Raw genomic sequence first — 55,968 nt, 5'->3', positions numbered from 1 at the left:
GGCCTCTCTGGAAGATGCGTTCGTGGCACTGACGGGGGAGGGGTTCGATGTCGCGGGCTGAGGCTGAGGCTGCGGAGACGGTCGAGGCGGTTGAGGCGGCGGGGACGGCGGGGACGGCAGGGACCGCTGGGTTCGCGGAAGGTGAGCGTGTCTTCGGGGTGGCATCCGCAGGCCTCGCGCGTGAGACACGGTGGATCTGGACGCTCGGCCTCTTCCACAGCGAGCTCGGGATCACCTTCCGCCGCTGGCGCACCCTCGCGCTGCTCGGCGTGCTCGCCGCCGTACCGATCCTCGTCGGGATCGCCGTCAAGATCGAGACCAGTGACGGCTCCACGATCGGCGGGGGCGGCGATGAAGGCGGGCCCGCCTTCATCGCGCAGATCACCAACAACGGCCTGTTCCTGGTCTTCACGGCGCTCGCCGCGACCCTGCCGTTCTTCCTGCCGATGGCCATCGGTGTCGTCGCGGGGGACGCGGTCGCGGGCGAGGCCGGCGCGGGCACCCTGCGCTACCTGCTGGTCGCGCCCGCAGGACGTACCCGGCTGCTCCTCGTGAAGTACGCGACGACGCTGACGTTCTGCCTGGTCGCAACCTTGGTCGTGGCCGCATCCGCGCTCGCGACCGGCGCGCTGCTCTTCCCGCTCGGCGAGGTCACCACGATCTCCGGCACCCGTATGGGCTTCGGCGAGGGGCTGTTGAGGGCTCTGATGATCGCGCTCGTCGTCGCCGTGTCACTGGTCGGGGTGGCGGCGCTCGGCCTGTTCGTGTCGACGCTCACGAGCAGCGGCATCGCGGCCATGGCGACGACCGTCGGCCTGCTGATCACGGTCCAGATCCTGGACCAGATTCCGCAGCTGCACGCCCTCCACCCGTACTTCTTCTCGCACTACTGGCTGTCCTTCGCCGACCTGATGCGCGAGCCCGTCTACTGGGACGACATCATCAAGAACCTGCAGATGCAGGGGCTGTACGCGGCCGTGTTCGGCTCGGCCGCGTGGGCGCGGTTCGGGGCGAAGGACGTGCTGGCGTAGGGCGTGGTGGCACGGGGTGTGGTGGGCTGGGCTGTGATGGGCTGGGGTTCCGCTGCCCTACTTGTTGTCGTAGGGGTAGCGGGCCAGCGGCGGCTCCTGGGCGAAGAAGGTCTTGGCGCGCGCCAGGGCCTCGGTGTCCTCCAGGACGTGGCCGGGCCGGGTGCCGTTGCCCAGTAGGACCCCGCCGAAGTGCATGGGGAAGAAGGCGGCCGTGTTGCGGAGCGTGCCGATCAGCGGCTCGGCGACCTCCTCCTCGCGGTGGGCGAGCACCGTGACACCCCACAGGGAGCGGCCCTTGAGAGTGTCCTGGAAGGCCACCTCCGGAGTCTCCAGCCAGGCGTCCCAGTAGTCGAGGTAGCGCTTGACGGTGGCCGAGAGCGAGTACCAGTACAGGGGCGACACGATGACGATGTCCGTGGCCTCCAGGGTGGCGTCCAGGAGCTCCGCTTCGTTGTCGCCGATGGGGCGGGGACGCGCCCGGGGGCGGCTGTCGTCGTGCCGCAGGTCCTCGAAGTCGGGCAGGGGCAGATCCGCGAGGTTCAGCCAGCGCTGCTCGACGTCGGAGGGGAGCTGCTCGGCCGCTTTGCGGGCCAGGAGCTCGGAGTTGCCCTCGGGGCGTGCGCTGCCGAGGACGAAGAGGAACTTGCGGGTCATGGGATCCCCCTGGGTGCAGTGCCGCACAATTGCTTGCGCGTGCACTATATGCACGCGCAAGCAACGTCGTCCAGGGGGGGCGTTTAAGGATGGCCTCCTACTAGGGGCGTCATAGGTGTCGCGTGGCGCCTACGAAGACAGCCCCCACACCGCGTACGCGACCGCGTCGCTGTTGCGGTCGAGTGCGGCCCCGTCGATGTTCGACACGCCGTCGCAGGACGAGTGGTAGCACTTGTCGAACGCCTCTCCCGCCGTCCCGCCCCACTTCTCCGCCTGCTCCGCCGACTTGGTGGTCTCGGCTCCGCTGAACAGCCCGCCGACGGGCACGCCGGCCTGCTGGAACGGTGCGTGGTCGGAGCGTCCGTCGCCCTCGTCGTCCGGCTCCGTGGCGACGTTCTTGCCCGCGTAGTAGTCCTTGAAGGTCTTCTCGATCGTGGGGTCGTCGTCGTAGACGAAGTAGCCCGCGTTCGGGGAGCTGAGCATGTCGAAGTTGAGGTAGGCGCTGATCTTTGAGCGGTCGCCGCCGGCCAGGCTGTCGACGTAGTGCGAGGAGCCGACCATGCCGATCTCCTCGGCGCCCCACCATGCGAAGCGCAGGTGCTTGGTGGGCTGGTACTTCTCCCGGGCCACGGTGAGCGCGGTCTCCAGGATGGCGGCCGAGCCGGATCCGTTGTCGTTGATGCCGGGTCCGTCGGAGACGCTGTCGAGGTGGGCGCCCGCCATCACGACCTGCCCGTCGTCACCGCCGGGCCAGTCGGCGATCAGGTTGTAGCCGGTCTTGCCGCCTGCCGTGAACTCCTGGACGGAGGTGGTGAAACCGGCGGTGTCGAGCTTCTTCTTCAGCTGGTCGATGGAGGCCTTGTACCCGGCGCTGCCGTGCGCCCGGTTGCCTCCGTTGGCGTCCGCGACGGACTGGAGGTCGGCGAGGTGGGCCTTGACGTTGTCGACGGAGATGTCGGGGGCGGCGGCTGCCTTCGGGGCGGGCGCCGCGTTGGATATCGCGGTGGTCGTCAGGAGTCCGGCGACGGCTATGGCTGCGGCCGCGGCGGTACGTCCGGGAACGGAGAGTTTCATGTGGGGGCTCCGGTTTCCGTGGTTGTGGTGCGAACTCGTACTCGCGGTGGATGAGTTGGGGGGTGGGGGGGTGGGGGGGTGGGGGTTGGGGGGGGCGTGTCGCGCACGAGTTCGGAGTTGCCTGATGGTGCTGGTGGGACTGAGGTGACGTCAAGACCGCAAAACGGGCGCGGGGGTCCGGATAGCGTGCGCTTGTGGGCGGGGGGAGGCTCGGGTACGTAGGGCGGAGCCTCGGGTGGCTGGGTGGCTGGGTGGCTGGGTGGCCGTGGGGTCGTGAGGTCGTGAGGTCGTGAGGTCGTGAGCTGTGCGACTCAGGTTCGTGTGGTTCGTGCGGCCCGTGTCGTCTCGGCGCTCACGGACGTACGTGGACGACCCACCCGGGTGCGTAGGTGCCGGGTACGTGGTGGCGGGGCCAGGAGCGGGCCCAGGGCGGAGGTTCCGCTGCGCGCAGGACCAGGGCGGTGGGGCGGCGCGGATCGCCGGTGCGGCCCGGGGAACAGCCGGCTACGTAGGCGACGGGGATGACCGAGGTGTTGCCGCGCAGAACGCAGGGAGGGGGCGTTCCGCTCCGGGGTGCTCGGCCCGTCCGGGATCCCGCTCCGACGCCGTGCTCGTGCAGGACTTCGGCGACCCTGGCCCAGTCGCCGCGGGCGCCCGCCTGAATCCCGGCGTTGCTGTGGACCAGGGGGAGTTGGACGGCGAGATGTCCGGTGAGGGCCAGCCCCAGGGCCGCGAAGCCGATACGTGGCCGACGGGACGCGCGGGCGACGTCGACGAGCGCGAGCACGCCGAGGGCCGCGATCGGGGCGAGAAGGGCGTGGGTGGGGGCGAGGAAGCGTGGGGCGGCGTAGGGGACGAGGGCGAGGTAGGGGAGGGCGACGGACAGAGCGGCGACCGCGGCCAGCAGGCACCCACGGAGGATCCTGATGCCTGCTGGCTGCGGAGGACCGCCCTGGCGCTCCCGGAGCGCATCGCGACTCGCGCGGCGCGTACCTCGACCTGTACTCCACGCTCCTGGCCCCGCACCCCGCGTTCCTGGCCCCGCACCCCGCGTTCCTGGCCCCGCACCCCGCGTTCCTGGCCCTCCGCCACGCGTAACTCCTGGCCCTCCGCCATGCGTAAGTCGACTCCCGCCCTGAGCCCTCCAGAGCCCCACCGCCACCAGTAAGGGCAGTACGAGCCACCACTCCGCCGAGAGCGGGCGAATGGTGTCGCCGTCGCAGGGGCGACACAGGAGCGGCCCGTCCATCACGGTGAGGTGATGAATGACGGAGAGCAGAGGACGCAGTTCCCCCTGCACTTCACTGGCCTCCGTCAGCCGTGCGCGGACTCCGCCGAACCGGACGTACGCTTCGACGATCCATGGCAGCGCGCCCGCCGCGAGCCCGCCGAGCACGGCGAGGAGGCGACTCCACCCCCGCCAGGCCGGCACCAGCAGGGCGGCGGCAAGGAGTGGTACGCCGAGGGCGACACCGTCATTGGGCCGCATCAGGGTCGCCAGGGCGAGGCCGCCCACGACTCCGGCGCAGGTCACGGCGGACTGCCGCGACCGCAAGAAGAGCCCGACCGCCCCGACGGCGCCCATGGCGGTGTAGTGGTTGGGCATCGCCGCGCTCGCGTAGAAGAGCACGAACCACAGTCCGCCGTACAGAGCGGCGGCGACCGCGGCCGCCGAGGGTCGGCCGAGCAACCGCAGCCAGGGGCGGAACCCCAGGTAGAGAGCGGTGGACGCGAGCAGCGTCAGCCACACTCTGAGCAGCGCGACGGAGGCGCTCCAGGAGGCCACCGGCGCCATGAGGAAGGGCACGCCCCGCGTGCGGGGCGCGCTGAACGGCGTGGCGTGGGCGTGCGGCGAGAAGCGGCTCGCGTAGACGGTCTCGTCCCAGCCGAGAGGCAGGGTGAGCGGCACGAGGACGAGAGACAGCACGGCGAAGACACCGCAGACGCCCAGGAGGAGGTGATGGGCACGCGACTCCGGTGCCATGCGACGGCCTTCCTGGTCCGACGTGCCGGGTGGGGGAGGGGTGCCGGGCAGGGGAGAGGCGCTGGGCAGGGGAGGCGTGCCGGGGGCGACACCTTATGCGGCGGCCGCCGCGGGCGGCAGCGGACTCACCGGGCCCGCGGGACTCACCGGCTCGGGGCTCATCGGGCCCGCGGGACTCACCGGCTCGGGGCTCATCGGGCCCGCGGGACTCACCGGCTCGGGGCTCATCGGGTCCTCGGGACTCACCGGGGTCCTCGGGACTCACCGGACCCTCGAAACCCTTGCGCCTCACCGAACTCAGTGAACGCAGAACTCGTTCCCCTCGGGGTCCGTCATGAGCACCCACTCGCCTCCCGGCTCCTTGACGTGCCGTTCCACGGCGGCGCCGAGCGCCTCGAGGCGGGCCACCTGATCGTCACGGGCCCCCGGCTCACTGTGCACGTCGATGTGGAGCCGGTTCTTGCCGGTCTTGGTCTCGGGCACGCGTTGGAACAGGATCCGGCGGCCGAGACCGGTGCCGCTCCCCTCGTCGTACGGGTCGTCGGGGTGCCGGACGGCGATCAAGTCCCGCCAGGCGCGGCGGCCGCGGAACTCGAGGGTCGCGGCCTCGGGGGCGGCGCCGAGGCCGAGCAGGCGCTCGATCAGCGCGCTGTTGTCCTCGACCTCGTAGCCCAACGTCTCGGCCCAGAAGGCGGCTTGGGCATGCGGATCGGCGGCATCGATGACGAGCTTCCAGTGCAGGGTGGTCATGGTAACCAGTTTTAGCGGTTACGGCGGCCCTGTGCACGTAGTGGCGGTGAACTGACTTCACCTAAGGGGCGATTGAGGGCCGACTCCGGGTGATCCCGGATCGTGCGGCGGCGGCGCAGGCGTCACTCTGGAATTGCGCGGAACTCTGAGATCGCAAGAGCGGAACTCTGAAGTCACAAGTGGGGGGGGCAGGGCGATGAGGCAGAGTCGACCACTTGTGCGACCACTCGTGCGCGCCGCAGACGCGGCCACCTACGTCAACGTCTTCGCCCTGACCGGCATCGCCACGGTCCTCGTCACCCGCGCCTTCCTTGCCCAAGCGGGCTATCCCAAGCTGGGCGGGGGCGGTGGAAGTCCGCTGCACATCGCCCACATACTGTGGGGCGGACTGCTGATGATGGCGGCGATCCTGCTCACGCTCGGCTTCCTCGGCAGAGGCGCCCGGGTCGCCGGCGCCTTCGTCGGCGGCATCGGCTTCGGACTCTTCATCGATGAGGTCGGCAAACAGATCACGGACGAGCCGGGCTACTTCTACGAACCGGCCGCCGGGATCATCTACTTGAGCTTCGCGCTGCTGCTCCTCCTCACCCACCTCATGCGCCGCCGCGCCGCGCGGACCACCGGCCTCGACGCGCGACAGCGCTCCGTGCACGCCGCCGACCTCGCGCTGGCCGGTGTCGCCGACGGGCTCACCGCCGAGCGGCGCCGCGCGGCGCTTCGACTCGTCGAGGGCTCGGACCGAGAGCTGGACGCGGCGCTCGCGCGGCTGATCGCCGCCGTTCCCGAGCGCCCGACCGCGGCTCCCACGTGGTGGCGGAGGTGGGCGTCAGGCGTGGGGCGTGCGCTGCGGTGGTTGGCGCGGACCCGGGTCGTGCTCGCTCTGGCCGTGCTCTGCCTGCTGACCGAAGCGCTGCTGTTCTCCGTCTGGATGTCCGTGGACCTCTTCGGCGGACAGCTGGCACAGGAACCGCAGCCCGGCGCCCATCTCGCGGTCGCGCTCACCGAAGTGGTCTCGGCCGTCCTGGGGATCATCGGGCTGATACGTCTGCGCGGTGACCGGGCGACGGCCTTCCGGTTCTTCCAGGCGGCGTTGCTCGCGGACATGTTCATCGGCCAGATATTCAAGTTCACGATGGACCAGTTCGCCGCGGTGGTGGAGCTGGGCGTCGACCTGACCCTGCTCTGGGTGATATCCGCGTTCCTTGCCGCTCAGCGCCTCCCGGCCCCGGCACCAGCCCCGGCACCAGCGCCGGCCCCGGTCCCCGTCTCTTCGGTGGCCCGCGCGTCGTAGTCGGCACGGGCGGCGGCGATCTCGTTCTGGTGCTCCTCCGTCCAGGAGACCAGGGCTTGGATCGTGTGGTGCAAGGTGCCGCCGAGCGGAGTGAGTTCGTACTCGACCCGCGGCGGCACGACGGGATGCACCGTGCGCTTCACGAGGCCGTCGCGCTCCAGCTGCCGGAGCGTGACGGTCAGCATCCGCTGGCTGATGCCGTCGATCTCGCGCCGTAGTTCGGTGAAACGCAGGCGGCGGCGGTCCAGGAGCGCGATGACCAGCAACGACCACTTGTCGGCCACCCGGTCGAGGATCTGCCGCACCTGGCAGTCCTCGCGGGTGTCCCACTGGAAGGGATCGGCTTCGCCGTAGTCCACGGTGCCCGGGAGGTTACTCGGTGACTTTGAAGTGCCTTCTTCCACGGCTCCCGATGCTGCCGCAGGATGCCAGTGGTTACAAGAGGGAACCGACCCTCAGCGCCGTAACCGCGTACGCGGCTGTCCGTCATGACGGCCGACACCCCTCCCAGCCCCCGCCCGCCATGGCGGGCGCCCCCCCCAGCCCCCGCCCGCCTCCCCCACACGCCAACCCCACTCGTCTACGAAGGAGTTCTGCCATGAGTGCACGTGCCTGGGCGTTGCTTCTCGTCCTCTGCGGCACGATCTTCCTCGAGGGCATCGACATCGCGATGCTGGCGATAGCGATCCCGGAGATCAGATCCGACCTGGGGCTTTCGACGGGCACGGCCGCGTGGGTGATCAGCGCGTACGTCCTCGGGTACGCGGGGTTCACCCTGCTCGGCGGCCGCGCGGCTGATCTGCTCGGCAGGCGGCGGATGTTCCTCGCGTGGCTGGTGGTCTTCATGGTCTTCTCCGGGCTCGGTGGCTTCGCGACAGAGGGCTGGATGCTGGTCGTGGCGCGGTTCGTGACCGGGGTGGCCGCGGCGTTCATGACGCCGGCGGCGATGTCGATCATCACCACTTCGTACGACGAGGGGCCCGAGCGGAACAGAGCATTGTTGATCTTCGCCGGGACGTCCGCGGGCGGGTTCTCGCTCGGTCTGGTCGTCGGCGGGCTGCTCACCGAGATCGGCTGGCAGTGGGTGTTCTTCACGCCGGTGTTCTTCGCGGGTGTGATCCTGGCAGCGGGGATCCGGCTCATACCGAAGCGGGACGACGAGGCCGGAGCTGCTTCCCTGCGTGTGGCGCGGCGGTTCGACCTGCCGGGGGCGGCGACAGTGGCCGGGACCATGCTGCTGCTCGCCTTCGGCATCGTGCGGCTGGAGCACGGCCTCTCGGGCTGGCCGTTGACGCTCGGCGCGGCGGTCGCGGGGCTGGGGCTGGGTGCCGTCTTCGTGCGGGTGGAGCGGCGTACGGACGATCCGCTGGTGCGGCTCGGGATCCTCCGTACCGGGTCCGTGGCGCGGGCCGGGACGGGAGCGCTGCTCTACCTCGGGGCCTTCATGGGCTTCCAGTTCGTCCTGACGCTCTATCTCCAGGAACTGCGCGGCTGGTCGTCGTGGCAGACCGCCGTCGCGATGATCGTGCTGGGCTGCGATGTGTTCCTGTCACCGACACTCACGCCGCGCCTGGTCCGGAGGTACGGCAACAGGCGCGTGATTCTGGGCGGGTTCTTGATGGCGGCGGTGGCGTACGCGCTGTTCCTGCCGGTCGGCGCGGACTGGCCGTACCTGGCGATGTTCCCGACGCTGCTCCTCGCGGGCACCGGGTTCGCCCTGACGCTCGGCCCGCAGATGATCGCCGCGACGGACGGCGTGCCGCAGCGGGAGCAGGGCCTGGCGAGCGGGCTGCTGCAGACCGCCTCGCAGTTCGGAGCCGCAATCGGCATATCGGCCGTGACGGCCGTCTACGGCTTGGTCGAGGAACACGGGGGAGCGGGCGGCGGGGTGGATCTGAGCGCGTTCCGCACGGCGCTGGTGGTGCCGTTGGTGATGGCGGTACTGGGGGCGGTGGTAGCGGCGGCGGGCGTACGCAAGGAGGGGAGGGGCAAGATCGCGGCGGCGGCCCTGCCGGTGGCCGGTGGCCGGCCCGCATCATTGCGGCACCACCCGCACCCCGCACCATTGCGGCACCAGCCGCAGAGGCTCACGGACCGGCGCCGAAGCGGCGCACCTGAGGCACCGGCCGCCTTGCCCCCGTGCGAGGCCCGATAGCCACTCACCACGGTCTCGTGACCCCAAGCAACGAGTGGACCGATCCCGGGGCACTCCGAGCGGGTCTGCCTCACCACCTCAAGCCGACGCCTCACCACCTCAAACCGTCGCCTCCCGCTCGCCCCGCTCGTCCCGCTCGTCCCGCTCGTCCCGCTCGTCCCGCTCGCCCCGCTCCCCTCGTTCATCCCGCCCCTCCCGCTGCCCGTGCTCTGCCCGCTCCACAGGGATTCCCGGCTCGACCACCGTGGCCGCCACCCGCGCCACCCGCGCCGCCGCGAGGCGTGCGGCGTTTCGGCGGGCCGTGCGGAGCGCGTCCCAGGTCAGGAGGGAGAGGGCGAGCCAGACCAGGGCGAAGCCCGCCCAGCGCTCGGGAGGCATGGCCTCGTGGAAGTACAGGATGCCGAGGAGGAACTGGAAGACGGGGGCGAGGTACTGGAGGAGGCCGAGCGTGGAGAGCGGTACCCGGATCGCCGCCGCTCCGAAGCAGACCAGGGGCGCGGCGGTCACCACGCCGGTCGCCGCGAGCAGCGCCGCGTGCCCGGCGCCCTCCGTGCCGAAGACGATGTCGCCCTGCGTGGCGATCCACACCAGGTAGCCGACGGCCGGCAGGAACTGGACGGCGGTCTCGGCGGCGAGGGACTCCAGGCCGCCGAGGTTGACCTTCTTCTTCACCAGGCCGTACGTCGCGAAGGTGAAGGCGAGGCAGAGGGAGATCCACGGTGGCCTGCCGTAGCCGAACGCGAGGACGAGCACCGCGGCGAAGCCGACGCCGACCGCCGCCCACTGCACCGGGCGCAGCCGCTCGCCGAGGAGCAGGACGCCCATGGCGATGGTGACCAGCGGATTGATGAAGTAGCCGAGGGAGGCTTCGACGACGTGGCCGGAGTTCACGGACCAGATGTAGACGCCCCAGTTGACGGTGATGACCGCCGCGGCGATCGTCACCAGGCCGAGCCTGCGCGGCTGGCGGAGCAGTTCGCGCGCCCAGTCCCAGCGGCGTATGAAGAGCAGCGCGATGCCGACCACCACGAGGGACCAGGCCATCCGGTGGGCGAGGATCTCGACGGCGCCGGCCGGTTTGAGGAGCGGCCAGAAGAGGGGGACGAGGCCCCACATCCCGTAGGCGGCGAAGCCGTTCAGCAGCCCGGTGCGCTGCTCGCTCTTTACCGACTTCCCGGCTGCTCCGCTGTCCACGGCTCCTCCTCGATGCACGGCAGTCCCACTGCTGCCGCACTGAAGGTAGCGCCGTGAGCCCCCGCCTGTCATGCCCGTAAACGGGGGACAGTCATGACTGGCGGTTCAGGCCTGCGAGCGCCGCCGCGACGGCCTCGGAGATCGGCGTCGTGGGGCGGCCGATCAGCCGCGCGAGCTCCCCGGTCGTCCCGGCCAGACGTCCCCGTGCGATCGCCGCGTCCACGTCGACGAGGACCGCGGCCAACGGCTCCGGCAGCCCGGCGCCGGTCAGGACGGCGAGGTGCTGCTCGGCGGGGACGTTCGCGTACGAGATGTCCTGACCGCTCTGGGCCGCGACCTCCGCGGCGTACTCGGCGAAGCTCCACGCGACGTCGCCGCTCAGCTCGTACACCTGGCCCTCGTGGCCCTCGCCGGTCAGGACGGCGACGGCGGCCGCGGCGTAGTCGGCGCGGGAGGCGGAGGCGACCCGGCCCTCGCCCGCGGAGGCGACGACGGCGCCGTGCTCCAGGACCGGGGCGAGGTGCTCGGTGTAGTTCTCGTGGTACCAGCCGTTGCGCAGGAACGTGTAGGGCAGGCCGGAGTCGAGGATGAGCTGCTCGGTCACCTTGTGCTCGGCCGCCAGCTCGAAGTCGGCGTCGGGGCCGCCGAGGACGCCCGTGTAGGCGAGGAGTGCGACGCCCGCCGCGCTCGCCGCGTCGACGACAGCGCGGTGCTGCGGCACGCGCTGCCCGACCTCGCTGCCGGAGATCATCAGGACCCGGTCGCCGGCGGTGAAGGCACCGGCCAGGGTCTCGGGGGCGCTGTAGTCGGCGATCCGCAGCTCGATCCCGCGCTCGGCGAGGTCGGCGGCCTTGCCCTTGTCGCGTACGACGGCCGCGATGTTCCCGGCGGGGACGCGGGCGGCCAGCAGCCCCTCGATGACGAGACGGCCGAGGTTTCCGGTGGCTCCGGTGACGACGATGCTCATGTCTGAAAGCTCCTGGTGAGTGACTCTTCGGTGCGGTCTGCCACCCACGTTAGCTACAGCGCTAACTATTCGTAAGTACCCACTTTGAAGTAAGGTGCTGGTATGGCTGTAAGTACTCGGAAGTCGGGCGTCGAAGCGATGTGTCCGTACCGCCTCGTCCTGGAACACGTCACGAGCCGGTGGGGCGTCCTCATCCTGATCGCGCTCGAAGAGCGCTCGTACCGTTTCAGCGAGCTGCGCCGGGCCATCGGCGACATCAGCCGCGTGAGTGAGAAGTCGCTGGCCCAGACGCTGCAGACCCTGGAGCGCGACGGCCTCGTGCACCGCGACGCCAAGCCGGTCATCCCGCCCCGCGTCGACTACTCCCTCACGGACCTCGGCCGCGAAGCCGCAGTGCAGGTGAGGACCCTCGCGACCTGGACGCAGGAGCGCATGGACGACGTACAGAAGGCGCGGCAGGCATACGACGAGGCCCGGTCCTGAGGGATCAGGACCGGGCCTCCGGGGCGTGCGTCGACCGGCCGACGGCCGTCGGACCGGCCGACGACCTAGCCGACGACCGTCCACGTGTCGCCGCCGGCGAGCAGTGCGGCCAGGTCGCCCTTGCCGTTCTGCTCGATGGCGGTGTCGAGCTGGTCGGCCATGAGCGTGTCGTAGACCGGGCGTTCGACGCTGCGGAAGACGCCGATCGGCGTGTGGTGCAGCGTGTCCGGGTCGGCGAGCCGGGAAAGCGCGAACGCCGTGGTCGGCGACGTGGAGTGCGCGTCGTGGACCAGGACGTCGCCCTCGTTCTCCGGCGTGACGGCGACGACCTTGAGGTCGCCGGTCACCGCGTCGCGCACGACGCCCTTCGATCCCTCGGTGCCGAAGCGGATCGGCTGCCCGTGCTCGAGGCGGATCACCGCCTCCTCCGCCTGCTGCTTGTCCTTGAGGACCTCGAAGGCGCCGTCGTTGAAGATGTTGCAGTTCTGGTAGATCTCCACGAGCGCGGTGCCGGGGTGCTCGGCGGCCGCGCGCAGCACCTCCGTGAGGTGCTTGCGGTCGGAGTCCACCGTGCGGGCCACGAACGACGCCTCTGCGCCGATGGCCAGCGACACCGGATTGAACGGCGCGTCCAGGGAACCCATCGGCGTCGACTTCGTGATCTTGCCGACTTCCGACGTGGGGCTGTACTGCCCCTTGGTGAGGCCGTAGATCCGGTTGTTGAACAGCAGGATCTTCAGGTTCACGTTGCGGCGCAGTGCGTGGATCAGGTGGTTGCCGCCGATGGACAGCGCGTCGCCGTCACCGGTGACCACCCAGACGCTCAGATCCCGTCGCGACGACGCGAGGCCGGTGGCGATCGCCGGGGCACGGCCGTGGATGGAGTGCATCCCGTACGTGTTCATGTAGTACGGGAAGCGGGAAGAGCAGCCGATGCCCGAGACGAAGACGATGTTCTCCTTCGCCAGGCCCAGCTGCGGCATGAAGCCCTGCACCGCGGCCAGCACGGCGTAATCACCGCAGCCGGGGCACCAGCGCACCTCCTGGTCGGACTTGAAGTCCTTCATGGACTGCTGGGCTTCGGCCTTGGGCACCAGGGACAGCGCTTCGATCGTGCTCCCGGTCCCCTCCGGCCCGGCCGTTTTCGTGTCAGCCATCGATGGCCTCCTTGAGAGCCGTGGCGAGCTGCTCGGCCTTGAACGGCATTCCGTTGACCTGGTTGTACGAGACAGCGTCCACCAGATACCGCGCCCGGATCAGCGTGGCGAGCTGACCGAGGTTCATCTCGGGGATCACCACCTTGTCGTAACGCGCGAGGACGTCGCCCAGATTCCGCGGGAACGGGTTGAGGTGGCGCAGATGGGCCTGCGCGACGGACTCACCCGCGGCGCGCAGCCGCCGGACGGCCGCGGTGATCGGCCCGTACGTCGAACCCCAGCCGAGGACAAGCGTGTCGGCGTCCCCGCCGGCGTCGTCGACCTCCAGGTCCGGCACGGCGATCCCGTCGACCTTCGCCTGGCGGGTGCGGACCATGAAGTCGTGGTTGGCCGGGTCGTACGAGATGTTGCCCGTGCCGTCCTGCTTCTCGATGCCGCCGATACGGTGCTCCAGACCCGGCGTGCCCGGGATCGCCCATGGACGGGCCAGGGTCTGCGGATCGCGCTTGTACGGCCAGAAGACCTCGGTGCCGTCGGCCTCGGTGTGGTTGGCGCCGGAGGCGAACTGAACGCGCAGGTCGGGCAGTTCGTCGACCTCGGGGATGCGCCAGGGCTCGGAGCCGTTGGCGAGGTAGCCGTCGGACAGCAGGAACACCGGAGTCCGGTACGTCACCGCGATGCGGGCCGCCTCCAGCGCCGCGTCGAAGCAGTCCGCCGGGGTCTTCGGCGCCACGATCGGCACCGGTGCCTCGCCGTTGCGCCCGTACATCGCCTGGAGCAGGTCGGCCTGCTCGGTCTTCGTCGGCAGCCCCGTGCTCGGCCCGCCGCGCTGGATGTCCACGATCAGCAGCGGCAGTTCGAGGCTGACGGCCAGGCCGATGGTCTCCGACTTGAGCGCCACACCGGGCCCCGACGTCGTCGTCACCGCAAGCGACCCGCCGAACGCTGCGCCCAGGGCCGCGCCGATGCCCGCGATCTCGTCCTCGGCCTGGAAGGTCCGTACGCCGAAGTTCTTGTGCTTGGACAGCTCGTGCAGGATGTCCGAGGCCGGGGTGATCGGGTAACTGCCCAGGTAGAGCGGCAGGTCGGCCTGCCGGCTCGCCGCGATCAGACCGTACGACAGAGCCAGGTTGCCGGAGATGTTGCGGTAGGTGCCGGTCGCGAACGCCTGGGCGGCCGGAGCGACCTCGTACGAGACCGCGAAGTCCTCGGTGGTCTCGCCGAAGTTCCATCCCGCGTGGAATGCCGCGATGTTCGCCTCGGCGATCTCGGGGCGTTTCGCGAACTTGGCTCGAAGGAACTTCTCGGTTCCCTCGGTCGGCCGGTGGTACATCCACGAAAGGAGACCGAGCGCGAACATGTTCTTCGAGCGCCCCGCGTCCTTGCGGGAGAGGTCGAACTCCTTGAGGGCCTCCACGGTCAGCGTGGTCAGCGGCACCGGGTGCACGCTGTAGCCGTCCAGGGAGCCGTCCTCCAGCGGGGAGGTGGTGTAACCGACCTTCTGCATGGCGCGCTTGGAGAACTCGTCGGTGTTCACGATGACCTCGGCGCCGCGCGGCACGTCACCGATGTTCGCCTTCAGTGCCGCCGGGTTCATCGCGACCAGTACGCTCGGTGCGTCGCCCGGCGTCAGGATGTCGTGGTCGGCGAAGTGCAGCTGGAAGGACGACACGCCCGGCAGCGTTCCGGCGGGCGCACGGATCTCGGCGGGGAAGTTCGGCAGCGTCGACAGGTCGTTGCCGAAGGACGCCGTCTCCGAAGTGAACCGGTCACCCGTGAGCTGCATACCGTCACCGGAGTCCCCCGCGAAGCGGATGATCACTCGGTCCAGACGCCGCACGTCCTTGTCACCTGCGGGCTTGCGTTGCTCTCCGACGACAGCTCCGTCGGCCTGCTCGGCTTGGCTACTGACCTGGCTGGTCACTGAACTGGACCTCCCTCGAGGCGACTGAGCGGATCGCCGGGACGACCGGCGCTCCCAAGGTCCACCCTACGTCTGTAAGGGTCGCCTTCCTGGGGTTGTTCGCATGGTGGATCCACTTCTGAGACACCGTGTTGCATTGGTTTGCCATGGTTTGCCTCGCCCCCCGGTCCTTCCTGGATGACGCTCCCCGCTCGTCCTTTGGTTCTAGGACCTGCCTCCCCGGGGCCTGCTTCCGGCCGACTCCGGCTGCCTGTGACGATCAGTCACTCTCCGTGGCTTCCCCCTGATCCCGCTCCTGATGCCGCCGCAGACCGCACTCCCGATATCGCTGGTCGCGCCCGTGCTCCAGATGGTGCGCCGACGGCCCCCGGCGTGTCCGAGGGCGCCCTCCCCATGGCCCCGGCAGGGGGTCCGACGGCACCCGACCCGGGCTCCAGCGGTGCCCGACCCGGGCTGTGGCCACAGCCCTGGACCGGCAGCTTCCGCTGGATTCCACATATCTGAGAGGTTGTCAGTCATTCATGAGTTGAGATAGGTGAGGACCGCAAGCACACGGCGGTGATCCCCGTCACTCGGGGAAAGACCGAGCTTCAGGAAGATGTTGCTCACGTGCTTCTCGACGGCGCCGTCGCTCACCACGAGCTGTCGGGCGATCGCCGAGTTGGTCCGTCCTTCGGCCATGAGGCCGAGTACCTCACGTTCGCGTGGAGTAAGCCCCGCGAGCACATCCTGCTTGCGGCTGCGGCCGAGGAGCTGCGCCACGACCTCCGGATCGAGCGCCGTGCCACCGTCCGCCACCCGCACCACGGCGTCGACGAACTCCCGCACCTCGGCGACCCGGTCCTTGAGCAGATAGCCCACGCCACGGCTCGAACCGGCGAGCAGTTCGGTGGCGTACTGCTCCTCGACGTACTGCGAAAGGACCAGGACCCCGAGGCCGGGGTGCTGGTGACGCAGGTACACGGCGGCGCGCACGCCCTCGTCGGTGTGGGTCGGCGGCATCCGTACGTCGGCGACGACCACGTCCGGCAGGGTGTTCTGCGCGGCGAGATCGGTGATCGTCTTGATCAGGGCGTCGGCATCTCCCACCCCCGCGACCACGTCGTGCCCGCGGTCGGTCAGCAACCGGGTCAGGCCCTCCCTGAGCAGCACTGAATCCTCGGCGATGACCACCCGCACTTTGTCCTCCACTTTTTGGCCCCCCGGCACTTTTCTGGCCCCCGGGCACTTTTGGCCCCCCGGCGCGCTTGTCTGGTCCGCGTCCGGCCGACGGCGGTGATGCCGACCGGACGCGTGGCGCCGACCGCTTGGCGCCGAACACTTGGCACCTCAGTATCGCGCGATCCGCCCCGACCCACCGGCCCGCTCGCCGGACTGCTCTCTTGCCGGTCAGGTGCGGCGGCCGCCTTCTCGGGGGGGGCGTGTCGACGGGGGGCCGGCTCGGGTCGGGGTCAGGGTCCAGCTCAGGGCTCGGGTCAGGGTACAGCTCAGGGCCGGCCGAGGGGCGTGGGCAGCTCAGGGCCGGCCGAGGGGGGCGTGGGCAGCTCAGGGTCGGCCGAGGGGGGGGCGTGGGCAGCTCAGGGCCGGCCGAGGGGGCCCAGCTCGGGTCGGGGTCAGGGTCGGGGGCAGCTCAGGGCCGGGGCCGGGCCCAGCTCAGGGCTGGCCGGGGGCCCAGCTCCGGTCGAGGGCAGGGTTCGGCACCCCGCTCGGGGGCGGGGGCCAGTACCCGCTCAGGGCGAGAGGCCGGCCCACGCCCAGAGGACGGCCCCCGCCAGAAGTCGGCCCCGCCAAAGGCCAGCACCGGCCAGCGGCCGGCCCCCGCCTCAGGCCTTGCGCCACGGCAGTTCCGCCGTGATCGTCGTCGGGCCGCCCACCGGCGAGTCGACCACCAGGATCCCGTCGACCGCGTCGAGCCGCTCCGCGAGCCCCGCGAGGCCGGAGCCCGCCGACACGTCGGCGCCACCCGTCCCGTTGTCGGTCACCTGGAGCATCAGCCGGTTCTCGGCCCGCCAGACGTCGACGCCCGCGGCCTGGGCGCGGCTGTGCTTGCTGATGTTCTGCAGCAGTTCGGAGACCGTGAAGTACGCGATGCCCTCGATGGCCGCCGCGGGGCGGCTCGTCAGGTCCACCTCCACGTGGACCGGCACCGTGCACCGGGCCGCCAGCGCGGAGAGTGCGGCGTCCAGACCGCGGTCGGTGAGGACGGCGGGGTGGATGCCGCGGGCCAGATCGCGCAGCTCCTGCAGGGCCACCTTCACCTCGCCGTGCGCCTCGTCCACCATGCGCGCCGCCGCCTCCGGGTCCTCGGTGAGCTTCTCCTTGGCCAGGCCGAGATCCATGGCGAGGGCGACCAGGCGGGCCTGTGCTCCGTCGTGCAGATCGCGCTCGATGCGGCGCAGGTCGGCGGCCGCGGTGTCCACGACCACGCCGCGGTCCGACTCCAGCTCGACGACGCGGGTCGCGAGCCGCGAGGGGCCGAGCAGCCCGTACACCATCACGCGGTCCACGGTCGTCAGAGCCCGCAGGATCCACGGCGTGGCCAGCGTGATGAGGAGACCCGTCGCGGCCGTGATGCCGATCTCGAAGGGGTTGTCGAGGTAGATGCGGTGCCCGTCGTCCCCGCCGTACAGCTGGATGCCGTCCTGTCCTCCGTACATCGGAAAGAGCCAGAACCACAGCGGGTACGTGAGCATCATCCAGCCGTACGTCCAGAAGGCGACCGCCACCGTGAACGAGAAGACCGACCACGGCAGCATCAGCAGCGAGTAGAGGACGTGCCGCCAGGACGCGCCGCTCTTGAGGACCGCGCCCATGAGCGCCATCGGGCCGCCGCCCTTGGGCCGCAGCGGCTCCGGCGAGGCGACCTCCAGGCCGAGCAGGCCGCGCGCCCGCGTCCGCTCCAGCGCCCCGATGCCGCGGCAGCCGGCGAGACCGGCGGCGAGCACCGGGATGCCGATGAAGGTGATCAGCAGGCCCACGCCGAGCGAGAGCATGGTGACGGCGAAGACGAAGGACGTGATGCCGATCGGCAGGCTCAGCATGGTGTAGCCGAACTCCCGCCAGGTGCGGGCCTCGAAGGGGGCGCGCAGTCCTGCGGGCAGCCGGTGGCGCGGCCGCTCCTCGACGTCGGTTCCCCGGAAGTCCGGCCGGTCCATGTGCGTGTACCCCTGTCCGTAATCCGTGGCCATCGCTGCCGTCCGTTTCTGGGTCTGTGTATATCTGAGCCCGGGCCGGGCCTGGCCGGGCCAAGGCCCGTGGTTCGCGGCCGCCCGGCCGCCGTAGTTACAGACTCGCCGTCGCGGTGGCCCGGAACCATGGAGCCGGTCGGCGTCTTGAACCGGGGGTTTTCCCTACCTTCGTGACCCGCGCGGGGCCGAAGCCCGCGTCTGTGACCCGCGCGGGGCCGAAGCCCGCGTCTGTGACCTGCGAGGGTCCGAAGCCCGCGTCTGTGACCTGCGAGGGTCCGAAGCCCGCGCCTGTCACCTGCGGAGGCCGAAGCCCGCGCCTGTCACCTGCGGAGGCCGGGAGCCGCGCCCGGCACCCGCGGAGGCCGCGAGCCGCGTCCATCATCCGCGGAGGCCGGAAACCGCGTCCGTCGAGCGGTCGCGCCACGGCAGCTCCGCCGTGATCGTCGTGGGACCGCCCTCGGGCGACTCGATCACGAAGAGCCCGTCCACCGCGCCGAGCCGGTCGGCGAGCCCCGCCATGCCCGTGCCGCCGTCCAGCCGCGCGCCGCCGCGCCCGTCGTCCCACACCTGGATGAGCAGCCGTTCGTCCGCCTGCCACACGTCGACGCTCGCGGTCCTCGCCCCGCTGTGCTTGCTGATGTTCTGCAGCAGTTCGGAGACCGTGAAGTACGCGATGCCCTCGATGGCCGCCGCCGGGCGCGCGGGAAGGTCGGCGGTCACCTTGACCGGCACCGTGCAGCGCGAGGCGACGGAGGAGAGAGCGGCGTTCAGACCGCGGTCGGTGAGGACGGCGGGGTGGATGCCGCGGGCCAGGTCGCGCAGTTCCTGCAGGGCCAGCTTCACCTCGCCGTGCGCCTCGTCGACCATGGAGGCCGCGGCGTCGGGGTCCTCCAGGAGCTTCTCCTTGGCGAGGCCGAGTCCCATGGCGAGGGCGACGAGGCGGGCCTGTGCCCCGTCGTGCAGATCGCGCTCGATGCGGCGCAGGTCGGCGGCCGCGGTGTCCACGACCACGCCCCGGTCGGACTCCAGTTCGGCGATCCGCTGCTCCAACTCGTCGGAGGGGGAGAGCAGTCCGCGGACCATCGCCCGGTCCGCGTTGGTGAGCCCGCGCACGACGAAGGGCAGCACCGGCCAGAGCACGAAGAGCCCGACGGTGACGACGGCGAAGGTCAGCACGCCCCAGGGCAGCCGGATGAACCCGTACAGCATGGTGCGCCAGCCCACCGGGTCCTTCAGGTTCGACCACAGCCGCCCGAGGAAGCTCTGCCCCCGCCGCCACGGCATCGGACTCGGCTCGTCCACCTGTACGCCCAGCAGTTTCCTGGCCCGCGCCCGCTCCGCCCTGCCCAGGACGCGTGCGCCGAGCAGCCCCAGTGCGAGCAGCGGCAGACCGATCACGGTCACGGTCAGACCGATGCCGATGGACAGCGCGCTCACCGTGTAGACGAAGCCGACGATGCCCATCGGCAGGTTCACCAGGAGGTGGGCGATCTCCTTCCAGGTGTACCTGTCGTACGCGAAGCGCGCGGGGGGCGGCCGGTCGTCGTGCAGAGGCGTGGTGCGTGCGGTCATACGCGCTAGGGTGCCCGGCCCGCCGCCGCGGCGCCATGAGGGCGGCCGCCCGGACAGCCGGGGGATAACCCCACCCCGGGGGCGACCGATGCGTGACGCTCTGCTTACCGAACCTTTAGCAGGCCCTAGACTCCCGTGCGTACAGATCGTCGAAAAGGGCCAGGAAGGTCAAGGAGTTCAGGGAGTGAGGGGCTGACGTGCACGTGACGAACGTCGCGGCGAGCTACTACCAGTCGTACTCCGTCGTCGGACTGCTCGCCGTCGTCGGCGTGCTGTTCGTCGCAGTGGCCTTCGGCGCGGGGCGGCTACTGCGCCCAGTGGTGCCCACCCCGGAGAAGCTCCTGACGTACGAGTGCGGCGTCGACCCCGTAGGCGAGGGCTGGGCCCACACCCAGGTCCGCTACTACGTCTACGCGTTCCTCTACGTGATCTTCGCCGTCGACTCGATCTTCCTCTTCCCCTGGGCGACGATCTTCGCCGCGCCCGGCTACGGCGCGACGACGCTCGTGGAGATGTTCATCTTCCTCGGCTTCCTCGCCGTAGGCCTGCTGTACGCATACAAGAAGGGCGTCCTGACGTGGACGTGACCCCGGACACCGACGGGAAGCCCGTGCTGCTTCCCGAGCCGAAGAGGCTGGGCGCGCTCGCCCGGCTCGCCCCCGAGCCGATGAAGGTGGTCCTCAACTGGGGCCGCCGGTACTCCCTCTGGGTCTTCAACTTCGGCCTCGCCTGCTGCGCCATCGAGTTCATCGCCGCGTCCATGGCGCGGCACGACTTCATCCGGCTCGGCGTCATCCCCTTCGCGCCCGGCCCGCGCCAGGCCGACCTGATGGTCGTGTCCGGCACGGTCACGGACAAGATGGCGCCCGCCGTGAAGCGCCTGTACGAGCAGATGCCCGAGCCGAAGTACGTCATCTCCTTCGGCGCCTGCTCCAACTGCGGCGGCCCCTACTGGGACTCGTACTCCGTGACCAAGGGCGTCGACCAGATCATCCCGGTCGACGTGTACGTACCCGGGTGCCCGCCCCGCCCCGAGGCGCTGCTCCAGGGCATCCTCAAGCTCCAGGAGAAGATCGCGCGGGAGTCGCTGGGGGAGCGGTACGGGAACGGTTCCGGTGCCCGCCCCTCGGCGGCCGCGCTGCAGAGCGGCCTCGTGCAGCCGCCCGCGCCGGGGGAGGCCACGGCATGACCGGCTGGCTGCCGAGCCCCGTCGAGGAGCTCTTCGGCGCGGAGGCGACGGCCGAGGAGTCGTACGACGTCCTGACGGTCGACGTCCCCGCGTCCTCCTGGATCACGGCCCTGGAGACCGCCCGCACCACGCTCGCCTGCACCTACTTCGACTGGCTGAGCGCGGTCGACGAACCCGGCACGGGTTTCCGCGTCGCCGCCCACGTGGTCGCGCTCTCTCCCGTACGCCGCCTCCTCGTCCGTACGACGGTCGCCCACGACGCCCCGGTGCTCGCCTCCGCGGTCGACGTGTACGCGGGCGCCGCCTGGCACGAGCGCGAGACCCACGAGATGTTCGGCGTGACGTTCGAGGGCCACCCAGGACTGACCCCGCTGCTCCTGCCCGGGAGCTTCGAGGGCCACCCCCTCCGCAAGGACTTCGTGCTCGCGGCCCGGGTCGCCAAGGCCTGGCCGGGCGCCAAGGAGCCGGGCGAATCGGAGCACGGCGGCCCCAAGCGCCGCCAGATGCTGCCGCCGGGCGTCCCCGACCCGAACGAGTGGGGCCCTCTCAAGGGCCAGCTCCCGGCGGCGCCGGCCCGCCCGGCCCGCGGCGCGGGCCGCGCAGCGGGCGCGGGTGCCGCAGGCCGTGCGGCGGCCGGAGAACGCCCGCCCCGCAGGACCCGCTCGGTCAGCCAGGGCTCGGCGAGCCAGGCGGCGTCCGACGCGCAGCCCGCGGAGACCCCGGACACCCCGAATACCCAGCCCCCCCAGCCCACCGAGGCGCAACAGCCGGACACCCCGGCCCGCCCCGCGCGCCGCACCCGCAGCGCGAGCCAGGGCTCGGCATCCCAACGCCCGGCAACGCCGGCATCGACGACCCCGGAACCGACGGCCCCGGCACCGGCAACCCCGGAACCGACGGCCCCGGAGCCCCCGGCACCGACGGCCTCGGAACCTGACGTGGCGCCCCCCGCCCCGGAGGCCGCCCCCGTGCCGAAGTCCGACGCCCCGTGGCACCACGCCCGACCGGCGTTCGAGGACCCGGAACAGCCGAAGCCCACGCCCGAGCCGGAGACCCCCCGCACCGGGGAACCCGACAAGCCGGAGACCCGGGATACCGGCGATACCGGGGACACCGGGGACACCGGGGACACCGGCAAGCCGGAGACCCCCCGCACCGGAGAACCCGGAGAACCCGAAGAGACCGGACATACCGGAGGCACCGAGTGAACGACGCCCTCGACGTCGCCCTGCGCCTCGTCATCGTCTTCGCGGTGTTCCTGGTCCTCCCCCTCGTCGTCGGCCAGACCGAGCACAAGGTCATGGCCCACATGCAGGGCCGCCTCGGCCCGATGCACGCGGGCGGCTTCCACGGCTGGGCGCAACTCGTGGCCGACGGCGTCAAGTTCGCCCAGAAGGAAGACGTCGTCCCGGCCGAGGCCGACCGACGCGTCTTCCAACTCGCGCCCGCGATCGCCCTGCTGCCCTACCTCCTCGTCCTGATCGCCATCCCGGTCGGCCCCGACGAGGGCGCGGTCGGCGAGGTCGTCGACGCGGGCATCTTCTTCGTGCTCGCGGTGATGGGCGTCGGCGTACTCGGCTCGCTCATGGCCGGCTGGGCCAGCGCCAACAAGTTCTCCCTCCTCGGCGGCCTCCGCACCGCCGCCCAGCTCCTCGCGTACGAGCTTCCGATGCTGCTCGCCGCCGCCTCGGTCGCGATGGCCTCGGGCACGGTCTCGCTGCCCGGCATCGTCGACGCCTTCGAGTGGTGGTGGCTGCCCTGGCAGATCGTCGGCGCGCTCGTGTTCTTCGTCGCGGGCCTCGCCGAACTCCAGCGCCCGCCCTTCGACATGCCGGTCGCCGACTCCGAGATCATCTTCGGCGCCTACACCGAGTACACGGGTCTGCGCTTCGCCCTCTTCCTCCTCGCCGAGTACGCCGGAATCGTCGTCCTGTGCGGCCTCACCACCGTCCTCTTCCTGGGCGGCTGGCACGGCCCGTGGGGCGCCGACGGCCTCGGCTGGGTCTGGACCCTGCTGAAGACGGCCGTCCTCGCCTTCGTCGTGATCTGGCTCCGCGTGTCCTACCCCCGTCTCCGCGAGGACCAGCTCCAGAAACTCTCCTGGACCCTCCTCGTCCCGCTCGCCCTCGCGCAGATCGCGCTCACCGGAATCGTGAAGGTGGCGATCAACTGATGCCCCCGATCCCAGGCTCGGGCCTCGCCAAGGGCCTCGCCGTCACCCTGCGCACGATGACGAAGAAGACCGTCACCGAGCAGTACCCCGAGCACCAGCCCGACCTGCCGCCCCGCACCCGCGGCGTCATCGGCCTCTTCGAGGAGAACTGCACGGTCTGCATGCTCTGCGCCCGTGAATGCCCCGACTGGTGCATCTACATCGACTCCCACAAGGAGACGGTCCCGCCCGCCGCGCCCGGCGGACGCGAGCGCAGCCGCAACGTCCTCGACCGCTTCGCCATCGACTTCGCCCTCTGCATGTACTGCGGCATCTGCATCGAGGTCTGCCCCTTCGACGCCCTCTTCTGGTCGCCGGAGTTCGAGTACGCCGAGACCGACATCCACGAACTCACGCACGAGCGCGACAAGCTCCGCGAGTGGATGTGGACCGTCCCGGCCCCGCCCGCCCTGGACCCCGCCGCCGAGGAGCCGAAGGAACTCGCCGCCGCCCGCAAGACGGCCGAGAAGCTGGCCGCGGCCGAGGCGAAGGGCGAGGAGTCGTGAACATCGCCGCCGAAACACTCGCCGCCGAAACCCAGGGCTTCCTGTCCCCGACGGGCGTCGAGATCGCCTTCCTCCTGGTCGGCCTCGTCACCCTCGGCGCGGCCGTCATCACGGTCACGACCAGGCAGCTGGTGCACGCCGCGCTGTGGCTGGTGGTCGCGCTCGGCGGGCTCGCCGTCGAGTACCTGCTCCTGACCGCCGAGTTCATCGCCTGGGTCCAGGTCCTCATCTACGTCGGATCCGTCGTCGTACTCCTCCTCTTCGGACTGATGCTCACCCGGGCGCCCATCGGCCGGTCCCCGGAGGCGGATTCCGGCAACCGCCCGGTCGCGCTCGCGGTGGCCCTCGCCGCCGCGGCCGCCCTGGTCTGGGTCGTCGTGGACGCGTTCCGCACCACGGTGATCGACCTGGACGGCGCGGCCCAGGGCTCCACCGACGTGACCGGATCGATCCTCTTCCGGCACTGGGTGCTCCCCTTCGAAGCCCTCTCGGTACTCCTCCTCGCCGCCCTCGTCGGCGCGATCGTCCTGTCCCGCAAGAACACCGCCCAGGACCAGGAGGAGAACAACTGATGCACCTCCACCTCGCCTACCCCGCGGTCCTGGCCGTCCTCCTCTTCTGCGTCGGCCTGTATGGCGTGCTCGCCCGACGCAACGCGATCCTGGTCCTGATGTCCGTCGAGCTGATGCTCAACGCCGTCAACCTCAACCTCGTCGCTTTCGACGTCTGGCTCCGCGACTCCCTCCACGCCGGCCAGGCCCTGACCCTCTTCACCATCGCCATCGCCGCCGCCGAGATCGGCATCGGCCTCGCGATCGTCCTGGCGGTCTACCGCAACCGCGGCAGCTCCGCCGTCGACGACCTCCGCGACACCGCCGAGCAGCCGGACGACGACCCGGGCGACGGTGACGGCGACCCCGGCGACACCGACGAAGAGGCCGCACCGGCGCAGAAGGCTGAGGCCACCGCGTGACCACGACCACCCTCGCCGTCCTCGTCCCCCTCCTGCCGTTCCTGGGCGCGGCCGCGGGCCTGCTCCTCGGCCGACGCATCCCCGGCCTCGTACGTCCCCTCGCCGTGCTGCCCACGCTGACGGCACTCCTGCTCGCCGTGCTCGTGGCGATCCGTCAGGGCGGCGGCACCGGCAGCGGAACGGCCCCGGTCGACGCCGCCACGGAGCTCACCCCGACCGGCTCGGTCCCCATCGAGCTCGCCCTGCACATCGACGGCTTCGCCGCACTCGTCGCCGTCCTGGTCGGCGTCGTCGCGTCGTGCGTGCAGATCTACTCGACGGGCTACCTCCGCGAGGACCCCCGCTACCCCTCGTACGCCTCCCTCGTCTCCCTCTTCACCTCCGCGATGCTGCTCGTCGTCTACTCCGGCGACCTGATGGTGCTCCTGGTCGGCTGGGAGATCATGGGCATCTGCTCGTACTTCCTGGTCGGGCACTACTGGGAGACCCCCGAGGCGCGCGCCGCCTCCCTGAAGGCCTTCCTCGTCACCAAGCTCGGCGACGTCCCCTTCCTGATCGGCCTGTTCGCGCTCGCCGCCGACACGGGCTCCTTCCGCATTACGACGATCCTGTCGACGGTCGCGGACAACGGCCTGGACCACCCGACACTGATCGCCCTGCTGCTGCTCGCGGGCGTGGCCGGCAAGTCCGCGCAGTTCCCGCTCCACACCTGGCTGCCCGACGCGATGGCGGGCCCTACGCCCGTCTCCGCGCTGATCCACGCCGCGACGATGGTCGCCGCCGGTGTCTACTTCGTGGCCCGGCTCCTTCCCGTCTTCGCCCTCTCCGGCGCGGCCCTGGTCGTCCTCGCCGTCATGGCCGCCGTCACCATGGCCGGCTCGGCCCTCGCCGCGCTCGCCCAGGACGACATCAAGCGCGTCCTCGCGTACTCGACGATCGGTCAGCTCGGCTACATGACCGGTGCCCTCGCCGTCGGCGACCGCGGCGCCGCCGTCTTCCACCTCCTGTCGCACGGCGCCTTCAAGGCGCTCCTGTTCCTCGCGGCGGGCGTGATCATCCACGCCGCCGGCACCAACTCACTGGCCGCCATGTCCCGCATGGGTGGCCTGCGCGACCGCGTCCCCGACGCGTACTGGACGATGACCGTGGCGCTCCTCGCGCTCGCCGCGATCCCGCCGTTCAGCGGCTTCTTCTCCAAAGAAGCGGTGCTCGGCGCCGCCGAGCACACGGCCACCGGTCACGCCGAGTCCGTGCCCACCGCGGCGGGCTGGATCGTCCTCGTCGCCGGTCTGCTCACCGCCCTCCTCACCGCCGCCTACGCGACACGCCTGTGGCTGCTCGCCTTCCACGGCCGAGGAGCGCAGGCCCCCGACCACGGGCGCCAGCCCCTCGCCATGACCGCCGTGCTCTGGGTGCTCGCCGTCCCCTCCCTCGCCTTCGGTCTCGCCGTCGGCGCCCTGCCGGACTGGTTCGACGGCCACTCGCTCACACCGACGCTCACCACCTCCGTCCTGGGCACGGGTGTCGCGCTCGTCGGTGGTCTGGTCACCTACGGCGCGTGGCGGCACACCGCGTCGCTCGCCGCCCGTGTCCCGATGGGCGCGGTCGCCGCGACCCCGGACGGAGACGGCGCCCAGGTCGAGGCGGAGGCCATCGCCACTCACGAGCCCGCGTACGGAGACGTCGCCTCGGCACCGGTCCCGGCCGACCCCGGCCGCCTGCTGCTCGGCCCGCTGCACCGGCACGCGGCCGGCGGCTTCCACCTGGACGCCGTCTACTCCGCCCTGTTCGTCCGCCCCGTCCGCGCCGCGGCGAGCCTGGTCCGCTTCCTGGACCGCGAGGTCGTCGAGACGTACGTGCGCGGCGCCGGGGCCGCACCCCGCTGGCTCGGCGCGGCCGTCCGCCGCGCACAGACCGGCAACGTGCAGACCTACCTGAGCGCGCTGCTCGCAGGCACGGTCGTCCTGGCCGTCGCCGCCGTCCTCGTCGCCACCGCCGGAGCGTGAGCAGCCGTGATCGGTATCAGTGAGTCCGTGATGCAGTTTCTTCTGGCGTTGATCGTCGTCGGCCCGCTCATCGGCGCCGTGGCCGCTCTCCTCCCCGCCCCGCCCGGGCTGAAGGGAAAGTCGCCCGACCAGGCCGTGCTGCGCCACGGCGTGAGCGTGACCGGAGCGATCCTGCTCGCCGCGATCGTCCTCGCGCTCGGCTTCGACCACGACCAGCCGTCGAAGATGCAGGCCACGACCGATATCAGCTGGATCCCCGCACTCGACGTGCGCATCCATCTCGGCATCGACGGCATCTCGCTCCCCCTTCTGGTCCTGACCGCGCTGCTGACGTTCCTGTGCGCGCTGTACTCCTACTTCAAAATGCCGGCCGGGCCTTCCCCCAAGGCATTCGTCGCACTGATCCTCATGCTCGAGTCCGGCACCCTCGCGACCTTCGCCGTCCTCGATCTGCTGCTGTTCTTCCTGGCGTTCGAGATGGTGCTCATCCCGATGTACTTCCTCATCGCCCGCTGGGGCGGTGAGCAACGGGTCCAGGCCGCCTGGAAGTTCATCCTCTACACCCTGCTCGGATCCGTCGTCATGCTGCTGGGCCTGCTCCTCATCGGGCTCAAGTCCGGCACATTCGACATGGTGGCACTCGCCACTGACAACGGCCGGGACCTGACCACATCCGTGCAGGTCATCGCGGTTCTGGCGATCGGGATCGGGCTCGCGGTCAAGACGCCGATGTGGCCGCTGCACAGCTGGCTGCCCGACGCCCACACCGCCGCGCCCACCGTCGGATCGGTGCTGCTGGCCGGTGTCATGCTGAAGATGGGTACGTACGGGTTCGTCCGGATCATCCTGCCCGTCGCGCCGGACGGAATGCGGGAGTTCGCGCCGTACCTCGCGGCCTTCGCGGTCGTCGGCATCATCTACGGATCCCTGGCCTGCCTCGCGCTCGCCAAGCAGGGCGCGAAGGGCGACCTCAAGCGCCTCATCGCGTACTCGTCCGTCGGCCACATGGGCTTCGTCCTGCTCGGCATCTCGACGATGAGCCCCACCGGCGTGAACGGCGCCCTGTTCGCCAACATCGCCCACGGCCTCATCACCGGCCTCCTGTTCTTCCTCGTCGGCGCGCTGAAGGACCGCACCGGCACGACCGATCTCGACACCCTCGCGCAGGGTTCCGGCGCCGCGCTCTACGGCAAGGCGCCGCGCCTCGGCGGGCTCCTCGCCTTCGGTGCCGTCGCCTCGCTCGGACTGCCGGGCCTCGCCGGATTCTGGGGCGAAATGCTGGCGCTGTTCGGCGCGTTCGAGCCCGCGGCTGACCTGAGCCGGCCCGCCTTCCTCACCTTCATGGCGATCGCCGCCTTCGGCACCCTGCTCACCGCCGCGTACATGCTCATCGTCGTACGCCGCGTCTGCATGGGCCCGATGCCGCGGGCCACGACCGAGGAACCCGCGCCGAAGGCCCTCACGGCCGTCCGCGCCCACGAGTTCCCCGACGTCCGCGGTTACGAGTTCGCCGCCTGGACCCCGCTCGTCGCCCTCACCGTCCTCGCCGGACTCTGGCCCGCGGCTCTCCTCGGCCTGACCGACCCGGCCGTGCAGAAGCTCCTCACTGGAGGCAAGTCGTGATCGTGGCCGCTGAAAGCGCCGTAAGCGCCACAAGCGTGGTCCAGTCCGTCGACTGGCTCGCGATCGCGCCGCCGACCATCGCGGCGGTCGTCGGCCTCGTCGTGCTCGTCGCCGACCTCTTCGTGAAGGACGGCAAGAAGGCGCTCCTCGGCTGGATCTCCGTGGCGGGCCTGGCCGCCGCCGCGCTCGCCCTGCTGCCGCTCCTGAACGACGACCGTTCCACCTTCTGCCTGACCGGCGGCGGCACGCACGCGTGCAGCTACACCGCCGACCGTTTCACCGTCGTCATCCAGCTCCTCGTCCTGGTGGGTGCCCTGCTCGCCGCCCTGCTCTCGATGAGCACCCTCAAGGACTCCGGCGACGAACTGCCCGCGGGGGAGTACTGGTTCCTGCTGCTGTCCTCCGCGGCGGGCGCCGCCCTGCTGCCCGCCTCGCGCGACCTCGCGACACTCATCGTCGCCCTGGAAGTGGCCTCCCTCCCGGCGTTCGCCCTCGTCGGTCTCAAGCGGGGCGACAAGCGTTCCTCCGAAGCGGCGCTGAAGTTCTTCCTCTCCTCGGTCACCGCGACCGCGGTGACCCTCATGGGCGTCAGCTTCGTGTACGCCGCCACCGGCACCCTCCACCTCACGGAGATCGCCACGGAGCTGCAAGACCTCCAGAACATCGACGGTCAGCTGCACACCCTCGCCCAGACGGGCGTCGCCCTCACCCTCGTCGGCTTCGCCTTCAAGGTGGCGGTCGTGCCCTTCCACTTCTGGGTGCCCGACACCTACGTAGGCGCGCCGCTGCCCGTCGCCGCCTACCTCTCGGTCGTCGGAAAGGCCGTCGGCTTCACCGGCCTCATCCTCGTCACCGTCGTCGCCTTCCCGTCGTACGCGGACGTCTGGGGCCCGGCACTGGCCGTCCTCGCCGCACTCACCATGACCGCGGGCAACGTGGCGGCCCTGCGCCAGCAGGCCACGCGCGCGTACAGCGCGGTGCGCCTCCTCGCCTGGTCCTCGGTCGGCCAGGCGGGCTACCTCCTGGTGCCGATCGCCGCCGCCGGTTACGCCGACGACACCGCCGACGCCGAGAAGGCCATCGGCTCCACCGTCGCCTACGCCCTGATGTACGCGGCCGTGAACCTCGGCGCCTTCGCCGTGGCCGCCCTCGTCGGCCGCACCCAGCGCCTGAACCGCGTCAGCGACTACCGCGGGCTGTACGCGCGCAAGCCCCTGGCCGCCCTCGTCCTCGGCTTCTTCCTGCTCTGCCTGGCCGGTCTGCCGCCCGGCATCATCGGCCTCTTCGCGAAGGTCACGGTCTTCTCGGCCGCCGTCGACGCGGGCCTCGGCTGGCTCGCCGTGGTGATGGCCGCGAACGTGGTGATCGCGCTCTTCTACTACCTCCAGTGGACCGCGCTCCTGTTCCGCGCTCCCAAGGGCGAGCCGGTCGAGCACCGGGTCCCCGCTCCGCTCACCGCGGCCATCGCGGTCACGGCGGTCCTCGGCGTCGCTCTCTCCGGAGCGCCCCAGCTGATCCTGAGGTTCTCGGACACCGGCCTGTTCTGAGCCGCCCCTGCGAACGGCCGCGGCAAGGCGCGCGCGGCCGTCACCCGCGCGGCCTACATCGCTCCTGCGTGCACAAGGGAACTAGTGCTCCCCGCCTGGCGTTGACCAGTACGGGAGGGTCCACTGAACAGTGGAAGCACCAGTCAGCAGAGGGTTCCCCCACGCACCACCAGGAGGGCGTACCGTGCACCGCCGGCACAACGGATTGAAGACCGCCGTACTCCTCGGGGGACTGTCCGCGCTCATCCTTGTCATCGGCAGTTTCTTCGGGCGTACGGGCCTGATCGTCGCGCTGCTCGTGGCGCTCGGCACCAATGCGTACGCGTACTGGAACAGCGACAAGCTCGCCCTGCGTGCCATGCGTGCCCGCCCGGTGAGTGAATTCGAGGCCCCCGAGCTGTACCGCATGGTCCGCGAGCTCTCCACCCAGGCCCGCCAGCCCATGCCCCGGCTGTACATCTCGCCCACCGAGGCGCCGAACGCGTTCGCGACGGGCCGCAATCCCCGCAACGCGGCGGTGTGCTGCACCGACGGCATCCTGCGGCTCCTCGACGAGCGCGAGCTGCGCGGCGTCATCGGCCACGAGCTCAGCCACGTCTACAACCGGGACATCCTGATCTCCTCGGTCGCGGGCGCCCTCGCGTCCGTGATCATGTTCCTGGTCAACTTCGCCTGGCTGATCCCTGTCGGCCGCTCGAACGACAACGACGGGCCCGGCATCTTCGGGATGCTCCTCATCATGCTGCTCGGCCCGCTGGCCGCCTCCATCATCCAGCTCGCGATCAGCCGCTCCAGGGAGTACGAGGCCGACGCGTCCGGCGCACAGCTCACCGGCGACCCCCTCGCCCTCGCGAGCGCGCTGCGTAAACTCGAAGCAGGGACGAAGCAGTTGCCGCTGCCCCCCGAGCCCCGTCTCGAGACAGCGAGTCACATGATGATCGCGAACCCCTTCCGTCCGGGACAGGGCATGTCCAAGATGTTCTCCACGCACCCGCCGATGGCGGAGCGCATCGCCCGACTCGAGCAGATGGCAGGTCGCCAACAGTGAAGACAATCCTCAACGTCATATGGCTCGTCCTCTGCGGCTTCTGGATGTTCCTGGCGTACCTCCTGGCGGGGGCGCTGCTCTGCATCACCATCATCGGCATCCCGTTCGGCCTGGCCAGCTTCCGCATCGGCCGCTATGCGCTGTGGCCCTTCGGCTACACGACGGTCGAGCGCCGCGACGCGGGCGCGCCGTCCTGCGTGGGCAACGTCCTGTGGCTGGTCCTCGCCGGCTGGTGGCTGGCCATCGGCCACATCGTCACGGGCTTCCTGCTCTGCGTCACGATCATCGGCATCCCCCTGGGCATCGCCAACTTCAAGCTGATCCCCGTCTCGCTGCTGCCCCTCGGCCGCGACATCGTCCGCACCGACCAGCCGTTCGCCGCGCGCTACTAGCGGGGGCGCACTCCGGTGCAGCAGCCGAAGTACGCCCTCGCCGCGTACGACCCGGAGGCCGCCCCGTACGACGAGATCTGGGCGCTCTGCGCGGACGCGCGGCACCTGTTCGCCGACCAACTGCCGGACCGAACGGGCCTCTACGGAGAGCGTGACGCCCCGTCGGACGCGCTGACCGAGCCCCCGGTACGGCTGCTCGGCTGCGCACCGCGCGGCGCCCTCAAGGAGGCGCTGGAGTCCGGCAGAGGCGACCTCGGCCACGGCCGGGTGCTGCGCCTCGAGAGGTGGGGACGACCCCTGCAGCACGCCGTGGAGGGCGAGGTCGTCGCCTGGGTCCCCTCCGCGCGCGGCCGGGGCCTGGTGGACCTCGCCCTGGACCCGTGGACCGTACGGCCGCCGCGAGCCGCCGGGATGGTCTGGGACGCCTGGTGGTCCGGCCGGCCCACGGAGCCCAACCTCTGGGCGCGCGACGGCACGGGCGAGGACGGACGGTCCCACTGGCTGACCGTCGCCCGCGAGTACGCGGCGCAACTCACCCCGGACCGCGCCCCCGGCTCCACATACCACCTCGACGGCCGCCACATCACCGACGAACCCGCCTTCTACTGCGCACTCGGCGAGGCGGTGAACGGCCCCGGAGGCTACGCCGGACGAAGCCCAGCCACACTCACGGACCACATCCTCGGAACAACGGACGCCGCATCACCCCGCACCCTCGTCTGGCACACCGCGCACACGGCCCGATCCCGCCTGGGCGTCACGCCGGCCACGGACGACCACGCACGGACCTTCGCGGAACTCCTCTTCCTGCTGAGGCAGATGGACATCGAGGTAACCCTGGCCTGAGAGCCCGAAGGCCGGACAAGGGAGGGGGCGCCCACCCCGGACGCATTGTCAGTGCCGTGGTCCACCATGAACTCATGACCGAAGCCGAGCAGTTGCTGGGCCGCGTCGCCGCCGAGGCGCGCGCCACCCGCCCCTGGGGCTGGGACTCCCTGCCCGTCCCCGTGGACACGGACACGCTGGCCCGCGCGGAGGCGTCCCTGGGCTTCGCCCTGCCGCCACTGCTCGCCGCGCTCTACACCCGCATAGGAGACGGCGGATTCGGCCCGGAGTACGGCCTGTTGCCACTGCTCGAAGGCAAGTCCTCCGGAGGCGAGCCGGCCGTCGTCGAGAAGTACCTCGCGATGCGCGAAGGCGACTGGGGCTGGCCCGAAGGCGTGCTGCCGATATCCCACTGGGGCTGCGCCATGTACGCGTGCGTGGACTGCCGCACGGCCGACGGACAGGTCCTGCTCTTCGAACCCAACGGCGGCGACCCCCGGCACGCCTGGTTCATCGACGCCCCGAACCTCACGGTGTGGCTCACCGCGTGGCTCGACGGCACGGGGTGGTACGGGGAGGAGAACGACGGCATGGACCTGCCGCCGTGGCAGGACACGAACAGGTAGGACACCGGCACGCGCGAGTGACACACCCTTCCCGCCCACCCGGGGACCCCTCATGAACGCCGTTCGCCGACGGCTGCTGTGGCATGCGCCGCACCTCATGGGCCACCGCAACCGCACCTCTCCATAGAGACGTCCTACGGGACAACAGCGCATCAAGCTCACCGCGCGGGAAAGGCCGGGTCATCACATGGGCATCATCAGCTGGATCGTCTTGGGACTGCTGGCCGGAGCCGCCGCCAAACTGCTGCTGCCCGGCCGTGACCCGGGCGGCTTCATCAGCACGACCGTCATCGGCATCGCGGGCGCCTTCGTCGGCGGCTGGATATCCGCCCGCTACCTGGACCGCCCGATCGCCGACGACTTCTACGACGGCGCCACCTGGGTGGCGGCCATCGGCGGCTCACTCGTCCTGCTCGTCGCCTACCGCATCCTCTTCGGACACTCACGGCGCTGAGACGCCGTCCCACGGTCTGCGGCCAGCAGCAAAGGGCGGGCACCCCATCCGGGGTACCCGCCCTCAGTGGTCCGTACGACGGCGAACGCGACCTACCGGTAGTTCACGAACTGCACGGCGAAGTCGAAGTCCTGCCCCTTGAGCAGCGCCTGCACGGCCTGCAGGTCGTCCCGGCTCTTCGAGCTGACCCGCAGCTCGTCGCCCTGGACCTGCGCCTTGACGCCCTTGGGACCCTCATCGCGGATGATCTTGGCGACCTTCTTCGCGTTCTCTTGGGAGATGCCCTCTTCGATCGAGGCGAAGATCTTGTACTCCTTGCCGGACAGCTGCGGCTCACCCGCGTCCAGCGACTTCAGCGAGATACCCCGCTTGATCAGCTTGGACTGGAAGATGTCGAGGATCGCCTTGACCCGCTCCTCGCCGTTCGCCTCCATCAGGATCTTCTCGCCGGACCAGGCGATCGACGCGCCCGTGCCCTTGAAGTCGTAGCGCTGCGAGATCTCCTTGGCGGCCTGGTTGAGGGCGTTGTCGACCTCCTGCCGCTCGACCTTCGAGACGATGTCGAAACTGGAGTCGGCCATGTCCTGTGGCTCCTTGTATCGGGGTATGCGTACTCAGCGGATACACGGCCGACTGACGCTGGCCGCATCCGCAAAGCCTAGCCACCGCCCCCGCATGGGGTGCCGATCAATCGGGTGGCGAAGCACCCCCGTGCATCAGGTATCGTTTACGTCGTTGCCACGGAGCGCCGCGAAAGCGGAGTGTGGGCAGCAAACCCGGCGGTGTGCCCGAGCGGCCAAAGGGAGCAGACTGTAAATCTGCCGGCTCAGCCTTCCCAGGTTCGAATCCTGGCGCCGCCACATGAAGGTAAACCCCCTCCGATCTGCGGAAACGTTGATCTGAGGGGGTTTCTTCGTATGCGAACACGAGGATTCGAACGCTGGTCGAAAAGCGTGGCTTGTCTCACTAGGTCTCCAGTGTGGCCCGCCCCTGATCAGTGCCTGTCCCCCAAGCGTCACCGGGGGATACGTCGACTCCGTGTCCTTCCCGCAGGTCGGCTTCGCCGTAGCCTGTGCTTCCCGCCGTCATCGACGCAGCCGATGCTCTATCCGCCGGGCTGCGAAATCCTTCGATGCTGGTGGGGCTTCACCGCGACATTGACGGCTTGACCGGGAAGGAGGGCTAGTCGCTCGGGGGCTCGAAGAAGCAGTACGCGCTGCGGTGGGGAATCTTCACGATGTCCTACGCGGCCGTCGAGCCTTCTTCAACGACGTCCTTGCCCTCGATCCGTCCCGGACGCGGCATCTTCCACTCAACCCGGACAAGCTCCGCCACGTCGGGCAGCAACATGCGGTCCGCCTTTTCACCAACGACTGGGGAATCCGCACGAGGACTCTGGGCAATGGCCCCGGGAACCGCTCGCGCTGGAGTGCTTTCGTCGGCACTCAAGAGGTGCAGCTGTACCTCGCCGATATGAAAACCCTCCGCGACATCCTGAGCCACGGCGGGGACCCGTACGCGGTGTCGAACCGCTCTGGAGCGGTGTGGCCGCTGAAGAGTGGTGGGCACTCGATGCGTCTCATGGGTGCTGAAGGCTTCATCCAAGCGTGCTGCGACCTCACCTCGCAGACCGTGCTTGCCTATGGTGGGGGCTCTGCCGACTGCCCCGAGTGGCCGGAGCCCGAGCGGTCGGGGCTCTCGGCGGAGTGGCGTCCGTCGCTGCCGCTGTTGGACTGATCACCCCCCACCCGGCCACCTGGTCGATCTCTCGAGGGCTGCAGGCGCGTCATGGCGAGGGCGTGGGGTGCGGGTGTGACGCTCACATCCTTGACGCAAGTAACCGAAATTTTCAGTCGTGGCCGAGCCGGCTGTCGAGCCGCGCAGTGCACTCACTCGGAGAGTGCCCGCACGGGTGATCTCCGAAGGTGCCACGGGCGACACCATAGATCTGGCCTGGCGACGAAGATGATGCTGTCGTGCGCCAGTGTCAGTTGCTGGGCGGAAGTTCGCCAGCATTCGCCACCCTGTGCCCGCTCCTTGCGCCACTGGCACGCCAGCTAACTTCTTGAGGGTTCGATGCCTCTCTCCTCGATCGTCCGCCTGGATCGGGCGGGACCCAACTGCGTTGGGATCAATGAGAGATGGGAGATCGAACCAGATGGAGCGATCGACACGGCGAGCGCGTTGCCGCAGGCGCAACCAGTTACCGGACTGGCTTCAGCTTGTGGCCTTGTTCCTGACTGCGGTCACGGCCATCGCGGGGTGCATCGAACACTTCGTGTGATGCATCAGAGGCGTTCCGGACGGTTGGTCGGGCGGCAGACGAGCCCGACCGGTGCATAGTCGGCCGGACTCGCCCGTAACCCGCATGTGAGCCTGGCTTCGGGGAGCTGCCCGGAGCCAGGCGTTCATGCGTCGGGGTGCCTTGCGGCCCCACGACGAGGAAACCCCAAGTCCTCGAGAGCTTCAAGCATCTGATCCGCCGTCATGATCAACAGTCTTGGCGAAAGCCCATGGTGAGGTATGGCGTTAAGGGGGTGGCGTTCGACTTCACCTCCGGAGATCGTTTGGAAATACCTGGTCAGAGCCCTGCAGGGGGTGGCGAAAGCTAGCGAATTCCGTCGATTGACAGAGCGGTGCGGAAAAGCCCATGTTGCGCGCTTCCCCCCGGCATGCCCCAAGGGGCGCGCTGCTGGTCCTCTTGCCAGGTCAGCCCGCTGGGGGCGGTCCGCTGTAGCCCCGCCGGCTCAGCCTTCCCAGGTTCGAATCCTGGCGCCGCCACTTGCAGGTAGACCCTCTCCGGTCTGCATGGGGTCGGTCCGCTCCAGGATCGTCCGCCCAGGTCATGGAACGTTACCTTTCGGCTCAGTCCTGTTGGAGTTCCATCTTGAACCGTTCGACGAGATCTTCCTCCAAAGGGCGTGAGTCGATGTACTCGAGGTAATTCCAACCCTGTACGTCCACGTGTGCGGTCGCCCCCGTCTTGAGGAGTGTGACGACTGTTTTTCCCTTTCCTCGCGCGTAACCGAGCTCGAAGTAGACGTTGGGGCGTTCCATGGTCAGGTCGGTGACCACGAAGCGGGCGGAGCTGATATTGCGCAGGATCGTCTCCGTCACTCGGAAGTCCCGCTTTATGTCCTTGGTCCTCTCGGCTCTCAGCCCCACTCGCCTAGCCGCGGACTCGATGGCCGCGAAAGTCGGATCCATGGCCGGATCGAAGCTGATCACCACAAAGACGTAGTCATCCACCACTTCGGTCTCCATGGGTGCGTCACCCGTGTCCGTGTCGCGGCCGAGCCTCTCCAGGGTCTGTCTCACCGTGTCCTGGATGATCCCCTGGATCTCCTGGACCGCCAGGACCTGAGCGGGCGAAGGGTCGGTGGACGTGCTCCAGCTCTCGATGGCCTCCGTCAGGTTCCTGATCTCCTCGGGATCCTCGTCGTTCAGGTCGACTGCGTGAATACCGATCAGGTCCGGGGGCAGGTCGCTGAAGCGCGCGCCACCGACCAGGACGGGGATCACCCGCTGCGAACGAGTGAGCGCCGTTTGCCACTCGCTCGTGACCCATCGGGACGTGAGAGAAGACGGTGAGATCAACACCAGGACTATCTCTGCGTCTTCAAGGGCCTTCGTGATGGCCCTTTGCCACTCTTCCCCGACTCGTAGACGCTTGTCGGACCAGACGTCGATCCCTGCCAGGCCGAGCAATTTCTCGAGTCTGCGAGCCGCAGGCGCGTCCCGCGACGAATAGCTCAAGAATACGGGCGGCTTCTCGCGCTTTTGGTGTTTGGTCACGTGTACCCCCTGTGGGAAGACATGGCCACGCTGAATCACCCTTTCTCCAAAGGCTCCCGTACGACCGTCGTGGACTCCGGGAGCAGGTCTCTGCCGATGAGGGCGGCCTCCTCGGGGACACGGAGCGTGAGCAGGCTGCGGACCCGCTCCAGGGTGCTGAGGTCGATGCTCGGGTGGAGCGTCTCGATGGTGAGTTCGCACAGCTTGGGGAAGAGGCCCAGCCAGTCCCACGTGGCTCCCATGTCGGCCTCCACCCACAGATGGGTGAGACGCTCCCCCGGGCACGTGGCAACGAACTCGTCCACCGTGAACTCGCCCGTGATCTTGATGTGGGAGCGGCCGCCGTAGCTGCGGAGCGCGTGGAGCTCGCGCAGGTTCGACACGGGGAAGTAGAGACCGTCCTCGGCGAGGTGCGCGACCACCTCCTGGCCGTACAGGTCCGTCTCATAACTGCCCCACGCGCGTGCGAGCTCGTTGCGGACCCGCAGGTCCGGATGGTCGCGATACTTGGCGAGCAGCTCGATCGCGGCGTCCGTGGGGAACGGCGTGGCCGTGAGCACGGTGAAGTACGCCTCGTCGGCCACCGCCCAGTACGCCTCCTCGTCCGCCGCGGCCTCCGCCCTCTGCAGCTCCGTGGCGAACGGCCCCGGCGCGTTCGGGAGCGGCGGCAGCTCCCGCGGGCCGGGCAGCAAGCCGAGTACGAAGGGTCCGATCGCCGTCAGCGCACGCGCCTGGTCCGGCGAGCGGGGCGGGATGAGGGCGGCCGCACGCTCCTGTACCTCCGCCCGCACCGCGGGAGCCAGCTCGGTCGCGTGCTCCAGGCAGGCGGCCGCGAGGAGGTGCAGACGGTCCCTGCCCCGCCGGGAGGTGTCCTCGCGACGGATCAGGCCGGTGAGGAGACGCGTGCGCTCCGTGGGCCGCGCGTGGGCCACGGCCATCCTGATGACGTCCTCCCACTGGTCCAGATGCGCGTTGGCGATCAGGAAGTCGAAGTCGAGCTCCTCGACCGCCGCTTTCGCCCCGAGGTAGTCCTGGAAGGTGCGGTGGACGAAGTCCATGGAGTCCGCGCTCGGCTCCCGGAGCAGACCACTACGGACGAGCAGATGCCTGTACACCGTCTCCGGAGTGCCCTGTTCGGCGACCTTGGGCATGGCGGGCAGCACCTGCCTCAGGAGATCCACCGCGTCGGTGCGGGTCATCTCCGAGCGGCCGTTGCGAATCATCCAGTAGGCCAGCTTCTGGATCAGCTGGATGTGCTCGGCCTCGCTGACGTGGATGGGCCCGCTCTTGTAGACACCGCGTTCGCGGTCACGCCGGAACAGCAGCATCGAAAGGGCCGCGTCATAGATCTCCTTGCGGCCCTCGGGGAGGAAGCCGCGGCGCTCCTGGTGCAGCGCGCAGATCAGCCCGCACATCAGGGGGTTGATCGCGAGCCGGCTCAGATCCCGCTGGGCCCGCACCGCGCGCAGCAGTTCGGTGGCGTACTGGTCGCTGATGCCCGCCGCCTTGTGCCAGCGCTGGATGAACTCGGCGATGTCGTCGCGCTTCATGGGCGCGAGGTCCAGCTCGACGAAGTCGTCGTCGGTCAGCCAGCGTTCCCGCACGGCGGACGGCCGCGAGGTGACGAGCCAGCGGTTGTCGGGGTAGGCGCTCAGCAGCTCCCGCAGCCAGCGGCGTGCGTCGTTGCGGTCGTCCTCGGGGATCTCGTCGATCCCGTCGATCAGGATGAGCCCGCGCCCCGCCTGCAGCACCCTGTCGATCCACCCGTGCGGCTGGCCCCCGGCGATCTGACAGTCCACGGCCGCCAGGAACTTGTCGGGCGTCGGGAGGGGTGCGCCGCTGCGGGTGAGGGTGCGCAAAGGGAGGACGATCGGCACGAGACCGTAGAGGTAGAGCAATTGCTCGTCGAGCGATCGCTTCGCCGTCGAAACCGCAAGCCACTGGATGAGGGTGGTCTTGCCGGAGCCGGCGAGTCCGCGCAGGAGTACGCGGTTGCGGCCCGCCAGGACGTGATCGGCCGGGACCAAGGAGGGCGTGCCGCTCAGTCCGTCGGCGGCCGCGTTCAGCCGCAGATACGCCACATCGAGCCGCCAGCTCTCCGGCGCGCCCGACAGGTCGAGGCCGAAGATGCTGAGCTTCCCGTGCCTGGTCGCGATGTAGTGCGCGTACCGCTCCTCGAAAGGGCCGTCCGCCGGGGACGGCGAACGGGTGATCAGGGAGTCGATCTTCCGCGTCAGTTCCTCGATGCCGCGGCTCTGTTCCAGCAGGGTGCGTGGGACGAACGTGGAGCGTTGGGTGAAGAAGTTCAGGATGTGCAGGCAGGCGGTGTCCAGGACGCCCGCGTGCAGCGTGACCGCGTCGTGGGACAGGCCCAGCGTCGCCGTCCTGTTCTGCGCGCGCAGATGCTGCGAGAGCGCCAAGTGGCCTAGGCGCACCGCCTGTACGTCGTCCATTTCGAGCGTTCCCAGGGAGCGCAGCGAGTCGGTGACGGCGTGGATGACGGCCTGCTTCTCGAACGACGGAAGCAGCTCCTCCACACCGGTCGAGTGCGCGGCCCGCTTCACCAGCTCCTCCGCGATCTTGTGCAGATCCTTGTCGGAGAGCGTGCGCTTCTCGCCGCGGAAGGAGACGAGGTGGCAGACGCGGACGGGCTTGTCGACGAGATCCGCTCCGGGACCCTCGGGTTGGAACAGCTTTCTGATCAGCGGCCCCACGATGCTCGACGCGAGCCGGGCTCCGATCACGGCGGGTTCCATGGGGGCCAGGATAGGGCTGCGCCCGCGCGGAAGACGGCCAACTGATGCCAATCGTTAGCGTAGTTGGCGTACGTGCCGTTGACGCGCGGGGAGTGTGGGACTCCGGGCCGAGCCTCCCTTTCGTGCGTGCGTCCGGCGCGCTCCGGCACGTTCCGCGCGGGCCGACGAGCCCCAACCGCAACGGATGGGCACACTGATCACATGTCGTCCCGTCGCAGAAACTGCCCGGAGTGCCGCCGTGAGATCGCCGTCGTCGGCGGACGCTTCGCCCGCCACGACCCGCCCGGCCCGCGCGGCACCGGCGACCTGGTCTCCTGCCCGGGGTCCCGCAGGCAGGCCCACCTGGGCGCCGCACAGCCGGCTCTGGACGGTTACGTGGTCCCGGACTGTCCCGGACAGCTCCCGCTGTTCTGAAAGCGGCCTGAAGGGCCCTCAGAAGCCCTTCCTGACCCTTCCGTTCCTGGACCCTCCGTGCTCGGCCCCTCCGTGCCCGGCCCCTCCGCGCCCCGTACCTCCGGCAGCCCGCCCAGCCGTCAGTTGCCCGCGACCGACTTGACCGCCACCGACACCGGCACGGACCCGCTGACCAGCTCCAGCGTCAGCCCGGCCGTCGCCGGCGTCTCCGTGAGCTCCGCGAGGACCGCGGCCACGTCGTCCCGCGGAACCGGCCCGCGCCCGGTCGACGCCTCCAGGCGTACGAGGCCGGTGCCCGCGTCGTCCGTCAGCATCCCGGGACGCAGGATCGTCCAGTCGAGGGCGGCACGCGCGCGTACGTCCGCGTCGGCCTCGCCCTTGGCCCGCAGATAGGCGTCGAAGATCTCGTCGCCCTGGTGGGCCGGATCGGCGCCCATGGACGACACCACGATGTAGCGCCGCACTCCGGCCCGCTCGGCCGCGTCCGCGAAGAGGACGGCGGCGCCCCGGTCCACGGTGTTCTTGCGGTCGGCGCCGCTGCCGGGCCCCGCGCCCGCCGCGAAGACGGCCGCGTCCGCGCCGCGCAGATGCTCCGCGACCTCGTCGACGGAAGCCGACTCCAGGTCGCACAGCACCGGTTCGGCGCCGGCCTCGCGCAGATCGGATTCCTGCCCGGCGTTACGGATAAGCCCGGCGACTTCGTCACCGCGCGCGGCGAGCAGACGCTCCAGCCGCAGCGCGATCTGACCATGACCTCCAGCGATGACAATGCGCATACTCCCGACCGTACGGCAGGGCGGAGGCAAGCGCTCAACGCGCGCGCGGGGACCACCGAAAGGATGCCGTACGCCCGGTCGCACGCCCCGCCACACACCCGCCGCACAGCCGGGTCGGAACGCCCTCAGGCCGACGGCTCGTCTCCCGCGGGCCGCCCGGGCGCCGCCCCCGTCGACCGCCCCTGACGCGGCAGGTCCAACGCCACCGCCGCCGCCGAATCGCAGTACTCGCGCACCGCACTGGTCCGCGCCACGACCCGGCCCCGGTGCACCACGATCCGGCTGTACGCGAGCGACAGCGCACCCGAGAGGCGGTCGCCGCGCACGGCGAGCAACTCGGCCGGGAAACCCGCCTCCACCCGCACTTCCGGAAGCCCCATGGCCGCCCGCGCGGCCCCGCTCACCGCGCCGTACGCGTCCTCGGGCCGCAGCCCGCACCGCGAGGCCAGCAAGTACGCGGCCTCCAGCGGATCCCCGCGCCCCACCGGGTTCGACACGTCCCGCATGGCCCCGCTGCCCGCGGCGACCCGCACCCCCGCCGACCGCAACAGGCGCACCGGCACCGTCCCGCGCCGCTCCGCACTCCCGCAGCCGCCCTGCGGCAGGCAGACAACCGTCACCGCGGCCGCGGCGAGCTGCTCGGCGGCGCGCGCGGCCACGTCCTCGGGCAGCCGTCCGAGCCCGGCGCACGGACCGAGCGTCACACCGGCCCGCAGGCCGCCCGCCATCGCCGCCAGCCGTCCGAGACGTGCCGGATCGTCACCGTCCGTGTGCAGGTCGACGGGGCAGCCGTGCTCCGCGGCGATCTCCAGGACCGCCTCCGCGTACCCCGTGGGATCGGGGTCCAGATCGGGGCAGCCGCCCACTACGGAGGCGCCCATTTTCACCGCGTCCCGCAGCATCGCGAGCCCGTCCGCGCCCGCGACGCCGGTCAGCAGCCGCGGCACGGCGACGGCCGTCAGGTCGACCAGGCCGCGGAGCGAGCGCCGTGCCTGCAGCACGGCCTCCAGCGGGCCGAGCCCTTGGACGTCGCCGATCCGCACGTGCGACCGCAACGCCGTGGCGCCGTGCCCCAGCTGCAGCAGCGCCGCCTCGGTGGCGCGGCGCTGGACGTCCGGGGCGTCGTACGAGACCGGGCCCGCCGTGTCCGCCGACAGCGCCGTGTCGCCGTGCGCGTGCGGCTCCGCGGCCGCGGGCAGCAGGAGGTAGCCGGCCAGGTCCACGCGCGCGCTGTGGGCGTTCAGACTGCCCGCGGTGCCGACCGCCTCGATGCGTCCGCCGCCGAGCCGGACGTCCACGGTCCGCCCGTCGGTGAGCCGGGCACCGCTGAGCAGCAGGGCCCCGGAGTCGTCGGCGGGACCGGAGCCGGAGGGGCCGGAGGCGCCGGAGGAGTGGGGCTGCTGCGGCTGGCTGTCGGGCATCGCGCTCCTCGGGCTCGGGGACGGCTGCAGTCGTCGAGGCGTCAAGATCACGCAGCGCGCGTCGAGCCTAGGACGGGGAAAGGCCCGCTTCGAGGAGGAGCGGAATAGTCGTACCGGTGTGGTGCGCGTACACGGATGGGGTGTTCAGAGGCGCCTGAGGCGGGCTGTCCGATGCCCTCGGACAGCCCTGGCGAAACGGATTTGGGCGATCGGCGACCAACCGTGTAATGTCTTCATCGCTCGCCCCAATAGCTCAGTCGGTAGAGCGTCTCCATGGTAAGGAGAAGGTCTGCGGTTCGATTCCGCATTGGGGCTCTGATGTCGAGTGATCCTCGCCTTCGGGCGGGGAGATCCGGCATCGCAGCGGTGTAGCTCAGTCGGTAGAGCAAGCGGCTCATAATCGCTGTGTCACCGGTTCAAGTCCGGTCACCGCTACTCCTGGTAGCCGATTGTGGGGTCGGTCCTTCGATCGGCTACTCTTTTTTTGCGTTCATCCGTCCATCCGTCCGTCCAAGGAGCACTCACGTGGCTGCCACCGACGTCCGCCCGAAGATCACGCTGGCCTGCGTGGAGTGCAAGGAGCGGAACTACATCACCAAGAAGAACCGGCGTAACGACCCGGACCGTCTTGAGATGAAGAAGCACTGCCCGCGCTGCAACGCGCACACTGCGCACCGCGAAACGCGCTAAACACAGGCTCGTACACGAGGCCGTCCCCGATTGTTGGGGGCGGCCTCGCGTCGTGTTGTGCGAAGCCATCCGCAACGAAACCAACCGCAGGAGGTGCCGAGCTCATGGCGCTCGACCAGTCCTTCGTGGGGCGTTCCTATCCCCCCACTGATCCTTATGAGGTCGGCCGGGAGAAGATCCGCGAGTTCGCCGAGGCTGTGGGGGACACCAATCCCGCGTACGTCGACACGGAAGCGGCCAAGGCGCTCGGTCACCCCGATGTGATCGCCCCGCCGACTTTTGTGTTTGCGATCACTTTCAAGGCCGCGGGGCAGGTCATCGAGGACCCGCAACTGGGCCTCGACTACAGCCGCGTCGTGCACGGCGACCAGAAGTTCGCCTACACCCGCCCGGTGGGTGCGGGCGACCGGCTCACGGTGACCTCGACCATCGAGGCCATCAAGTCGATGGCGGGCAACGACATCCTGGACATCCGCGGAGAGGTCCACGACGAGGCCGGCGAGCACGTCGTGACCGCCTGGACCAAGCTCGTCGCACGGGCGGCGGAGCCTGCGGCAGAAGGGGCCTGAGACGATGACGGCGAAGATTGCGTACGACGACGTCGAGGTCGGCACCGAGCTTCCGGCCCGGACCTTCCCCGTGACACGCGCCACTCTCGTGCAGTACGCGGGCGCTTCCGGGGACTTCAACCCGATCCACTGGAACGAGAAGTTCGCGCGCGAGGTCGGCCTCCCCGACGTCATCGCGCACGGCATGTTCACCATGGCCGAGGCGATCCGTGTCGTGACCGACTGGGTGGGCGACCCGGGAGCCGTCGTCGAGTACGGCGTGCGCTTCACCAAGCCCGTCATCGTCCCGAACGACGACAAGGGCGCCACCATAGAGGTCAGCGCCAAGGTCGCGGCCGTGATGGACGACAACCGCGTGCGCGTCGACCTGCTCGCGAAGAGCGGTGACCAGAAGGTCCTCGGCATGTCGCGGGCCGTCGTACGGCTTGCCTGACGCCTGCACGGGTAACTTGCCTGACGGCCGCATGGGTAAGGGGCGTCCTCCACGGGAGGGCGCCCCTTACGCATTCTCTGAGGCGCTAGTCCGTGTGCCCTGGAGTGGCCGTCCGTGGACATGCTTGACGACTTAGTGATTGGCCACTAACTTACTCGCATGGTCAGGATGAGCGCAGAGGAGCGGCGCGAAAGCGTCATCCGCGCGGCGATGGTCGAGTTCGCCCGCGGCGGCTACAACGGCACCTCCACCGAGGTGATCGCCAAACGGGTGGGTGTTTCGCAGCCGTATCTCTTCCGCCTCTTCCCGAGCAAGCAGGCCATCTTTCTCGCCGCTTCCGGGCGGTGCTGCCAGGAGGTCACGGAGGTCTTCCGCAACGCGTCCGAGGGGTTCGAGGGGGAGGAGGCCCTGCATGCCATGGGCGAGGCCTACCAGGCCCTCATCGCCGACGACCCGGACAAGCTCCTCATGCAGATGCAGATGTACGTCGCCGTGGCCTCCGCGGAGGCGTCCGGCGACCGGGAGTTCGGGGACGCGCTGCGGGCCGCCTGGATGGAGATGTACGACACGGTCCGCCTCGCGCTGGGGGCGGACGTCGACGAGACGACGCAGTTCCTGGCGTACGGGATGCTGATCAACGTCCTGGTGTCGATGGGGTTCCAGTCCGATCACCGGGTATGGACCGGCTTCTACGACTCGGCGCAGCCCAGAGCGTGAAGCCGTACGGGGGCGGGGGGTCTCCTTCTGTGCCCATGAAAGTTAGTCATCAATAACTAACCACAGGGGAATGCAATGCCGGAGCAGAAAGCGCAGCCGGAACAGGTGCCCTCACGCGGGGGAATGATCTGGGCCCTCGTCATCACGAGCGTCGCCGGGTTCATGGCGGCACTCGACAACCTCGTCGTCACCACCGCCCTGCCCTCCATCCGCGAGGACCTCGGGGGTGCCCTGCACGACCTCGAATGGACCGTGAGCGCCTACACCCTCACCTTCGCCGTGCTGCTGATGTTCGGCGCGGCCCTGGGGGACCGGTTCGGCCGCCGTCGGCTCTTCGCCGTCGGTCTCACGGTCTTCACCGCCGCCTCCGCCGGCGCGGCGCTCGCACCCGGCCTGGATGCGCTGATCGCCGCCCGCGCGGTGCAGGGTGTCGGCGCCGCGATCATGATGCCGCTCACGCTGACCCTGCTGACGGCGGCCGTACCGCAGGCCAAACGCGGCATGGCGTACGGCATCTGGGGCGCCGTCAACGGCCTCGCGGTCGCCAGCGGCCCGCTGATCGGCGGCAGCCTCACCGAGCACGTCTCCTGGCAGTGGATCTTCTGGCTGAACGTCCCGCTGGGGCTCGCCCTGCTGCCGCTCGCCCGGCTGCGCCTCGCCGAGTCCCACGCCCCCGGCGCGCGCCTCGACATGGTCGGCACCCTGCTCGCCAGCGGTGGGCTCTTCGGAATCGTCTACGCCCTGGTCCGCGGCCCCATCGACGGCTGGTCCAGCGCCACTGTCCTCGTCAGCCTGAGCGCGGGAGTCGTCCTGCTCGGCGGCTTCATCCGGCACGGGATGCGCCACAAGGCTCCGATGCTGCCCATGCGTCTCTTCCGTAGTCGTGCCTTTGCGGGAATCAACGCCGCGAGCCTGCTGATGTTCCTCGGGATGTTCGGCTCGATCTTCCTGCTCAGCCAGTACATGCAGATCGTCCTCGGCTACTCGCCCACCGAGGCCGGGTTGCGCATGCTGCCCTGGACCGGCATGCCGATGCTCATCTCGCCGCTGGCCGGCTACCTCTCCGACCGGATCGGCGGCCGCCCGGTCGTCGCCGTCGGCCTCTTCTTCCAGGCCGTGGGTCTGGCCTGGTACGCGGTCGTGGTGGCCCCCGACGCCTCGTACACCGTTCAGCTGCCGGCGCTGATCATCAGCGGCATCGGGATGTCCCTGTACTTCGCACCGGCCTCCAACCTGGTCATGTCCAGCGTGCGGCCGCAGGAGCAGGGCATCGCGTCCGGCGCCAACAACGCGCTGCGCGAGGTCGGCGGCGCCCTCGGCATCGCCGTGATGTCCTCGATCTTCTCGGCACAGGGCGGCTACGAGTCCGGGTGGGACTTCGTGAACGGCCTGGAGCCCGCGCTGTGGGTGGGCTCCGCGGTGGTGGCCCTCGCGGCGGTGGCGGCGCTCTGCATCCCGTCCCGTCGGCGGGCGACCGGAGGGACCGGTGCGAGTGCCGCCCCATCACAGGACGAGCTGATCGCCGTCTGAGAGACGTACGACAGCATCCTGGGGGCGCACGACAGCGCCTGACGGACGTACGAGAACGGCCCCGCCCTGACCGGTGGGGCCGTTCTCGTACTCTTGAGCACGTGCAGGAACTCCACGATGCCCCGCTCGCCCCGCTGACCACCTTCCGGCTCGGCGGCCCCGCGACCCGTCTGATCACCGCGACGACCGACGCCGAGGTGATCGCCGCCGTCCGTGAGGCCGACGACTCAGGAACCCCACTGCTGATCATCGGCGGTGGCTCGAACCTGGTCATCGGCGACAAGGGCTTCGACGGCACCGCCCTGCGGATCGCCACCCAGGGCTTCACGCTCGACGGCACGAAGCTGGAGCTCGCCGCCGGTGAGATCTGGACCGACGCCGTCGCCCGCACCGTCGAAGCGGGTCTGGCGGGCATCGAGTGCCTCGCCGGAATCCCCGGCTCCGCGGGCGCGACGCCGATCCAGAACGTCGGGGCGTACGGCCAGGAGGTCTCCACGACGATCACCGAGGTGGTCGCGTACGACAGGAAGACCCGGGAGACCGTCGTGATGGCGAACGCTGAGTGCGACTTCTCGTACCGGCACAGCCGCTTCAAGGCCGACCCCGACCGCTTCGTGGTGCTGCGGGTCCGCTTCGAGCTCGAGGACGCGCAGGGCATGAGCGCGCCCCTCAAGTACCCCGAGACCGCGCGCACGCTCGGTGTCGAGGCGGGGGACCGGGTCCCGGCCGCGGTCGCCAGGGAGACCGTCCTCAAGCTCCGCGCGGGCAAGGGCATGGTGCTGGACGCCGAGGACCACGACAGCTGGTCCGCCGGGTCGTTCTTCACCAACCCGATCCTCACCGAGGAGGAGTTCACCGCCTTCCACGCGCGCGTGACCGCACGTCTCGGCGCGGACATCACCCCGCCCGCCTTCCCGACGGGCGACGGCCGCGTGAAGACCTCCGCCGCCTGGCTCATCGACAAGGCGGGCTTCACCAAGGGCTACGGAGAGGGCCGCGCCCGCATCTCCACGAAGCACACGCTCGCGCTCACCAACCGCGGCGGCGCGACCACCGAGGACCTGTTGGAGCTGGCCCGCGAGGTCGTCGCGGGGGTGCGGGACGCCTTCGGAGTCACCCTGGTCAACGAGCCGGTGACGGTGGGCGTCAGCCTGTAGGGCAGGCACGGCGCACAGGGCGGGTCAGTAGGCCACGCCCACGCCCCGCTTCACGGTGTCCCGGTCGTCGATCATGCCGAGCATCGCGTGCGCGACGTCCGCGCGCCCGATCATGCGCCCCGAACGCGGAGAACCGCTCACGACCTTGCGGTAGCGGCCGGTGAGGGGCCTGTTCGTCAGGCGCGGCGGCCGGACCGAGGTCCAGTCTGTCGCGCTGGCGGCCAGTTCGGCCTCCATGGCCGTCAGGTCGGTGTAGACGTCCCTGAGCACCCGGCCGACCACACCCAGCAGGGCGCGGTCCAGGAACGGAGAGTCCGCGGGTTCCGGACCCACCGGGGCCGCGCTCACGACCAGCAGCCGCTGCGCGCCCTCCGTGTCCATCGCCCGCAGCACGCTGCGCGTGAGTTCCGTCGCGAGTCCCCGGCCCGCATCCGCGCGATTGCGGGCACCCAGCCCCGAAAGGACCGCGTCTCGGCCCATGACCGCGGGGCGCACCGCCTCCGGGTCCCTGACGTCCGCGCGGAACACCTCGAGCCCCTCGCCGGTCACCGTCAGGCGCGCCGGATCGCGCACCACCGCCGTGACCTTGTGACCTGCCGTGAGCGCCTGCCGGACGATCTCCTGACCGATGCCACCGGTCGCACCGAACACCGTGAGCCTCATCGCACACCCTCCCAAGGTGGGTAAGTATTCACTCACCCCCTAGAGTGAGTAACCACTCACCCCTACGTCAAGGCAGTTTGGACGGCCCATGCAGCAGAAGCCCACCCGGGCCCGCATCCTCGACGCGGCCCACGAGCTCATGTTCACCCGCGGCCTGGCCCGGGCCACCACCAAGGAGATCGCCAAGGCGGCGGGCTGCTCCGAAGCCGCGCTCTACAAGCACTTCGCGAGCAAGGAAGAACTGTTCGTGAGCGTGCTCAAGGAGCGGTTGCCCCGGCTGAACCCGCTCCTGAGCGAGCTCGTGGAGAAGCCGGGGGAGCGCAGCGTCCTGGAGAACCTCACCGAAATCGCAAGGCTGGCCAGCGACTTCTATGCGGAGAGTTTCCCGATCGCGGCCTCCCTGTACGCGGAGACCCAGCTGAAGCGCCGCCACGAGGACTCCATGCGCGAGATGGGCACGGGCCCCCACATGCCCATCGAGGCCCTGGACGCCTACCTGCGGACCGAGCGGGACGCCGGCCGGATCGCCCCCGACGCCGACACGTTCGCGGCCGCCTCACTCCTCATGGGCGCCTGCGCGCAGCGCGCCTTCGCCTACGACGCCACGGCCGGCAAGCGGCCCCCGCAGCCCGTCGAGGAGTTCGCCGCGGCACTCGCCCGCACGCTCCTGAAGGGCATCAGCTGACCAGCCAGTCGTCCACCCCGGCCAGCATCTTCCGCTGTACGTCGATGGGCGCGGCAGAACCGCGCACCGACTGCCGGGCGAGCTCCGCCAGCTCCGCGTCGGTGAAGCCGTGATGGGTCCGCGCGATGTCGTACTGGGCGGCGAGCCGCGACCCGAAGAGCAGGGGATCGTCGGCACCGAGGGCTATCGGCACCCCCGCCTCGAACAGCGTGCGCAGGGGGACGTCCTCCGGCTTTTCGTAGACCCCCAGGGCGACGTTGGACGCCGGGCACACCTCACACGTGACACCCCGCTCCGCGAGCCGCTTCAGAAGCCGCGGATCCTCGGCGGCCCGCACCCCGTGCCCGATGCGCACCGCGTCCAGGTCGTCCAGACAGTCCCGCACCGACGAGGGCCCGGTCAGTTCACCGCCGTGCGGCGCCGCGAGGAGACCGCCGTCGCGCGCGATGGCGAAGGCCCGGTCGAAGTCCCGCGCCATGCCGCGCCGCTCGTCGTTGGAGAGCCCGAAGCCGACGATGCCCCGGTCCGCGTACCGCACCGCGAGCCGCGCCAGCGTGCGGGCGTCCAGCGGGTGCTTCATGCGGTTCGCGGCGACCAGGACGCGCATGCCGAGGCCGGTCTCACGCGAGGCGCTCTCGACGGCGTCCAGGATGACTTCCAGGGCCGGGATCAGACCGCCGAGGCGCGGCGCGTAGGACGTCGGGTCGACCTGGATCTCCAGCCATCCCGACCCGTCGCGCAGATCCTCCTCGGCGGCCTCGCGCACCAGGCGCCGGATGTCCTCCGGCTCGCGCAGACAGGAGCGCGCGGCGTCGTAGAGCCGCTGGAAGCGGAACCAGCCTCGCTCGTCCGTCGCGCGCAGTTTCGGCGGCTCGGCGCCGGTCAGTGCCTCCGGAAGACGCACTCCGTACTTGTCGGCGAGCTCAAGCAGGGTGCTGGGCCGCATCGACCCGGTGAAGTGCAGGTGGAGATGGGCCTTCGGCAGTTCTCGTACGTCCCGTACACGCTCGTCTCGTACACGCTCCATTCGAGGATCTTGCCGTATGCACCTGGCGTCCCGGTAGCGGCTTTCCCCCTTCGGGCCCCTGTCCGAACGAAGAAACGGGCCGTCTCTCCGAAGGAGAGACGGCCCGAACCTTTCTGCCGTGTCCTAGTCGCGGGCCTCGGCGAGCAGCTTCTGGAGCCGCGAGACACCCTCGACGAGGTCCTCGTCGCCGAGCGCGTACGAAAGGCGCAGGTAGCCCGGCGTCCCGAAGGCCTCACCAGGAACGACCGCGACCTCGGCCTCCTCCAGGATGAGCGCGGCCAGCTCGACGGAGTCCTGCGGACGCTTGCCGCGGATCTCCTTGCCGAGGAGGCTCTTCACCGAGGGGTACACGTAGAAAGCGCCCTCAGGCTCGGGGCAGACCACGCCCGCGATGTCGTTGAGCATCCGCACGATGGTCCGGCGGCGCCGGTCGAAGGCCTCGCGCATCTTCTCGACGGCGACCAGGTCACCGGAGACGGCCGCGAGCGCGGCGGCCTGCGCGACGTTGGAGACGTTGGACGTGGCGTGCGACTGCAGGTTCGTCGCGGCCTTGACGACGTCCTTCGGGCCGATGATCCAGCCCACCCGCCAGCCGGTCATCGCGTACGTCTTGGCGACGCCGTTGACCACGATGCACTTGTCGCGCAGCTCGGGAAGGATCGCGGGGAGCGAGGTGAACTTCGCGTCTCCGTAGACGAGGTGTTCGTAGATCTCGTCGGTCATGACCCACAGGCCGTGCTCGACGGCCCAGCGGCCGATCGCCTCGGCGTCGGCCTCGCTGTAAACGGCGCCCGTCGGGTTCGACGGCGACACGAAGAGGACGAGCTTCGTGCGCTCCGTGCGCACGGCCTCGAGCTGCTCGACCGAGACGCGGTAGCCGGTGGTCTCGTCGGCGACGACCGGGACGGGGACACCGCCCGCGAGACGGATCGACTCCGGGTACGTGGTCCAGAACGGCGCGGGGACGATGACCTCGTCGCCCGGGTCGAGGACCGCGGCGAACGCTTCGTAGATGGCCTGCTTGCCGCCGTTGGTCACCAAAATCTGCGACGCGTCGACCTCGTAACCCGAGTCACGGAGGGTCTTCGCCGCGATCGCCGCCTTGAGCTCGGGAAGGCCCCCGGCCGGCGTGTAGCGGTGGTACTTCGGGTTCTTGCAGGCCTCGACGGCCGCTTCGACGATGTAGTCCGGGGTCGGGAAGTCGGGCTCGCCCGCCCCGAAGCCGATCACCGGTCGTCCTGCGGCCTTGAGGGCCTTGGCCTTGGCGTCGACAGCGAGGGTCGCGGACTCGGAGATCGCGCCGATGCGCGCGGACACCCGGCGCTCGGTCGGAGAAGTAGCAGCGCTCATGACCCCATCGTTCCAGACCCGAAAGGGCCCCGGCGCGCGGGTTTCCAAGACCGTCGCGGCCCTTTCTGTTCGACGGAGCGCCGCAGAGCACGTACACTCACTGCTCGTTGGCCCTCACCGGCCGCCTTCTCTCAGCGCACTCCGTGCACATGAGCGGATGCGGTAGGTTGGGGGAAATCAAAGGGTCGTAGCTCAATTGGTAGAGCACTGGTCTCCAAAACCAGCGGTTGGGGGTTCAAGTCCCTCCGGCCCTGCTACACACTCCTTCGCCAGGATGTGTGCGCATGTACGTACTGCAATGCACCGCCGTGCGGCTCAACCGGGCGCGGCACGGCCACGACCCGGAATCAGGTGAGGACGAGTGACGGACGCCGTGGGCTCCATCGACAAGCCTGATGCCCAGGACGAGTCGACGGAGTCCAATAGGAAGGCCCGCAAGGGCGGCAAGCGCGGTAAGAAGGGCCCCTTCGGCCGTCTCGCGCTCTTCTACCGTCAGATCATCGCGGAGCTCCGCAAGGTCGTCTGGCCGACTCGCAGCCAGCTCACGACCTACACCACAGTGGTGATTGTCTTCGTCGTCATCATGATCGGTCTCGTGACCGTGATTGACTATGGCTTCAGCCACGCTGTCAAGTACATCTTCGGCTGAGCCGATAGCGAAGGGCGCCGTTCCTGGCGCCCCTTTCGCGCGTTCCACCCCTCTGTATCCAGGAAGAAGCAGCCACCGTGTCTGACCCGAACCTGAACGACGCCGTTGAGCCTCGCGGAGAGAACGCGGAGTCCGTGGAGGACCAGCTCGACATCGTCGAGGCGGCGGACGCCGAGGACCCGGACCAGGCCGACGCTGCCGACGCCGCCGCGGGTGAGCCCGCCGAAGAGGCCGCCCTTCACCTCGAGGGCGACGCCGAGGCCGTAGCGGAGTCCGAAGAGGACGAGACCGCCGCCGCCGACGTCGCCGACGAGGAAGACGTCGAGGACGCCGAGGCCGCAGAGGCCGCCGCGGACGAGCCCGAGGAGGAGGCCGAGCCGGTCGACCCGATCGTGGCCCTCCGCGAGGAGCTCCGCACCCTCCCCGGCGAGTGGTACGTCATCCACACCTACGCCGGTTACGAGAACCGCGTGAAGACCAACCTCGAGCAGCGCGCCGTCTCGCTGAACGTCGAGGACTTCATCTTCCAGGCCGAGGTGCCGCAGGAAGAGGTCGCGCAGATCAAGAACGGCGAGCGCAAGACCATCCGTCAGAACAAGCTCCCCGGCTACGTGCTGGTGCGCATGGACCTGACGAACGAGTCCTGGGGCGTCGTCCGCAACACGCCCGGCGTCACCGGCTTCGTCGGCAACGCCTACGACCCGTACCCGCTGACCCTGGACGAGATCGTCAAGATGCTCGCCCCGGAGGCCGAGGAGAAGGCCGCCCGCGAGGCCGCCGAGGCCGAGGGCAAGCCAGCTCCGGCCCGCAAGGTCGAGGTCCAGGTCCTGGACTTCGAGGTGGGCGACTCGGTCACCGTCACCGACGGCCCGTTCGCGACGCTGCAGGCGACGATCAACGAGATCAACGCCGACTCGAAGAAGGTCAAGGGCCTCGTCGAGATCTTCGGCCGCGAGACCCCGGTCGAGCTCAGCTTCGACCAGATCCAGAAGAACTGACGTTCCCTGGAACACACACCTCCGAACAGGTCAGACGGGCTGCCAAAGCCGGTCTGACCTGCTCGGTTTTTAGCCGCGCGACTATACCCGTTATCGTTGTGCGGTATGCCTCCATCCGGATGACCGGGTGGCTGGCTGAAAACTCTCACTAGGACCCGGAGAGAGCAATGCCTCCCAAGAAGAAGAAGGTCACGGGGCTGATCAAGCTCCAGATCCAGGCTGGTGCCGCCAACCCGGCCCCGCCGGTCGGTCCCGCGCTGGGCCAGCACGGCGTCAACATCATGGAGTTCTGCAAGGCCTACAACGCCGCGACCGAGTCGCAGCGTGGCTGGGTGATCCCGGTGGAGATCACGGTCTACGAAGACCGTTCCTTCACCTTCATCACCAAGACGCCGCCGGCCGCCAAGATGATCCTGAAGGCCGCTGGTGTCGAGAAGGGCTCCGGCGAGCCCCACAAGACCAAGGTCGCCAAGGTCACCGAGGCGCAGATCCGCGAGATCGCGCAGACCAAGATGGAAGACCTCAACGCCAACGACCTGGACGCCGCGTCGAAGATCATCGCCGGCACCGCCCGTTCCATGGGCATCACGGTCGAGGGCTGAGCCTCCTCCCCCGTCTGACCTTTCTCAGTGGTAGGGCCAAGCGCTGGTCCGAACCACGACTCCATACCTGAACAAACCAGGAGCAGAAGTGAAGCGCAGCAAGACTCTCCGCGCTGCGGACGCCAAGATCGACCGGGAGAAGCTGTACGCCCCGCTCGAGGCCGTCCGTCTCGCCAAGGAGACCTCCTCGACCAAGTTCGACGGCACCGTCGAGGTCGCCATGCGTCTGGGTGTCGACCCGCGCAAGGCCGACCAGATGGTCCGCGGCACCGTGAACCTCCCGCACGGCACCGGCAAGACCGCCCGGGTCCTGGTCTTCGCGACCGGTGACCGTGCTGCGGCCGCGGAAGCCGCTGGGGCCGACATCGTCGGCGCCGACGAGCTCATCGACGAGGTCGCGAAGGGCCGCCTGGACTTCGACGCCGTCGTCGCCACCCCGGACCTCATGGGCAAGGTCGGCCGCCTCGGCCGCGTGCTCGGTCCGCGTGGTCTGATGCCGAACCCGAAGACCGGCACCGTGACCCCCGATGTCGTGAAGGCTGTCAACGACATCAAGGGCGGCAAGATCGAGTTCCGCGTCGACAAGCACTCGAACCTGCACTTCATCATCGGCAAGGTGTCCTTCGACGACACCAAGCTGGTGGAGAACTACGCCGCGGCCCTGGAGGAGATCCTCCGTCTGAAGCCGTCGGCCGCCAAGGGTCGCTACATCAAGAAGGCCGCCATCACCACCACGATGGGCCCCGGCATTCCGCTGGACTCGAACCGCACCCGCAACCTCCTCACCGAGGAGGACCCGGCCGCCGTCTGAACCTGACGGCAGCCGCGTCGCGTACGCGTTCTGTGGACGGGCCCCGCAACCTTTCGAGGTGCGGGGCCCGTCCTGTTTGTGTACGGGCCTTTCGGATACGTCTGTCAGTGGCCTGCGCTAGCGTGCAGGCTCCATGAATGCCAAGGGGTGGGACAACATGAACAGCACGACCATGCGCCGTGCCGGTCTCTCGATCGCGGTGGTCGCCGCGCTGACGGGGCTGACGGCCTGCGGTTCGGGTGGCTCCTCCGACAAGGCGGACGGCGGCAAGGACGAGGGCGGCATCAAGCTCAGCCCGATAGCCGCGCTGCGCACCGTCGAGAAGTCGACCGACAAGGCGGACACCGCCCGAGTCGACGGCACGACCACCATGGGCTCGGTGAGCTCCATGGACATGAAGGGCGTCATGGGCTGGTCCGACGGCATCACGGGCAATGTGACGGTGACCTTCACCGGCGGCTCCCAGGCCCAGCAGATGAAGCAGCTGGGCGCGACGGAGCTCGACTACCGCTATCTGAAGAACGGCTTCTACGCGAACATGGGGGACACGTTCGCGTCCCAGGCGGGCGGCGGCAAGCACTGGGTCGAGTACGACTACGACACGCTGGCGGAGCTCAGCGGCGCCGCGGGCGAGGCCTTCCAGGACCAGATGCAGAACACCACCCCGAACCAGTCGGTGAAGATGCTGCTGGCCTCCGGCGACGTGAAGCGCGTCGGCGAGGAGGAGGTCCGCGGCAAGAAGGCGGTCCACTACTCGGGCAAGGTCGACGTCGCGGACTTCACCGCCAAGAGCGCGGACCTGGACGCGGACAAGATGGCCGAGCTGAAGAAGCAGTTCGAGCAGGCCGGTCTGAGCACCGAGACGATCGACATCTGGGTCGACGACGACGATCTGCTGGTCAAGAAGAGCGAGAAGGGCGAGACGAAGAACGGCACCTTCTCGCAGACGGCCTACTACAGCGACTACGGCACGGAGCTGAACGTGGAGAAGCCGCCGGCGTCGGACACCATGAGCTTCAAGGACCTGATCAACAAGCAGCCCGCCGTATAACCCCCGCGCTGCTCACCCCACCCCTCGGGTACTCTCGGCCAAACAGACATGTGTCGATCATGTGTTCTTTGTTCCAAGGGGTGGGGTCATGGCTGCAGGTGTTGTACGGGGACGCGGAGGACGTCAGCGGGTGGCGGGGGCCGTGCTGAGCACCGCGCTGCTCTGTGTGGGCGCGGTGGCGTGCGGCGGCTCGGACGACAAGTCCGACAACGCGGCGGACTCGGGGAAGACCCAGTCGCACTCCCAGGTGACCGAGGTCATCACGGCCGCGTACAAAAAGACCTCGGCCGCCAAGTCGGCCAAGGTCAAGATGACGATGTCCACGCCGCCCGGTGAGATGGGCAAGGCGATGGGCGGCGCCGGTGAGATGAAGATGTCCGGCGTGATGGGCTGGGACCCGACCGTCATGGACGTGACGGTGTCCGGCTCCGCGCTCACGGAGGGTGACCCGGAGGCCCCGGAGAAGGTCCGGATGCTCTGGAGCGACAACGTCATGTACATGGACATGGGCGCGAAGGCGGCCAAGGGCATGGGCGGCAAGCGCTGGGTCAAGATGGACCTCAACTCCATCGCCAAGCAGGCCGGCGACGACAAGCTCGCCAAGCAGATGACCGGCGGCCTGGACAGCATGAACCAGGACCCGGCGCAGCAGCTCGCGATGCTCCTGGACTCGCCGAACCTCAAGCACCTGGGCTCCGCGCAGGTCGACGGCGCCCAGACCCAGCGTTACAAGGGCCGGCTCACCGTCAAGGAAATGATGGAGTCCAACGACGGCCTGAAGGACGTGCTCGGCAAGAGCGAGCGCGACCAGCTGTTCAAGAACATCGAGAAGTCGGGCATCAAGGGCTACGACACCGAGGTCTGGGTCAACGAGGACGACTACCCGGTCCGCATGGACATCGACATCAAGACCCCCGAGGGCACGGTGAAGACGTCGCAGACCTTCTCCGACTACGGTGCGGCGACCAAGGTGACGCCGCCGCCGGCCGGGGACACCTTCGACATGATGAAGATGTTCGAGGAGCTGGGGAAGCTCGGCAAGGACGGCT

56 protein-coding genes and 4 tRNA genes (2 of these 60 running past the window's edge) are annotated in these 55,968 nt (G+C 69.8%); 39 read left to right on the top strand and 21 right to left on the bottom strand.

Annotated elements, in window-relative coordinates; genetic code table 11:
• Positions 1-61: the 3' end of an ABC transporter ATP-binding protein gene (locus AC07DO_RS28060; RefSeq protein ID WP_479063653.1), read on the top strand. 908 nt of this gene lie to the left of the window's left edge; 61 of the gene's 969 nt are visible here — the last part of the coding sequence; the start codon falls outside the window, past its left edge; it ends in the stop codon at positions 59-61.
• Entirely contained in the window at positions 48-1,031 is a 984-nt protein-coding gene (locus tag AC07DO_RS28055) for an ABC transporter permease (RefSeq protein ID WP_479063489.1), read from the top strand. Before AC07DO_RS28060 ends, AC07DO_RS28055 begins: the two co-directional genes overlap by 14 nt.
• A gap of 57 nt (positions 1,032-1,088) precedes the next feature.
• On the opposite strand, the gene AC07DO_RS28050 is transcribed toward AC07DO_RS28055, so the two are convergent.
• The 5 genes from AC07DO_RS28050 to AC07DO_RS28030 all read right to left on the bottom strand — a co-directional run bounded on the left by AC07DO_RS28050 (position 1,089) and on the right by AC07DO_RS28030 (position 5,493).
• On the bottom strand, positions 1,089-1,685 hold the full coding sequence (locus tag AC07DO_RS28050) for a flavodoxin family protein (protein WP_479063488.1): 597 nt from the start codon (positions 1,683-1,685) through the stop codon (positions 1,089-1,091).
• 129 nt (positions 1,686-1,814) lie between these two features.
• Positions 1,815-2,759 (bottom strand): M28 family metallopeptidase, encoded by a 945-nt coding sequence (locus AC07DO_RS28045; protein ID WP_479063487.1) that lies wholly within the window; start codon positions 2,757-2,759, stop codon positions 1,815-1,817.
• Between the two features lie 352 nt (positions 2,760-3,111).
• Positions 3,112-4,743 (bottom strand): hypothetical protein, encoded by a 1,632-nt coding sequence (locus AC07DO_RS28040; RefSeq protein ID WP_479063486.1) that lies wholly within the window; start codon positions 4,741-4,743, stop codon positions 3,112-3,114.
• Positions 4,744-4,836: 93 nt separating this feature from the next.
• Positions 4,837-4,989: a hypothetical protein gene (locus AC07DO_RS28035; RefSeq protein WP_479063485.1), complete on the bottom strand. Its 153-nt coding sequence runs from the start codon at positions 4,987-4,989 to the stop codon at positions 4,837-4,839.
• 51 nt (positions 4,990-5,040) lie between these two features.
• Positions 5,041-5,493: a VOC family protein gene (locus AC07DO_RS28030; RefSeq protein WP_479063484.1), complete on the bottom strand. Its 453-nt coding sequence runs from the start codon at positions 5,491-5,493 to the stop codon at positions 5,041-5,043.
• 229 nt (positions 5,494-5,722) lie between these two features.
• Here AC07DO_RS28030 and AC07DO_RS28025 point away from each other — a divergent pair, with 229 nt between their 5' ends.
• Positions 5,723-6,784 (top strand): hypothetical protein, encoded by a 1,062-nt coding sequence (locus tag AC07DO_RS28025; protein ID WP_479063483.1) that lies wholly within the window; start codon positions 5,723-5,725, stop codon positions 6,782-6,784.
• On the opposite strand, the gene AC07DO_RS28020 is transcribed toward AC07DO_RS28025, so the two are convergent.
• Positions 6,703-7,188, bottom strand: coding sequence for a winged helix-turn-helix transcriptional regulator (locus tag AC07DO_RS28020; RefSeq protein ID WP_479063482.1), 486 nt, complete (start codon positions 7,186-7,188; stop codon positions 6,703-6,705). The genes AC07DO_RS28025 and AC07DO_RS28020 overlap by 82 nt on opposite strands.
• 194 nt (positions 7,189-7,382) lie before the next feature.
• Between AC07DO_RS28020 and AC07DO_RS28015 the strand changes: the two genes are divergently transcribed.
• Positions 7,383-8,939, top strand: a complete 1,557-nt coding sequence (locus AC07DO_RS28015) for an MFS transporter (RefSeq protein ID WP_479063481.1) — start codon at positions 7,383-7,385, stop codon at positions 8,937-8,939.
• A gap of 99 nt (positions 8,940-9,038) precedes the next feature.
• Here the strand turns inward: AC07DO_RS28015 and rarD are convergent, their stop codons facing one another.
• Together rarD and AC07DO_RS28005 are read right to left on the bottom strand one after the other, a co-directional pair.
• Entirely contained in the window at positions 9,039-10,055 is a 1,017-nt protein-coding gene (rarD, locus tag AC07DO_RS28010) for an EamA family transporter RarD (RefSeq protein ID WP_479063652.1), read from the bottom strand.
• 169 nt (positions 10,056-10,224) lie between these two features.
• The gene (locus AC07DO_RS28005) at positions 10,225-11,100 is read right to left on the bottom strand and encodes an SDR family oxidoreductase (protein WP_479063480.1); all 876 of its coding nucleotides are present in this window, start codon (positions 11,098-11,100) and stop codon (positions 10,225-10,227) included.
• A 102-nt stretch (positions 11,101-11,202) separates the two neighbouring features.
• Between AC07DO_RS28005 and AC07DO_RS28000 the strand changes: the two genes are divergently transcribed.
• Positions 11,203-11,583, top strand: a complete 381-nt coding sequence (locus tag AC07DO_RS28000; protein WP_479063479.1) for a winged helix-turn-helix transcriptional regulator — start codon at positions 11,203-11,205, stop codon at positions 11,581-11,583.
• A gap of 65 nt (positions 11,584-11,648) precedes the next feature.
• Here the strand turns inward: AC07DO_RS28000 and AC07DO_RS27995 are convergent, their stop codons facing one another.
• From AC07DO_RS27995 to AC07DO_RS27975, 5 genes are all read right to left on the bottom strand, one after another.
• Positions 11,649-12,740 carry a 2-oxoacid:ferredoxin oxidoreductase subunit beta gene (locus AC07DO_RS27995; protein ID WP_479063478.1) on the bottom strand — a complete coding sequence of 364 codons (1,092 nt, stop codon included), beginning with the start codon at positions 12,738-12,740 and terminating at the stop codon, positions 11,649-11,651.
• Entirely contained in the window at positions 12,733-14,664 is a 1,932-nt protein-coding gene (locus tag AC07DO_RS27990; RefSeq protein ID WP_479063477.1) for a 2-oxoacid:acceptor oxidoreductase subunit alpha, read from the bottom strand. Before AC07DO_RS27990 ends, AC07DO_RS27995 begins: the two co-directional genes overlap by 8 nt.
• 519 nt (positions 14,665-15,183) lie before the next feature.
• Positions 15,184-15,843 carry a response regulator transcription factor gene (locus AC07DO_RS27985; RefSeq protein WP_317850484.1) on the bottom strand — a complete coding sequence of 220 codons (660 nt, stop codon included), beginning with the start codon at positions 15,841-15,843 and terminating at the stop codon, positions 15,184-15,186.
• 644 nt (positions 15,844-16,487) lie between these two features.
• Entirely contained in the window at positions 16,488-17,852 is a 1,365-nt protein-coding gene (locus AC07DO_RS27980; RefSeq protein ID WP_479063476.1) for a sensor histidine kinase, read from the bottom strand.
• A 378-nt stretch (positions 17,853-18,230) separates the two neighbouring features.
• Positions 18,231-19,424, bottom strand: coding sequence for a sensor histidine kinase (locus AC07DO_RS27975; protein WP_479063475.1), 1,194 nt, complete (start codon positions 19,422-19,424; stop codon positions 18,231-18,233).
• 197 nt (positions 19,425-19,621) lie between these two features.
• On the opposite strand from AC07DO_RS27975, the gene AC07DO_RS27970 reads away from it, so the two are divergent.
• The 15 genes from AC07DO_RS27970 to AC07DO_RS27900 all read left to right on the top strand — a co-directional run bounded on the left by AC07DO_RS27970 (position 19,622) and on the right by AC07DO_RS27900 (position 32,825).
• Positions 19,622-20,011, top strand: a complete 390-nt coding sequence (locus AC07DO_RS27970; RefSeq protein ID WP_150171008.1) for an NADH-quinone oxidoreductase subunit A — start codon at positions 19,622-19,624, stop codon at positions 20,009-20,011.
• On the top strand, positions 20,002-20,613 hold the full coding sequence (locus AC07DO_RS27965) for an NADH-quinone oxidoreductase subunit B (RefSeq protein ID WP_479063474.1): 612 nt from the start codon (positions 20,002-20,004) through the stop codon (positions 20,611-20,613). Before AC07DO_RS27970 ends, AC07DO_RS27965 begins: the two co-directional genes overlap by 10 nt.
• A complete protein-coding gene (locus tag AC07DO_RS27960) occupies positions 20,610-21,821 on the top strand; it encodes an NADH-quinone oxidoreductase subunit C (protein WP_479063473.1) in 1,212 nt (403 codons plus the stop codon). The genes AC07DO_RS27965 and AC07DO_RS27960 overlap by 4 nt, the downstream gene beginning before the upstream one ends.
• Positions 21,818-22,786 carry a complex I subunit 1/NuoH family protein gene (locus AC07DO_RS27955; RefSeq protein ID WP_479063472.1) on the top strand — a complete coding sequence of 323 codons (969 nt, stop codon included), beginning with the start codon at positions 21,818-21,820 and terminating at the stop codon, positions 22,784-22,786. The genes AC07DO_RS27960 and AC07DO_RS27955 overlap by 4 nt, the downstream gene beginning before the upstream one ends.
• Positions 22,786-23,331 carry a NuoI/complex I 23 kDa subunit family protein gene (locus AC07DO_RS27950; RefSeq protein WP_479063471.1) on the top strand — a complete coding sequence of 182 codons (546 nt, stop codon included), beginning with the start codon at positions 22,786-22,788 and terminating at the stop codon, positions 23,329-23,331. The genes AC07DO_RS27955 and AC07DO_RS27950 overlap by 1 nt, the downstream gene beginning before the upstream one ends.
• The gene (locus tag AC07DO_RS27945) at positions 23,328-23,903 is read left to right on the top strand and encodes an NADH-quinone oxidoreductase subunit J family protein (RefSeq protein ID WP_479063470.1); all 576 of its coding nucleotides are present in this window, start codon (positions 23,328-23,330) and stop codon (positions 23,901-23,903) included. The genes AC07DO_RS27950 and AC07DO_RS27945 overlap by 4 nt, the downstream gene beginning before the upstream one ends.
• Positions 23,903-24,304 (top strand): NADH-quinone oxidoreductase subunit NuoK, encoded by a 402-nt coding sequence (gene nuoK, locus AC07DO_RS27940; protein ID WP_479063469.1) that lies wholly within the window; start codon positions 23,903-23,905, stop codon positions 24,302-24,304. The genes AC07DO_RS27945 and nuoK overlap by 1 nt, the downstream gene beginning before the upstream one ends.
• Positions 24,301-26,310 (top strand): NADH-quinone oxidoreductase subunit 5 family protein, encoded by a 2,010-nt coding sequence (locus AC07DO_RS27935; RefSeq protein ID WP_479063468.1) that lies wholly within the window; start codon positions 24,301-24,303, stop codon positions 26,308-26,310. The genes nuoK and AC07DO_RS27935 overlap by 4 nt, the downstream gene beginning before the upstream one ends.
• A gap of 6 nt (positions 26,311-26,316) precedes the next feature.
• Positions 26,317-27,933, top strand: a complete 1,617-nt coding sequence (locus AC07DO_RS27930; RefSeq protein ID WP_479063467.1) for an NADH-quinone oxidoreductase subunit M — start codon at positions 26,317-26,319, stop codon at positions 27,931-27,933.
• Positions 27,934-27,935: 2 nt separating this feature from the next.
• The gene (locus tag AC07DO_RS27925) at positions 27,936-29,480 is read left to right on the top strand and encodes an NADH-quinone oxidoreductase subunit N (protein ID WP_479063466.1); all 1,545 of its coding nucleotides are present in this window, start codon (positions 27,936-27,938) and stop codon (positions 29,478-29,480) included.
• A gap of 184 nt (positions 29,481-29,664) precedes the next feature.
• The gene (gene htpX / locus AC07DO_RS27920; RefSeq protein WP_479063465.1) at positions 29,665-30,528 is read left to right on the top strand and encodes a zinc metalloprotease HtpX; all 864 of its coding nucleotides are present in this window, start codon (positions 29,665-29,667) and stop codon (positions 30,526-30,528) included.
• Positions 30,525-30,920: a YccF domain-containing protein gene (locus tag AC07DO_RS27915; protein WP_479063464.1), complete on the top strand. Its 396-nt coding sequence runs from the start codon at positions 30,525-30,527 to the stop codon at positions 30,918-30,920. Before htpX ends, AC07DO_RS27915 begins: the two co-directional genes overlap by 4 nt.
• 15 nt (positions 30,921-30,935) lie before the next feature.
• Positions 30,936-31,766, top strand: coding sequence for a barstar family protein (locus tag AC07DO_RS27910; protein WP_479063463.1), 831 nt, complete (start codon positions 30,936-30,938; stop codon positions 31,764-31,766).
• Positions 31,767-31,840: 74 nt separating this feature from the next.
• Positions 31,841-32,371 (top strand): SMI1/KNR4 family protein, encoded by a 531-nt coding sequence (locus tag AC07DO_RS27905; RefSeq protein ID WP_479063462.1) that lies wholly within the window; start codon positions 31,841-31,843, stop codon positions 32,369-32,371.
• Positions 32,372-32,558: 187 nt separating this feature from the next.
• Complete coding sequence (locus AC07DO_RS27900; RefSeq protein WP_479063461.1) at positions 32,559-32,825, top strand: GlsB/YeaQ/YmgE family stress response membrane protein; 267 nt, start codon at positions 32,559-32,561, stop codon at positions 32,823-32,825.
• 92 nt (positions 32,826-32,917) lie between these two features.
• Here AC07DO_RS27900 and AC07DO_RS27895 read toward each other — a convergent pair whose 3' ends face one another.
• Positions 32,918-33,406, bottom strand: a complete 489-nt coding sequence (locus AC07DO_RS27895; protein WP_055564526.1) for a YajQ family cyclic di-GMP-binding protein — start codon at positions 33,404-33,406, stop codon at positions 32,918-32,920.
• 197 nt (positions 33,407-33,603) lie between these two features.
• On the opposite strand from AC07DO_RS27895, the gene AC07DO_RS27890 reads away from it, so the two are divergent.
• Both AC07DO_RS27890 and AC07DO_RS27885 read left to right on the top strand, forming a co-directional pair.
• Positions 33,604-33,685 (top strand) — tRNA-Tyr (locus AC07DO_RS27890).
• Positions 33,686-34,046: 361 nt separating this feature from the next.
• Complete coding sequence (locus AC07DO_RS27885) at positions 34,047-34,562, top strand: hypothetical protein (protein ID WP_479063460.1); 516 nt, start codon at positions 34,047-34,049, stop codon at positions 34,560-34,562.
• A gap of 1,128 nt (positions 34,563-35,690) precedes the next feature.
• On the opposite strand, the gene AC07DO_RS27880 is transcribed toward AC07DO_RS27885, so the two are convergent.
• Positions 35,691-36,620, bottom strand: a complete 930-nt coding sequence (locus tag AC07DO_RS27880) for a toll/interleukin-1 receptor domain-containing protein (RefSeq protein ID WP_479063459.1) — start codon at positions 36,618-36,620, stop codon at positions 35,691-35,693.
• A gap of 35 nt (positions 36,621-36,655) precedes the next feature.
• On the bottom strand, positions 36,656-39,376 hold the full coding sequence (locus tag AC07DO_RS27875; RefSeq protein WP_479063458.1) for an NACHT domain-containing protein: 2,721 nt from the start codon (positions 39,374-39,376) through the stop codon (positions 36,656-36,658).
• 201 nt (positions 39,377-39,577) lie between these two features.
• Between AC07DO_RS27875 and AC07DO_RS27870 the strand changes: the two genes are divergently transcribed.
• Complete coding sequence (locus tag AC07DO_RS27870; RefSeq protein WP_150216804.1) at positions 39,578-39,790, top strand: hypothetical protein; 213 nt, start codon at positions 39,578-39,580, stop codon at positions 39,788-39,790.
• A gap of 119 nt (positions 39,791-39,909) precedes the next feature.
• On the opposite strand, the gene AC07DO_RS27865 is transcribed toward AC07DO_RS27870, so the two are convergent.
• A complete protein-coding gene (locus AC07DO_RS27865; RefSeq protein WP_479063457.1) occupies positions 39,910-40,566 on the bottom strand; it encodes an NAD(P)H-binding protein in 657 nt (218 codons plus the stop codon).
• Positions 40,567-40,691: 125 nt separating this feature from the next.
• Positions 40,692-41,987 carry an amidohydrolase family protein gene (locus tag AC07DO_RS27860; RefSeq protein WP_479063456.1) on the bottom strand — a complete coding sequence of 432 codons (1,296 nt, stop codon included), beginning with the start codon at positions 41,985-41,987 and terminating at the stop codon, positions 40,692-40,694.
• A 242-nt stretch (positions 41,988-42,229) separates the two neighbouring features.
• On the opposite strand from AC07DO_RS27860, the gene AC07DO_RS27855 reads away from it, so the two are divergent.
• From AC07DO_RS27855 to AC07DO_RS27820, 8 genes are all read left to right on the top strand, one after another.
• Positions 42,230-42,302, top strand: a tRNA-Thr gene (locus tag AC07DO_RS27855).
• 47 nt (positions 42,303-42,349) lie between these two features.
• Positions 42,350-42,422, top strand: a tRNA-Met gene (locus AC07DO_RS27850).
• A gap of 90 nt (positions 42,423-42,512) precedes the next feature.
• Complete coding sequence (gene rpmG, locus AC07DO_RS27845) at positions 42,513-42,677, top strand: 50S ribosomal protein L33 (protein WP_004571794.1); 165 nt, start codon at positions 42,513-42,515, stop codon at positions 42,675-42,677.
• 104 nt (positions 42,678-42,781) lie between these two features.
• The gene (locus tag AC07DO_RS27840) at positions 42,782-43,246 is read left to right on the top strand and encodes an FAS1-like dehydratase domain-containing protein (RefSeq protein ID WP_479063455.1); all 465 of its coding nucleotides are present in this window, start codon (positions 42,782-42,784) and stop codon (positions 43,244-43,246) included.
• Positions 43,247-43,250: 4 nt separating this feature from the next.
• Positions 43,251-43,679 (top strand): MaoC family dehydratase, encoded by a 429-nt coding sequence (locus AC07DO_RS27835; protein ID WP_479063454.1) that lies wholly within the window; start codon positions 43,251-43,253, stop codon positions 43,677-43,679.
• A 159-nt stretch (positions 43,680-43,838) separates the two neighbouring features.
• A complete protein-coding gene (locus AC07DO_RS27830) occupies positions 43,839-44,396 on the top strand; it encodes a TetR/AcrR family transcriptional regulator (RefSeq protein ID WP_479063453.1) in 558 nt (185 codons plus the stop codon).
• A 75-nt stretch (positions 44,397-44,471) separates the two neighbouring features.
• Positions 44,472-45,926: an MFS transporter gene (locus AC07DO_RS27825; RefSeq protein ID WP_479063452.1), complete on the top strand. Its 1,455-nt coding sequence runs from the start codon at positions 44,472-44,474 to the stop codon at positions 45,924-45,926.
• A gap of 38 nt (positions 45,927-45,964) precedes the next feature.
• The gene (locus AC07DO_RS27820; protein WP_479063651.1) at positions 45,965-47,083 is read left to right on the top strand and encodes a UDP-N-acetylmuramate dehydrogenase; all 1,119 of its coding nucleotides are present in this window, start codon (positions 45,965-45,967) and stop codon (positions 47,081-47,083) included.
• 24 nt (positions 47,084-47,107) lie between these two features.
• Here AC07DO_RS27820 and AC07DO_RS27815 read toward each other — a convergent pair whose 3' ends face one another.
• Positions 47,108-47,746: an NAD(P)-dependent oxidoreductase gene (locus tag AC07DO_RS27815; protein WP_479063451.1), complete on the bottom strand. Its 639-nt coding sequence runs from the start codon at positions 47,744-47,746 to the stop codon at positions 47,108-47,110.
• 88 nt (positions 47,747-47,834) lie between these two features.
• Here AC07DO_RS27815 and AC07DO_RS27810 point away from each other — a divergent pair, with 88 nt between their 5' ends.
• Positions 47,835-48,431 (top strand): TetR/AcrR family transcriptional regulator, encoded by a 597-nt coding sequence (locus AC07DO_RS27810; RefSeq protein WP_479063450.1) that lies wholly within the window; start codon positions 47,835-47,837, stop codon positions 48,429-48,431.
• On the opposite strand, the gene AC07DO_RS27805 is transcribed toward AC07DO_RS27810, so the two are convergent.
• Together AC07DO_RS27805 and AC07DO_RS27800 are read right to left on the bottom strand one after the other, a co-directional pair.
• The gene (locus AC07DO_RS27805) at positions 48,424-49,458 is read right to left on the bottom strand and encodes an adenosine deaminase (protein WP_479063449.1); all 1,035 of its coding nucleotides are present in this window, start codon (positions 49,456-49,458) and stop codon (positions 48,424-48,426) included. The genes AC07DO_RS27810 and AC07DO_RS27805 overlap by 8 nt on opposite strands.
• A gap of 123 nt (positions 49,459-49,581) precedes the next feature.
• Positions 49,582-50,808, bottom strand: coding sequence for a pyridoxal phosphate-dependent aminotransferase (locus AC07DO_RS27800; RefSeq protein WP_479063448.1), 1,227 nt, complete (start codon positions 50,806-50,808; stop codon positions 49,582-49,584).
• 181 nt (positions 50,809-50,989) lie between these two features.
• Here AC07DO_RS27800 and AC07DO_RS27795 point away from each other — a divergent pair.
• From AC07DO_RS27795 to AC07DO_RS27765, 7 genes are all read left to right on the top strand, one after another.
• Positions 50,990-51,062, top strand: a tRNA-Trp gene (locus AC07DO_RS27795).
• Positions 51,063-51,169: 107 nt separating this feature from the next.
• Complete coding sequence (gene secE, locus AC07DO_RS27790; protein ID WP_479063447.1) at positions 51,170-51,457, top strand: preprotein translocase subunit SecE; 288 nt, start codon at positions 51,170-51,172, stop codon at positions 51,455-51,457.
• 77 nt (positions 51,458-51,534) lie between these two features.
• Positions 51,535-52,455, top strand: coding sequence for a transcription termination/antitermination protein NusG (gene nusG / locus AC07DO_RS27785; protein ID WP_479063446.1), 921 nt, complete (start codon positions 51,535-51,537; stop codon positions 52,453-52,455).
• A gap of 167 nt (positions 52,456-52,622) precedes the next feature.
• Positions 52,623-53,057 (top strand): 50S ribosomal protein L11, encoded by a 435-nt coding sequence (rplK, locus tag AC07DO_RS27780; protein ID WP_030782612.1) that lies wholly within the window; start codon positions 52,623-52,625, stop codon positions 53,055-53,057.
• 88 nt (positions 53,058-53,145) lie between these two features.
• A complete protein-coding gene (gene rplA / locus AC07DO_RS27775; protein ID WP_055564539.1) occupies positions 53,146-53,868 on the top strand; it encodes a 50S ribosomal protein L1 in 723 nt (240 codons plus the stop codon).
• 157 nt (positions 53,869-54,025) lie between these two features.
• On the top strand, positions 54,026-54,919 hold the full coding sequence (locus AC07DO_RS27770) for an SCO4651 family lipoprotein (RefSeq protein ID WP_479063445.1): 894 nt from the start codon (positions 54,026-54,028) through the stop codon (positions 54,917-54,919).
• An 88-nt stretch (positions 54,920-55,007) separates the two neighbouring features.
• On the top strand, positions 55,008-55,968 hold the 5' portion of the coding sequence (locus AC07DO_RS27765; RefSeq protein WP_479063444.1) for an SCO4651 family lipoprotein. The gene runs 29 nt beyond the window's last position; the window shows 961 of its 990 coding nt (coding positions 1-961); its start codon is at positions 55,008-55,010; the stop codon falls past the right edge of the window.

It is taken from the genome of Streptomyces sp. NPDC045678, from assembly GCF_056432085.1.
The sequence above is the reverse complement of the archived record's forward strand: the minus strand, read 5'-3'. Positions and strand labels throughout refer to the sequence as shown.

Bases quoted from the DNA above. Each gene is read 5' to 3' on its own strand.
- AC07DO_RS27770 (WP_479063445.1), top strand. From the start codon at position 54,026: ATGAACAGCACGACCATGCGCCGTGCCGGTCTCTCGATCGCGGTGGTC.
- AC07DO_RS27980 (WP_479063476.1), bottom strand. From the start codon at position 17,852: ATGGCCACGGATTACGGACAGGGGTACACGCACATGGACCGGCCGGAC.
- AC07DO_RS27995 (WP_479063478.1), bottom strand. From the start codon at position 12,740: ATGGCTGACACGAAAACGGCCGGGCCGGAGGGGACCGGGAGCACGATC.
- AC07DO_RS28045 (WP_479063487.1), bottom strand. From the start codon at position 2,759: ATGAAACTCTCCGTTCCCGGACGTACCGCCGCGGCCGCAGCCATAGCC.
- AC07DO_RS28040 (WP_479063486.1), bottom strand. From the start codon at position 4,743: ATGGCACCGGAGTCGCGTGCCCATCACCTCCTCCTGGGCGTCTGCGGT.
- AC07DO_RS27865 (WP_479063457.1), bottom strand. From the start codon at position 40,566: ATGCGCATTGTCATCGCTGGAGGTCATGGTCAGATCGCGCTGCGGCTG.
- AC07DO_RS27805 (WP_479063449.1), bottom strand. From the start codon at position 49,458: ATGGAGCGTGTACGAGACGAGCGTGTACGGGACGTACGAGAACTGCCG.
- AC07DO_RS28055 (WP_479063489.1), top strand. From the start codon at position 48: ATGTCGCGGGCTGAGGCTGAGGCTGCGGAGACGGTCGAGGCGGTTGAG.
- AC07DO_RS27895 (WP_055564526.1), bottom strand. From the start codon at position 33,406: ATGGCCGACTCCAGTTTCGACATCGTCTCGAAGGTCGAGCGGCAGGAG.
- AC07DO_RS27870 (WP_150216804.1), top strand. From the start codon at position 39,578: ATGTCGTCCCGTCGCAGAAACTGCCCGGAGTGCCGCCGTGAGATCGCC.
- AC07DO_RS27860 (WP_479063456.1), bottom strand. From the start codon at position 41,987: ATGCCCGACAGCCAGCCGCAGCAGCCCCACTCCTCCGGCGCCTCCGGC.
- AC07DO_RS27835 (WP_479063454.1), top strand. From the start codon at position 43,251: ATGACGGCGAAGATTGCGTACGACGACGTCGAGGTCGGCACCGAGCTT.
- AC07DO_RS28000 (WP_479063479.1), top strand. From the start codon at position 11,203: ATGGCTGTAAGTACTCGGAAGTCGGGCGTCGAAGCGATGTGTCCGTAC.
- nuoK (WP_479063469.1), top strand. From the start codon at position 23,903: ATGCACCTCCACCTCGCCTACCCCGCGGTCCTGGCCGTCCTCCTCTTC.
- AC07DO_RS27810 (WP_479063450.1), top strand. From the start codon at position 47,835: ATGCAGCAGAAGCCCACCCGGGCCCGCATCCTCGACGCGGCCCACGAG.
- AC07DO_RS27950 (WP_479063471.1), top strand. From the start codon at position 22,786: ATGCCCCCGATCCCAGGCTCGGGCCTCGCCAAGGGCCTCGCCGTCACC.
- AC07DO_RS27960 (WP_479063473.1), top strand. From the start codon at position 20,610: ATGACCGGCTGGCTGCCGAGCCCCGTCGAGGAGCTCTTCGGCGCGGAG.
- AC07DO_RS27840 (WP_479063455.1), top strand. From the start codon at position 42,782: ATGGCGCTCGACCAGTCCTTCGTGGGGCGTTCCTATCCCCCCACTGAT.
- AC07DO_RS28050 (WP_479063488.1), bottom strand. From the start codon at position 1,685: ATGACCCGCAAGTTCCTCTTCGTCCTCGGCAGCGCACGCCCCGAGGGC.
- rplK (WP_030782612.1), top strand. From the start codon at position 52,623: ATGCCTCCCAAGAAGAAGAAGGTCACGGGGCTGATCAAGCTCCAGATC.
- AC07DO_RS28015 (WP_479063481.1), top strand. From the start codon at position 7,383: ATGAGTGCACGTGCCTGGGCGTTGCTTCTCGTCCTCTGCGGCACGATC.
- rarD (WP_479063652.1), bottom strand. From the start codon at position 10,055: ATGTGGGGCCTCGTCCCCCTCTTCTGGCCGCTCCTCAAACCGGCCGGC.
- AC07DO_RS27905 (WP_479063462.1), top strand. From the start codon at position 31,841: ATGACCGAAGCCGAGCAGTTGCTGGGCCGCGTCGCCGCCGAGGCGCGC.
- AC07DO_RS27975 (WP_479063475.1), bottom strand. From the start codon at position 19,424: ATGACCGCACGCACCACGCCTCTGCACGACGACCGGCCGCCCCCCGCG.
- AC07DO_RS27815 (WP_479063451.1), bottom strand. From the start codon at position 47,746: ATGAGGCTCACGGTGTTCGGTGCGACCGGTGGCATCGGTCAGGAGATC.
- AC07DO_RS27830 (WP_479063453.1), top strand. From the start codon at position 43,839: ATGGTCAGGATGAGCGCAGAGGAGCGGCGCGAAAGCGTCATCCGCGCG.
- AC07DO_RS27825 (WP_479063452.1), top strand. From the start codon at position 44,472: ATGCCGGAGCAGAAAGCGCAGCCGGAACAGGTGCCCTCACGCGGGGGA.
- AC07DO_RS28030 (WP_479063484.1), bottom strand. From the start codon at position 5,493: ATGACCACCCTGCACTGGAAGCTCGTCATCGATGCCGCCGATCCGCAT.
- AC07DO_RS27900 (WP_479063461.1), top strand. From the start codon at position 32,559: ATGGGCATCATCAGCTGGATCGTCTTGGGACTGCTGGCCGGAGCCGCC.
- AC07DO_RS27800 (WP_479063448.1), bottom strand. From the start codon at position 50,808: ATGAGCGCTGCTACTTCTCCGACCGAGCGCCGGGTGTCCGCGCGCATC.
- AC07DO_RS28005 (WP_479063480.1), bottom strand. From the start codon at position 11,100: ATGAGCATCGTCGTCACCGGAGCCACCGGAAACCTCGGCCGTCTCGTC.
- AC07DO_RS27875 (WP_479063458.1), bottom strand. From the start codon at position 39,376: ATGGAACCCGCCGTGATCGGAGCCCGGCTCGCGTCGAGCATCGTGGGG.